Source organism: Blastomonas ursincola (assembly GCF_013607875.1).
GTDB classification, from domain to species: Bacteria; Pseudomonadota; Alphaproteobacteria; order Sphingomonadales; family Sphingomonadaceae; genus Blastomonas; species Blastomonas ursincola.
Genome location: NZ_VDES01000003.1, coordinates 266,087 through 322,444 on the forward strand (window position 1 = coordinate 266,087; position 56,358 = coordinate 322,444).

Consider the following 56,358-nt stretch of genomic DNA (forward strand, 5'->3'; position numbering starts at 1 on the left):
GGATCGATCCACGCATCGGCGGGCCGCACATAGATGCCATGGGGAAAGGGTTCGATCCAGTGCGGGGAAGCGGTCATTCGGGCGATATGGAGTCGCCCATGCGCCGGTTCAATCGCGCGCCGTCGCCTGGAGGTCGAAACTCACCGCAACCGGCCCTGCGATTTCGGCGGTGCTGGCATAATCGCCTTGGCCGACCCCGAAGCTGGTGCGGTCGATCGTCGCGGTGCCCTTCGCGCGCGCCTTATCGCCGGTGATATCGAGCGTGAAATTCAGCGGCACCGACTTGCTCACGCCGCGCAGCGTCAGCGTGCCATCGGCGCGATACCGGCTGCCGCCAAGCGCCTTGAACTTGCTGGCCCGGTACGTCGCCTTGGCGAACTTGCCGGTATCGAAGAAATCGCTGCCGGTGAGCGTACCGTCGCGCTGGCCATCGCCGGTATCGACCGAGCCGAGGTCAATGCTGACATCGATCTTCGAGGCGTCGAGCGCCTCGGGCGAGAACAGGATGTTCGCTGTCCAACGCGCGAAGCGGCCATCGACCGGCTCGCCATTCCAGCGCGCGGAAAAACCGAGCGTGCCGCCCTTGGCCACGACCCAGTTGCGCGGCTCGGCATTCGCTTCGTCATCGGTTGCCACGTCTTCGGCTTCTGCCTCTTGGCCTTCAGGTGCGGCGGCAGGTGTCGCGTCCAGCGCCGGTTCCGCGACCGGCGTGGTCGCGACGGCAGCGGGCTTGGCGGCTTGTGCAGCACCCCTGGGATCAATGACATTGCCCAGCACCACCGCGCCCAGCATGATCGCTGCGGCTGTCACCAGCGCACCGATCGCTTTGCCCTGTCCCCCGGGCAGCATCCGCGCGAGGATCGGCGTGCCGAGCAGATACTGGTGCCTCAGCGCCCCTGCGACATGCAGCACCAGCAGCGCGATCGCGATATTGGGCATGAAATGATGGAGGAATTCCGCCGGTTCGCCCCAGCTCGCAGGCACCGGCAGATGCGGCCAGGGGATGGTGCCGAACAGCAGCGTATCGACCTTGATCTTCGAGGTAGATACGATGATCCAGCCGGTCACGGGCGCGGCGATCATGAAGAAATAAAATCCGAAATGGACCAATCCCGACAGCGTCATCGCCCATTTCGGGCCGGGCACCGGGGCAGGGCGCGGCGCGACGAAGCGCCAGCCTAGGCGCAGCACGCTGAGCAGCAGGATCGTGATGCCGACCGACTTGTGCAGTTGATAACGCGCGAACAGGTCCGGTCCGCGCGGCCCTTCGAGCGATTCGGCAAAGACGATTTGGAAAACGAGCGCCGCCGCGATCAGCCAGTGGAGAACGATGGCCCCAAGGCTGTAGCGTTGCGGCAGCATCCGGTCAGGCAGCCTTGCGCAGTTCCAGCCGGTCCCAGATCTCGACCAGCGCGGTGGTAAGGTCGCGCATCATCGCCTCGTCATGGCTGGGCCCGGGTGTGAAGCGCAGTCGCTCGGTGCCGCGCGGCACGGTCGGGAAATTGATCGGCTGCACGTACACGCCATATTCGGCGAGCAGCATATCGCTGATCCGCTTGGCCTTGACCGGATCGCCCACCATCAGCGGGACGATATGCGTGGTGGTGTCCATCACCGGCAGCCCGGCATCGCGGAACAGCTGCTTGAGCGTCGCGGCGGCGGCCTGCTGGCCCTCGCGCTCCTCGCTCGACTGCTTGAGGTGCCGGACGCTTGCCAGCGCACCGGCCACGAGTACGGGCGACAGCGAGGTGGTGAAGATGAAGCCGGGCGCATAGCTGCGGATCACGTCGATGATCTTCTGGTCGGCCGCGATATAGCCGCCCATCACGCCGAAGGCCTTGCCCAGCGTGCCCTCGATGATCGTCAGCCGTGCGGCCGCCTCGTCACGCTCCGAAATGCCGCCGCCATGCGCGCCGTACATGCCGACCGCATGCACCTCGTCGAGATAGGTCAGCGCATTGTACTTGTCGGCCAGGTCGCAGATCGCATGGATCGGCGCGACATCACCATCCATCGAATAGACGCTCTCGAACGCGATCAGCTTGGGCACGTTCGGGTCTTCGGCGGCGAGCAGCTCTTCGAGATGCTCGACATCATTGTGGCGGAAGACGCGCTTCTCGCAGCCCGAATTGCGGATGCCAGCGATCATCGAGGCGTGGTTGAGCTCGTCCGAAAAGATGATGCAGCCCGGCAGGATGCGCGCCAGCGTCGAGAGCGTCGCGTCGTTCGAGACATAGCCCGAGGTGAACAGCAGTGCGCTGTCCTTGCCGTGCAGGCTGGCCAGCTCCTGCTCGAGCTCGATATGATAATGCGTGTTGCCGCCGATATTGCGTGTGCCGCCCGAGCCTGCGCCGACATTGTGCAGCGCCTCTTCCATCGCGGAGATCACCTTGGGATGCTGGCCCATGGCGAGATAATCGTTCGAGCACCAGACGGTGATCGGCTTCGGGCCATTGTGACCATGGAAGCACCGCGCGTTGGGATACGCCCCTTTGTTGCGCAGGATGTCGATAAAGACCCGGTAGCGACCCTCGGCGTGCAGCCGGTCAATCGCCGCTTCGAAAATCTGGTCGTAGTTCACGCAGCCACCCTGGTCCTGACATATGATGTTGCAGCTAGTTGCGCCTCACCCATTTCGCGACCATCTGCGTGCGCATCTGCTGCCGTCTTCATAGCAACTAAATCCCGCAATTCCAGCGATAATGGCTCGCAACTGATGGGACAAAACGTCCTATAGCGTGCGTCGGTTAAGCATTCGCGTGCGCCTCCCGCCAATGGAAAATCGGCGTCAGCTTGATCGTGCGGGTCGATCAGAGGCTTTCGAACGAGGCAAAACCGCGCGCCCTGAGCGCGGGTTCGTAAGCGATGATGGCAGCGGCGGGCCCGGTCGCGACGAAGCGCAGGCCATTGCCCTCGAACCGCTGCTCGCGCGTCAGCCAGGCGATGCGCCGCGCGATCCCGTCCGCGCCGTGCACGAACTGCATGGGGCGCGCAAAGGCGCGGGCGAGTTCATCCTGTACCAGCGGGAAATGGGTGCAGGCGAGCACCACGGTATCGATCGGCACCGCGCGCTCCTGCGAGGTGAGGCCCGCCACCGCGCGATCAAATATCGCAGCATCAGGCTTTTCGCCGCGCAGCTTCATCTCCGCCGCACGCACCAGTTCGGGCGCGCCATAGCGCAGGATCGTGGCGTCGCTGGCAAATTCGCGCGCCAGATTGGTGACATAGGGTTGTCGCACTGTCGCCTCGGTGCCGAGCACGCCGATCACCCGGCTTGCCGAGATCTCGGACGCAGGCTTGATCGCGGGCACCGTCCCCACCACGGGCAGGTCGAGCGCGGCGCGCACCTGGGGCAGCGCAATGGTCGATGCGGTGTTGCAGGCGATGGTGATCAGCCGCGGGCGATAGCGTTCGACCAGCCGCCCGAGCAGCGCGGGCACGCGCGCGCCGATTTCAGCCTCGGTCTTCTCGCCATAAGGCAATCCTGCAAAATCGGCGGCATAAACGATCGGCGCATCGGGCAGCAGCTTGCGCGCCGCATCGAGCACGGTCAGCCCGCCGACGCCGGAATCGAAGAACAGCAAGGGGGCTTTGGGATCGGTCTCGCTCGCGGGCGATGGGCTCTGCGTCATGCCGCACGCTTAGCATTGCCGGGCTTACGATCAACCATGCTTGCCAAAAACGTGCGCCAGCCTATCACGCATGGCACGCGGATGAGCCGCGCGGAAATGGGAACGGGAATGTGATGAGCGATCTGGCGGGCATGGCCGTGGCGACCCTGGGCGCCCTGTTCCTGATGGGTTATCTGCTGGGCTCGATCCCGTTCGGCATCATCCTGACAAGGCTGGCCGGCGCAGGCGATTTGCGCAGCATCGGATCGGGCAATATCGGCGCGACCAACGTGCTGCGCACCGGGCGCAAGGGGCTGGCCGCTGCAACCCTGTTGTTCGATCTGGGCAAGGGCGCGCTCGCCATCGCGATTGCCGAGGCGGTCGCTCCGGGCAGCGGGCCTATCGCCGGGCTTGGCGCTTTCCTCGGCCATTTATATCCGATCTGGCTCAAGTTTGCCGGTGGCAAGGGCGTTGCGACCTTGCTTGGCATCGCGATAGCGCTTTACTGGCCGCTGGGCGTCGTCTTCGCGGCTGTGTGGCTGAGCACCGCCTTCGCCTTTCGCTATTCGTCGCTGGGCGGGATGCTCGCGGCGGCGGCGATGCCGGTGGCGGCCTGGTGGTTTGGCATGGAGCAGGCTCTGTGGGTATTTGTCGTCACCTTGGTGTTCGTGCTGTGGAAGCATCGCGGCAATATCGAGCGGCTGATGGCGGGCACCGAGCCGAAGATCGGCAAATCTTCCGCCGCCTGAGGCCCATCACATGCTGAGCGCCGAGCATCTGGCGCGCATCCGTCTGCTGCGCAGCGAACGCATCGGGCCGATCAGCTTTGCGCAGCTGATGCGCCGCTTCGGCTCTGCGCTCGCCGCCATCGAGGCGCTGCCGGATCTGGTCCAGCGCACTGGCGGGCGTGCACTGCGGATCGCGACATTGGCGCAGGCGGAGCAGGAAGCGCGCCGGGTCGAGGCTGCAGGCGCGCGTTATCTCTTTGCTGACGATGCCGATTATCCCGAGTTGCTGGCGCATATCGACAATGCTCCGCCGATCCTCACCGTTCGTGGCGATACCCGGCTGATGCAGCGACCGAGCATCGCGACGGTCGGCGCGCGCAATGCCTCGGCATCGGCATGCCGATTTGCCCGGCAGATTGCGGGCGAATTGGCAGAGGCCGGGTTCCTCGTGGTTTCGGGGCTGGCGCGCGGCATCGACACGAGCGCGCATGAGGGCGCCTTGCGGATCGCGGGCACAGGCGCCGCCAGCACCGCCGGGGTGATCGCATCGGGCATCGACATCAGCTACCCGCCTGAGAATCGCAACCTGCAGGCCGAAATGGGCGAGCGGGCGCTGGTGATCGCCGAACAGCCGCCCGGCACCGAGCCGCTGGCGCGGCATTTCCCCTATCGCAACCGCATCATTGCCGGAATGGCGACGGGGACGCTGGTCGTCGAGGCCGCGCCCAAATCGGGGTCGTTGATCACCGCCCGGCTCGCGGCCGAGGCCGGGCGCGACGTGATGGCCATTCCCGGATCGCCACTCGATTCGCGCTCGCGCGGCTGCAACGAGCTGATCCGGGGCGGGGCGACCCTGGTCCAGGGTGCCGATGACATAATGGAGCTGGTTTCGCCGATGACCGGTGCCAGGCCGCGGCATGTCGCAACGCCCATCCAAAACTATGCCGCGCAACCGCAGCCCGAGCCCGATGATGCTGCGCGCCGAACGCTGGTCGATCTGCTCGGACGCTCGCCCATCGGCATCGATGAACTCGTGCGCCAGTCGGGGCTGGACAGCGGCGCGGTCCAGATGATCCTGCTCGACCTCGAACTCGGCGGGTTGATCGAACGGCATGCGGCGGGGCGCGTGTCGCTGGTGTGATCGGTTTCACGCCCGCACTGGACGGTCTTGACGAATGCCGATAACGCCGCCCAGCTTACGCGTACACGTGAGAGCTACCGGGAAATTCATTACATGCAACTGGTTATCGTCGAATCGCCCGCCAAGGCAAAGACCATCGAAAAATATCTCGGGTCCGATTACCGGGTGCTGGCCAGCTATGGCCATATCCGCGATCTCGCCCCCAAGGATGGCTCGGTCGACCCCGACAATGATTTCGACATGGTCTGGGAGGCCTATGGCGACAAGACGCGTCAGCTCAAGGCCATCACCGACGAGGCGAAGAAGGCCGACCGGCTGATCTTGGCGACCGACCCTGATCGCGAGGGCGAGGCGATCAGCTGGCATGTGCTCGAGGTGCTGGGCAAGCGCAAGGCGCTGCCCAAGGCGGTCGAGCGGGTGACGTTCAACGCGATCACCAAGAAAGCGGTGACCGAGGCGATGGCTGCACCGCGCGAACTCGACAGCGATCTGATCGACGCCTATCGCGCCCGCCGCGCTCTCGATTATCTGGTGGGGTTCACGCTTTCGCCGGTGCTGTGGCGCAAGCTGCCCGGCGCCAAATCGGCGGGTCGCGTGCAGTCGGTCGCGCTGCGCCTGATCGTCGAGCGCGAGCGCGAGATCGAGGCGTTCACGGCGCAGGAATACTGGTCGGTCAGCGCGCAGATGGAGCAGGACGGCCAGGCGTTCACCGCGCGGCTGGTACGTCTGGAAGGCGAGAAGCTCGACAAGCTGTCGCTCGGCAATGCCGGTGCTGCCGAAGCCGCCAAGGCCAAGGTCGAGGCCGGGCATTTCACCGTCGAGACGGTCGAGACGCGGCCCGTGAAGCGCAATCCGCCGCCGCCCTTCACCACCTCGACGCTGCAGCAGGAAGCCGCGCGCAAGCTGGGTTTCTCTGCCAGCCATACGATGCGGATCGCCCAGTCGCTCTACGAGGACGGCGCGATCACTTATATGCGTACCGATGGCGTGCAGATGGACGGCGGCGCGATCATGGAGGCGCGCAAGGCGATTTCGGAGCGGTATTCGGGCCATTATCTGCCCGAAACTCCGCGCCAGTACCAGACCAAGGCCAAGAATGCGCAGGAGGCGCACGAGGCGATCCGCCCCACCGATTTCAGCCGCGACCGTGCCGGGTCGGGCGACCATGCGCGGCTCTATGACCTGATCTTCAAGCGCGCGCTCGCCAGCCAGATGGCAACCGCCCTGCTCGAGCGCACGGTGGTCGAACTGGTTGATGGCACGGGCCGCACCGCGCTGCGCGCCAACGGCCAGGTGGTGAAATTCCCGGGCTTTCTGGCGCTGTACGAGGAAGGGCTCGACGATCCCGATAGCGAGGATGGCGGCCTGTTGCCGGTCATGGCCAAGGGAGATAGCCCGGCCAAGAAATCGGTCGATGCGGTGCAGCATTTCACCCAGCCGCCGCCGCGCTTTTCCGAAGCGTCGCTGGTCAAGCGGCTCGAGGAACTCGGCATCGGGCGGCCCTCGACCTATGCCTCGATCATCCAGGTGCTCAAGGACCGCGCTTATGTGCGCGTCGAGAAGAACCGTTTCTTCGCAGAGGAATCGGGTCGGTTGCTGACAGGCTTTCTCGAACGCTTCTTTGAGCGCTATGTGGCTTATGACTTCACCGCCGGGCTTGAGGAAGAACTGGACGACGTGTCGGGCGGACGTGCGGAATGGCGCGCGGTGCTCGAGGCTTTCTGGCGCGATTTCAAGCCCAAGACCGCCGAGGTGATGGAACAGAAGCCGTCGGAAATCACCGCCGAGCTCGACAAGTTCCTTGAACCTTATCTGTTCCCGAAAAAGGCCGATGGCGGCGATCCGCGGCTGTGCCCGAAATGCGGCGAGGGGCGGCTTGCGCTGCGTGGCGGCCGCTTTGGCGCGTTCGTCGCGTGCTCGAACTATCCCGAGTGCAAGTACACTCGGCGCTTTGCGCAGGGCGGCGGCGAGGCCGATCAGGGCGATAGCGGCCCCGAGGAGCTCGGTACCGATCCGGTGACCGGCGAGGCGGTGACCAAGCGGTCGGGTCGCTTCGGGCCCTATGTCCAGCTGGGCGACGGCAAGGACGCCAAGCGCGCCTCGATCCCCAAGGACGTGCCGGGCGAGGATTTCGGGCTCGAATGGGCGCTCAAGCTGCTGTCGCTGCCGCGCGAGATCGGCGAGCATCCCGAAACGGGCAAGCCGATCACCGCGAGTATCGGCCGCTATGGGCCGTATCTGGCGCATGACGGCAAATATGCGCGGCTTTCGGGCACGATGGAGGTGTTCGAGACCGGCATGAACGCGGCGGTGGTCAAGCTCGCCGAAGCCGCCGCCGGGGGCGGTCGCGCGCGGCGCGGCACGCCCGAGCCGCTCAAGGTTCTGGGCAAGAACCCCGCGACCGATACCGATGTCAAGATCATGGACGGGCGCTATGGGGCCTATGTCACCGACGGCAGCGTCAACGCGACCATCCCCAAGGACAAGAACAAGGACGAGCTGACGCTCGACGAGGCGCTGCTGCTGATCGCCGAGCGCGCCGCCAAGGCCCCGGCCAAGAAGGGCAAGAAGGCTCCGGCCAAGAAGGCGGCGCCGAAAAAGGCGGCGGAGAAGGACAAGAAGCCTGCCGCCAAGAAGGCGCCCGCGAAGAAGGCCGCAGCGAAAAAGCCAGCCGCGAAGAAGCCCGCCAAGGCAGAGGGCTGACGCGGTAATTGCGGATCGGCGGACGGGACTTGAACCCGTCCGCCGCCGCTTGTCGTTTTCCGGTTGCGCTTGGCGACAGCGCGGCTAGCCTCCCCGTATACGAATAAGATTCCGGGGAACATCATCATGAAAGCACTGCGTTTTTCCGTCGCACTTGCGGCGCTCGCCATCGCCATGCCTGCGCTGGCGCAAAAGGCCCCGTCGGACAAGCCCGCCGCCTGGGATGTCAACGCGCCGCCGATGAAGACCCGCGCCATCCCGATCAAGGTCGACGAGGGCACCTGGATGAACCTGGATGTCAGCCCGGATGGCAGCCGCATCGTCTTCGACCTGCTCGGCGACATCTACACCATGCCGATCAGCGGCGGCGCGGCGACCCGGATCGCCGAGGGGCTGGCCTATGAACAGCATCCGCGCTTCTCGCCCGATGGCAGCCGCATCGCCTTCACCTCGGATCGCGGCGGAGGGGACAATATCTGGATCATGAACGCCAACGGATCGGACAAGCGCCAGTTGACCAAGGAAAGCTTCCGCCTGCTCAACAACCCGAGCTGGAGCCCCGATGGCCAGTATATCGTCGCGCGCAAGCATTTCACCACCGGGCGATCGCTCGGCACCGGCGAGCTGTGGCTCTATCATGTCAGCGGAGGCAACGGCGTGCCGCTCGTCAAGCGCCCCAGCGAGGCGCACCAGAAGGAGCTGGGCGAACCGGTCTTCGCGCATGATGGGGCGGGCATCTATTACAGCAAGGACGCGACCCCCGGCCCGATCTTCGAATATGCGCAGAACAGCAACGCGCAGGTCTTCGTGATCGACCGCTATGACATGGCGAGCGGCAAGATCGAGCGCGTCACAGGAGGCCCCGGCGGCGCGGCGCGGCCCCAGCCTTCGCCCAATGGTCGCTATCTCGCCTTTGTCCGCCGCGAACGGGCCAAGACCAAGCTCTATGTCCGCGACATGCAAAGCGGCGAAGAGCGCAAGATCTATGACGATATGGACCGCGACGTGCAGGAAACCTGGGCGGTGCACGGCGTGTATCCGAACATGGGCTGGATGCCCGACAGCAAGCGGCTGGTGTTCTGGGCGGGCGGCAAGATTCGCTCGATCGATGTTGCCAGCGGCCAGGCGAGCGTGATCCCGTTCAGCGTCAACGATACGCGCACGATCGTCGACCCGATCCGCCCGCAAAAACCGGTCGCGCCCGATCTGGTGACGGTCAGCATGCCACGCTTTGCCAGCGTCTCGCCCGATGGCAGCCGCATGGTGTTTGAGGCTTTGGGCAAGCTGCACCAGCAGCCGGCATCCGGCGGCACTGCGCAGGCTCTGGTCACCAATGGCGGCGGCGATTTCGAGCTCTTCCCGGCCTTTTCGCGCGATGGCAGCCAGATCGTCTATGTCAGCTGGGATGATGCGCGGCTCGGCGAACTGCGCGTGGTCGGCGCAGGCGGCGGCGAGGCGCGCACGATCAGCAGGACGCCCGGCCATTATCGACGCCCGCAATTCTCGCCCGATGGCCGGTTCGTGGTCTACGAAGCCGGCAGCGGCGGCGGGCTGACCTCCGACGCCTGGGGCGTTCAGCCGGGCATCTATCTGCTCGACATCGCCAGCGGCCAGACCCGGCGGATCACCGATGAAGGCAGCGAGCCGCATTTCGGTGCGACCGGCGACCGGGTCTATTTCAGCAAATATGCCGGCAACAAGCTGGCGCTGGTCAGCACCGACCTCAGCGGAGAGGCCGAGCGCACCCATGCCAGCGGCGAGCTGGTCAGCGGCTATGCCGTTGCGCCCGACGGCAAGATGCTGGCCTTCCGCCAGAACTACGCTGCGTTCGTCATGCCGTTCATGGCGGGCGCGGTCGATCTGGGCGCGGGCAAGGGCGGCGGCGCGCTACCTGCGGTGCAGGTAAGCGAGGGCGGGGCGACCTTCCTGCAATGGTCGCATGGCGGTCGCCAGCTCAACTGGTCGCTGGGGCCGGAAGTCTATTCCGCCGATGCGAGTCGGGCGATCGCCAGCGGGCCAGTCAGCAAGACCGACGCCAGGTTCGCGCCGCCGAAAACCGGCGTGGCGATCAATGTCAGCGCACCTGCGGACAAGCCCAGCGGAACGGTCGCCTTCACCAATGCGCGCATCGTCACGATGGCGGATGACAAGGGCGGCATTATCGAGCGCGGCACGGTGGTGGTGCGCGACAATCGCATCGTCGCGGTCGGCGCGAATGTCGCGGTGCCGGCGGGCGCGCAGACGGTTGATGTCGCGGGCAAGACGATCATCCCCGGACTGGTCGATGCGCATGCGCATGGCCCTCAAGGGTCGGACGATCTGGTGCCGCAGCAGAACTGGAGCGCGGTAGCGCATCTCGCGATGGGGGTGACGACGATCCACGATCCCAGCAATTCGGCGGCGGAGATATTCCCGGCGGCAAGCTATCAGCGCGTCGGCAAGTATCTCGCGCCGCGCATCTTCTCGACCGGCGAAGTCGTCTATGGCGCCAAGGCGGCAGGAATCTTCGCCGAGATCGACAGCCTGGCCGATGCCCGCGCGCACACCACGCGGCTGAAGCTGCAGGGCGCGCAAAGCGTCAAGAACTACAACCAGCCGCGCCGCGAACAGCGCCAGCAGGTGGTCGCCGCTGCGCAGGCCGATGGGCTGGCGAGCGTCGCCGAGGGGGGATCGCTGTTCAGCCAGGACATCACGATCATCGCCGATGGCAACACCACGCTCGAGCACAATATTCCGCAGGAGCGATTGTACGAGGACGTGCGCAGCTTCTTCGCGCAGAGCAAGGTCGGCTACACGCCGACGCTGGTGGTAACCTTCGGCGGCATGGGGGCGGACCCTTATTGGCGTTCGCACACCGATATCTGGCAGCACCCGATCCTCAGCAAGCACGTCCCACGCCGCAAGCTCGAAGCATCCAGCGTGCGCCGCGAGATCGGGCCGGAAGAGGATTATGCCGACACGGCCTCGGCGCGCGAAGCCGCTGAGCTGGCCCGGCGCGGCGTTCCGGTGGGCATCGGCGCGCATGGCCAGGAAGAGGGGCTCGCCTCGCACTGGGAGCTGTGGAGCTTCGTCAAGGGCGGCATGACGCCGATCGAGGCGCTGCGCACCGCGACCATCAGCGGCGCACGCTCGCTGGGCTTCGATAAGGATATCGGCTCGATCGAGCCGGGCAAGTTGGCGGACATGGTGCTGATCGATGGCGATCCGGTGTCGGATATCCGCCAGTCCGACCGGATCACGCACGTGATGCTCAACGGGCGGCTGTATGAAGTGCCGACGATGAACGAGACGCTGACCGGCACGGCAAAGCTGCGCAAATGGTATTGGGAGAAGTGAACATATAAATTCCTCCCCGGGCTTGTCTCGGGGAGGGGGACCACCGACCAGGGGTCGGTGGTGGAGGGGAAGCGGGATCACACGATGGGTGGTCCGAAACGCGCACTCCGCTGCCCCTCCACCACCCGCTGCGCGGGCGGTCCCCCTCCCCCAGCGAGCTGGGGGAGGATTTCCCGAATGCGGATTTTCTCCACAGCCCGTTTTGCACCACCCCCAATCTGCGCTACGGCCCATCACAATGACGCGGACGCCTGTTTCACCCCCTGAATCAATGAGTCGCCTATGCTGGTGAGCAATGGCGGGCTGTTCGTCATCGCCATCGTGATGGCGGCGTGGACCGGCGGCGCGATTTGGGCGTTGGTCACGGGCTTGCAGATGCGCCGCGCCGCAGGCACCGCGCGCCGGCAGTTGCGGCGGCTAACCCGGCTGATCGATTCCGGCCCGGCGATCCCGCTGATCGTGCGATCAGATTCACGCATCGAGGGGCCTGAACGCGTGGCACGCTGGCTGGGGCTGGAAAAACTGCCGCCCTATCTCGCCGAGCTGAGCCAGCAGGCGCGCGGCCTGCCGCGCGAAACGCTCGACCTGCTCGGCCAGAAGATCACGACCGCACAGAAAAGCGGTGCACCATTCGCGATGGCGGTGACCGCTGCCGGATCGAACCGCAGATTGCGCATCGAAGGTCGGCTTGCCGATCCGCAGACCATCGCCCCGGGCGCGGTGCTGCTGTGGTTCTACGACGCGACCGAGAGCGAGACGCGCATGGCGGCGCTGGTCGAGGCCGAGGCCGAGGCGAAGCGCGCGTTCGACGCGCTGTCAGGGCTGATCGAGGCCGCGCCGATCCCGATGTGGTTCCGCCGCGAGGATCTGTCGCTGCTGCTCGTCAACAGCGCCTATGTCGAGGCGGTCGGCGCCAGCAGCGCCGCCGATGTCGTCGAAGCCGGGCAGGAGCTGGTCGAGACCGTCGATGGGCTCACCCCGCTCGCGGTCGCTGCACGCGCGTTCGAGAGCAACACGCCCTCCCGCCGCACGGTGACCACGACGATCGCGGGCACGCGGCGCGCGATGGAGGTGGTCGATCTGCCGATCAAGGGGCGTGGCATTGCGGGCTATGCGATCGACGTGCACGATCTGATCCAGGCGCGCCAGGCGACCGAGCGCTTCCGCGATGCCCAGCGCGACATGCTCGACAATCTGTCGGCGGGCGTGGCGCAATTCGATGCGCAGCGCCGCCTGATCTTCGTCAACCAGCCGTTTGTGCGCATGTTCCAGCTCAAGCCGCAATGGCTGCAGGACGGGCTTGAGTTCGAGCGGCTGATCGACCGGATGCGCGAGGCGGGCCGCGTGCCGCAGGTGCGCGATTTCCCCGCCTGGCGCGACGAGAAGCGCGAATGGTTCCAGTCGGCCGCACCGATCGAGGACAGCTGGCTGATCGCCGACGGCACGCATCTGCGCGCCATCGCCCAGCCGACGCCCGATAATGGCCTGCTGCTGATCTTCGAGGACCGGACCGAGCAGGTCCAGCTGGCGAGCGCGCGCGACACGCTGCTGCGGGTGCGCACCGCGACCTTCAACAATCTCTACGAGGCGCTGGCGGTGTTCACCTCGGACGGCCGCCTGCATCTTTGGAACACGCGCTTCGGCGCGGTGTGGGAGGTGGATGAGGCCGAGCTCGCCAAGCATCCGCGCGCGGACGAACTGCTGAAAGCCATTGCGCCGCAGCTCAAGCGGCCTGCGCAGATTTCGGCGCTGCGCGAGGTGATCCGCTCGGCCACGCTCGACCGGACCCAGCGCGCCGGGCAGCTGGTGATGAAGGACGGGCGCGTGTTCGACTTCGTCGGCATTCCGCTGCCCGATTCGAGCGCCTTGTTCACGATGATCGATGTGTCCGACGCCAAGCGGATGGAAGATGCGCTGCGCGAACGCAACGAGGCGCTGGTCGAGGCGGACGCGATCAAGACGAAATTCCTCGCCAACATGAGCTACGAATTCCGCACGCCGCTGACCTCGATCGGCGGTTTTGCCGAGCTGCTGGCGAGCGGGGTGGCGGGTCCGCTGTCCGACCAGGGCCAGGAATATGCCAAGGCCATTATCGACTCGGTCGAGCGACTCTCGGCACAGATCAACATGGTGCTCGATCTGAGCCAGAGCCAGGCCGGCACATTGCCGCTCAAGCGCGAACCCACCGATATCGGTGCGTTGCTGGTCGATGTCGCCAAGGGCGTCGCCGGGCTGGCGGGCGGGCGCAACATCGCGCTCGAGGTCGACGTGAACGGTGGCCCGGGCATGGCCGAGGTTGATCGCCAGCGCTTTGCCCAGGCGATCACCGCCGTGGTCGACAATGCGCTGCGCTACACGCAGGAGGGCGGGCGTGTGCTCCTGCTCGGCGACCGGTTCCGCAACAAGCTGCGCATCGTCGTCTCGGACAATGGCCCTGGCCTCGATGCGCGTGCACAGGCGCGGGCGCTTGATGGCGTGCTGCAGGCTGACGAGGCGGGCGGCAAGCCGGTGGCCAAGCGATCGGGCCTGGGCCTGCCGCTGGCGAAGAACCTGATCGAGGCGCATGGCGGGCGGATGGAGCTGGTGAGCGAGCCCGGCGCGGGCACCATCGTCACCATATTGATGCCGTGATGCTGACCATCGGTTCGACCGATGCGATGCAGCGCCTCGGCCAGCGGCTCGCCGATGCCGCGCGCCCCGGGGATACCATCGCTCTGTCGGGTGACCTGGGCGCGGGCAAGTCCACGCTCGCGCGCATGATCCTCAACGCTTTGGGCTTTGCAGGCGAGGTGCCCAGCCCGACCTTCGCGCTGATCCTGCCCTATGACCCGCCCGAGGTGCGCATCCCCGTCATTCACGCCGATTTCTACCGCCTCGATGGCGCGATGGAGCTCGAGGAACTGGGGCTCGATGCCGGCGATCCGGCGTTGCTGATCGCCGAATGGCCCGAGCGCGTCGGCGGGCTGGCGGGTCCCGATACGCTGGAATTGCGGATCACCGGAAGCGATGCTAGCGAGCGCCGGATTGATGCGCAGCCCGGCCATAACTGGCAGGCGCGCTGGCAGCAGATTGCAGGTGAATTGTCTTGAGCGAGCGTGAACAGCTGATCCGGGCCTTTGTCGATGCACAGGGCTGGGGATCGGCCGAAATCCTGCCCATTCCCGGTGATGCCTCGTTCCGCCGTTATTTCCGCGTGGTCGAGCCCGATCGCCGAGCGATCCTGATGGATGCGCCGCCGCCCGAGGAAGACCCGCAGCCGTTCGTCCATGTCGCGCGCTATCTCACCGCGCAAGGCCTGCGCGCGCCCGAGATCTTCGGTGTCGATGCAGGGCACGGGCTGGTGCTGCTCGAGGATTTCGGCGACCAACGGATGCGCGAGACTGTCGATGCCGGCGATGCCGAAGCCGAGCGCGCGATCTACCGCCAGGCGATCGAGACCCAGGTGGAATTGCACCGCCGCGCGCCCGCCGATGTGCCGCCTTATGACCGCGCGGTCTATCAGCGCGAGGCAGCGCTGTTCACCGAATGGTACTGCCCCGCGCGCGGTCTGGATGTCGATGCCGAGGGCTATGCGAAGGCCTGGGATGCGGTGCTCGACGGGATGGACCCGTCAGCGCCCAAGGTCACGGTGCTGCGCGACTATCATTCGGAAAACATCATGCTTCCGCCCGACGGATCGCAGGGGCTGATTGATTTTCAGGACGCGCTGGTCGGCGATCCGGCCTATGATCTAGTCTCCCTGCTGCAGGACGCGCGGCGCGACGTGTCCGAAGAGGTCGAGGCCGAAATGCTGGCGCATTATCGCGACCTGGCGAAGCCCGCGTACGATCTCGACACGTCCTATCATGTGCTGGGCGCGCAGCGGAATGCCAAGATCATCGGCATTTTCGTGAGGTTGTGGAAGCGCGACGGCAAGCCGCGCTATCCCACGATGATCCCGCGCGTCTGGAAGGCGATGGAGCGCGACCTGAGGCACCCCGCGCTAGGCCCCGTCACCGAGTGGTTCGAAGCGAACATCCCTGCCGATCTGCGCGATCCGGCAGGCGTGCTCGGCGGAAAGTTCGACCTGTGAGCGATACTCCGTCCTTTGCCCGCACCGCGATGGTCATGGCCGCAGGGCTGGGCAAGCGCATGCGCCCGCTGACCATCACCACGCCCAAGCCGCTGGTGCGCGTCGCGGGCAAGCCGCTGATCGACCATGTGCTCGATCATCTGGGCCAAGCCGGGATGCAGCGAGTCATCGTCAACGTCCATTATCTCGCCGATGCGCTCGAAGCGCATCTGAAGGCGCGCGAATGGCCGTTCGAGATCCTGATCTCCGACGAGCGCGATCTCCTGCTCGAAACCGGGGGAGGTCTGGTCAAGGCGATGCCGATGATCGAGGAAGACCCGTTCTTCTGCCTCAACAGCGACAATGTCTGGCTGGAAAGCGCGCGGTCGTGCTTTGACGAGCTGCGCGCGGCCTGGGACGACGATCGAATGGACGCGCTGCTGCTGCTGGTGCCGCACAGCCGTGCCAACAATTACAAGGGCGTCGGCGATTTCCATCTCGATCAGATGGGCCGCATCCGCCGCCGCAAGCCGGGCCATGTGGCACCCTATATCTATACCGGCATCCAGCTGCTCTCGCGCCGCCTGCTCGCTGATCCGCCGCAGGGCGCGTTCTCGACCAACGTGCTGTGGAACCGTGCGATGGCCGAAGGCCGGGTTTACGGCATATCGCATCTGGGCCTCTGGTTCGATGTCGGCACGCCTGCTGCCATTCAGCCAACCGCAGAGGCTTTGCTGGATGCCTGAGCCGCGCAACCCCGCAGTCTATGCCATCGGGGCGCAGCGCGGGTTTGCGGATGTTCTGGCGGATGGCCTGCTTCGGCGCTTCGGCGGCGATCCGATGGGGCTCGCGCGCGCGACGCTGCTGATCCCGAACCATCGCGCCGGGCGCGCGATCACCGAAGCACTAGTGCGCCATGCCGCCGACGGGCTGCTGTTGCCGCGCATGGTGCTGATCGGCGATATCGATCTCGACGAGAGCCTCGGCGCGCTGCTCGACCCGCTGGGCGAGGGGGCGGAGGTGCCGCCTGCGGTCGATCCGCTTGAACGGCGCTTCCGGCTGGCGGCGCTGATCGCGCGCGAAGGGGTGGGCCGGGCAGGGGCCGATGATCCCGCCGAAACCCTGAGGCTCGCTTGCGAATATGCGCGCGTGCTCGACCAGCTGCAGGTCGAGGAGAAGACGCTCGACCAGCTCGATACGATCGATGTCGAGGCGGACCTGGCCGAGCACTGGGCTGCGGCGCGCGACCTGTTCCTGCGCGTCGGACGGGCCTGGCAGGGCGAGCTGGCCACGATGGGCCGCATCGACCCGGCAGACCGCCGCAACCGGCTGCTCGACAAGGCAGCATCGCGCTGGCGCGAGCAACCGCCGCTGACGCCGGTGATCGCAGCGGGGATTACGACGTCCGCCCCCGCCATCGCGCGGCTGCTGCGCAGCATTGCCGATCTGCCGCAGGGCATGGTGGTGCTGCCGGGGCTCGATCTGGATATGGACGAAGCGCTCTGGGAAGCGCTGGGGCATCCGGTGACCACTCCCCCGCAGCCGGGGGCAGAACCGGTCGAGCGGCCCGCTATCACGCATCCGCAATATCACCTGAAGCAGCTGCTCCATGCGATGAGCGTCAGCCGCGCCGAGGTGGAGCCCTGGCAGGCCGAACCCAGGACCGGGCTGGCTGCCGACCGCGCACGATTGCTGCGCAGCATTTTCCTGCCCGCAAGGCTCAGCGACCGCTGGGTCACGCTCGATGCCGCCGACCGCAGGACGAAGGGCATCCGCATCGTCGAGGCGGAAAATCCCGACGAGGAGGCGCAGGCGATCGCGCTACTGGTGCGCCAGGCGCTCGACATCCCCGCACGGCGCGTCGCCATCGTCACGCCCGATCGCAGCCTCGCGGCGCGCGTGATTGCGCATCTGCGGCGCTGGGAGATCGAAGCGGACGACAGCGCCGGCGAGGCTTTGCCAGTCACGCCGCCCGGGCGCTTTCTGCTCGCGGTGGCACAATGCCTGGCCGATGATTTCGCGCCGGTGCCGCTGCTCGACCTGTTCAAGCACCCGCTCGCGCAGGCGGGCGAGACGCGAAGGGGCTGGCTCGACGAGGTGCGCGCGCTCGACCGGCTGCTCCGCGGCCCGCGCCCCGCGCCGGGGCTTGCCGGGATCGCAACCAGCATCGACAACCGCCCGCTCAAGGCGTGGTGGCAAGAGGCGAGGGCGCTGCTCGATTCCATCGCCCGATGGCCGCGCGAGCCGCAGCCGCTGTCCGCAACCATCCAGGCCATCGCCGCTGCCGCCGATGCTCTGAGCAACCAGGCGGTCTGGACGGGGCTGGCGGGACGTTGCGCCTCCGATCTGGTGCAGCAATTGCTGGCGCGCACCGGCACGCACGATCCTCTGGTGACGCCATCGCAGGCGGTCAACATCCTTGCCCGACTGATGCGCGAGAAATCGGTGCGCCCGCCTTATGGCAAGCACCCGCGCGTCGCGATCTACGGCCTGCTCGAGGCACGGCTGCAGAGCGCGGACCTGGTGATATGCGCCGGGCTCAACGAGGGCGTCTGGCCGCAAATCCCTTCGCCCGATCCCTGGCTCGCGCCGATGGTGCGCAACACGCTGGGCCTGGCACCGCTCGAAATGCGCGTCGGCTTGTCGGCGCAGGACCTTGCCGGAGCGCTTGCCTCGGCTGAGGTGGTGCTGACACGGGCCAGGCGAGATGGCAGCGCACCAACGGTAGCCTCGCGCTTTCTGCTGCGCCTGCAGGCGGTCGCGCCCGACCGGCAGATGGAGGATCACGAAACGCTGGCGCTGGCGCGCAGGCTCGACCGCCGCCTGCCCATGGAGCGGATCGAGAAGCCCGCACCGCGCCCCAGCACCGAGCAACGGGTCAAGCGGCTGTCGGTGACCGAACTCGACCGTTTGCGCGCCGATCCATATGCCTTTTACGCCAAGCGCATTCTCGCGCTGCCCTCGCTCGACCCGGTCGATGCCGAACCGAGCGCGGCCTGGCGCGGGACACTGGTGCACGAAATCCTGGAGTACTGGCATCGCGAGGACGGTCTCGATGCCGCCAGCCTGGTGCCACGCGCCTGCCGATATCTCGACGAGGCCAATGTCCATCCGCTGATCAAGGCCTTGTGGCGGCCACGCCTGGTCGCAGCATTGAACTGGATCGCCGAGGAAACGCTGGCGCTCGCAGGCGAAGGGCGCCGGATGATCGATGCCGAACGCAGCGGCACCTTCATGATCGAGGGCGTCGAGATTCGCGGCAAGGCGGACCGCATCGACCGTCTGCCCGATGGCACGCTCGCGATCGTCGACTACAAGACCGGCAAGCCGCCCAGTGCGCGCCAGGTCGAGGCGGGCTATGCACTGCAGCTCGGGCTCCTCGGCATGATGGCCGAGCGTGGCGGATTTGCTGCCAAGGACAACCAGCCCGAGATCGCGGGCAAGGCCGCAGCGTTCGAATATTGGTCGCTAACCAGGAGCAAGTCCGGGGATTTCGGATATCGCGAGACGCCGGTGGGCCGCAAGAACAGCGAGCTGACCGCCGAGACCATGCTGCCGACCGCCGAGCATTTCCTGCGTGAGGTGCTGCACGCCTGGATCCTCGGCGATGCGCCGTTCACCGCCAAGCTGGTGCCCGATCAGGCAACCTATACCGAATATGATCAGCTGATGCGGCTCGCCGAATGGTATGGCCGCCAGGGGAGCGGACAATGAGCGGCGGCAAGCCGGGCCTCCCGCCGCTGCAGGGCGATCAGGCGCTCGCGGTATCGCCCGCCGATCAGGTGTGGCTCAGCGCATCTGCCGGCACCGGCAAGACGCAGGTGCTGACCGCGCGGGTCTTCCGCCTGCTGCTCGAGCCGGGGGTGAACCCCGACGCGATCCTGTGCCTCACCTTTACCAAGGCGGGCGCGAGCGAGATGGCGAACCGCATCAATGCGCAGCTCGCCGCCTGGGTACGGATGAGCGACACGGCGCTGGGCACAGATCTCCGGAGCATTGGGGCGAATTTCGATCCCGAGACGCTGACGCGCGCGCGCCGCCTGTTCGCCCGCGTGCTCGATGCGCCGCAGGGCGGGCTTCGCATCCAGACGATCCACAGCTTCTGCCAATCGCTGCTCGCGAGCTTTCCCGAAGAGGCGGGGCTCGCCCCCGGTTTCCGTCCGATCGAGGACCGCGACCGCATTCAGCTGGCGCGCGACACGCTGGGCGAGATGCTGGTCGATGCCGCGCAGCGGGGTGACATGCGGCTGTCCGCAAACCTCGAGGCGCTCAGCTTGAAACTGGGTGCAGAGGCGACCGAGGCCTTCCTGATGCGGTGCGCCGCCCGTCCCGATGCCATGGACGCGCTCAGGGGAGATATCCGCCCCTATCTCAACGCGGCGCTTGGCCTGAAAACCGACGAGGACGGCAGCGACCTCGCCCGGCTGTGCAGCGATGCGCTGTTCGATATCGCCAATCTCGAAGCACTGCAGGACAGCAATGTCCGCTGGGGCACCAAGACCGGGCTGGAGGTCGCGGCGAAGATCCAGGCCTGGCTCGACATGGACGAGGTTGCGCGGCTGCAGAATCTTGACCTGATCTGGCTCGCCGTCGCCAAGGCTGATGGCGATCCGCGCAAATGGGAGAGCTTTTCCGCCAAGGTCGATCCCGATTATTTCGACAAGGCCGAGAGCCTGTACAGCGACTGCAAGGCGCTGAAGGACCACGCCGCGCTCGTCGCCTTTTCGGGCGAATATGCCCGCGCACTCGAGGTCGGGCGCGATTTCGCCTGGCGCTTTGCCGAGGCTAAGCGGCAGGCCGGGCTGCTCGATTTCGACGACCTGATCCGTGCAGCGGCCGATCTGCTCTCGGGCCGGACGATGGCGCAATGGATCGCGTTCAAGCTCGACCAGCGCTTCGACCATGTACTGGTCGACGAGGCGCAGGATACCAATCCCAGCCAATGGGCGATCGTGAAGGGGCTGATCGACGACTATTTCAGCGGACAGGGCAGCAAGCCGGACCGGTTCCGCACCCTATTCACCGTAGGAGATTTCAAGCAGGCGATCTTCGGCTTCCAGGGCACCAGCCCGCAATATTATGCCGCCGCGCGGCTGCGCATCGGCGCGCAGGCGGAAGATGCCGGGCAGCCGTTTCTCGACCTCAGCCTCGATCGCAGCTTCCGTTCGACCCAGCCAGTGCTCGACATGGTCGATGCGGTGCTTGGCGATCTGGGGCCTGCCGCGCTCGGCATCATGGACGACACGCTCCCGCTGCACGAGGGACGCCAGGGACCGGGCATGGTCGAGCTGTGGCGTCCGATCGGCGAGGGGCTGGAAGAGCAGGACGAGGGTGGCGAGGGCGAGGATGCCGAGGAATGGCTTTCGGGTGCCGATCGCAAATTCGCGCAGGGGCTCGCCGAGCGCATCGCGGGCTGGCTGAACCCGGAATCGCCGAACCGGCTTTGGCTCGAGCGGCGCTCGGATGGCAAGCCGGGCTGGGCGGGCGCGGGTGATATCATGGTACTGCTGCGCCGCCGCGGCGATCTCGCCTCGCTGATTGTCGCGCGGCTTTACGCGTCGGGCGTGCCGGTGGCGGGGATCGACCGGTTGCGGCTCGGCCAGCCACTGGCGGTGCAGGATCTGATCGCCGCGATCCGCTTCGCGCTGCAGCCGCTCGACGACCTGACCTGCGCGGCTCTGCTGGTCTCGCCGCTCGGCGGGTGGACGCAGGACGAATTGCTGGCGCACGGCTACCGGCCCGAGAAGCGCGCGCTCTGGCCGCATCTGCGCGATCTGGCCGAGCATGACGAAGCGCTGCGTGCGAAGCTCGACCCGCTCTACGCGCTGCTCGGCATGGCGGATTTCGGCACGCCGTACGATTTTCTCGAACAGGTGCTGACCGGGCCGATCCAGGGGCGCGCAAAGCTGGTGTCGCGGCTCGGCGAAGAGGCGCTCGATCCGATCGCCGAACTGCTCGGCCTGGCCCAGAAATTCGCGTCCAGCCATGACGGCGGCTTGCAGGCGTTCCTGCACTGGTTCGATGCCGGCGACGAGGAGATCAAGCGCGAGCTTGCCGGGCAATCGGACATGGTGCGCGTGATGACCGTGCACGGCTCCAAGGGCCTGCAGGCGCCGATCGTGATCCTCGCCGATGCCTGTGTCGATCCGACGCGCAAGGTCGATTCGAGCTTCGACTGGCCGATCGAGATCGTCGGGCGCGACGCGAGCATCACCCTGCCGGTCTATTCGCTGCCCAAGGCACAGCGGATCGGGCCGCTGGCCGAGGCGCACGACATCGCGCGCGAAGCCGATATGCAGGAGCACTGGCGGCTGCTCTATGTCGCGATGACGCGCGCGGCCGAACGGCTCTATGTTGGCGGCACGCTGGGCAAGAAGGCCAAGGAGCCGCCCGAGCAGAGCTGGTATGCCGCGATCGAGCGAAGCTTCATGGCGCTCGGCTGCGACTGGATCGACATGGGCGAGGGGGCCTGTCGGCGCTTTGGCAGCGACGCCGTGCCGGTGCCCCGCGCGGATGCGCCTCAGGCAGTGGAAACAGCCCCGGCGGAGGGCCTGCCCGACTGGGCGCTCAGGCCTGCCGCGCCCGAACAGCGGCCGCCGATCCCGCTCGCGCCCTCGTCGCTCGGCAAGGACGATGTCGCCAGCCCGCCGCTGTCCGGTCCCGATCGCGAACGCGCCGCGCAACGCGGCCTGATCATGCACAGCCTGTTCGAGCGGCTTCCGGCACTAGCGCCCGAGCAGCGGCGCGAGGCGGCGCGGCGCTGGCTGGAGCGGCAGCATGGCATCACCGATGTGGCCGAGGCCGATGCAATCATCGATTCCGTTTGCGCGGTAATCGACCATCCCGATTTCGCCGATGTGTTCCGCGAGGATGCGCTCGCCGAAGCGCCGATCGCGGCGGTGGTGGGACCGAATGTCGTCTCGGGCACGGTGGATCGCTTGCTGGTGGATGAGACCCGGGTGCTGGTGGTCGATTTCAAGACCGGCCGCCGTCCGCCCGCCTCGCTCGAGCAATTGCCGATCGCGCATGTCCGGCAGATGGCGGCCTATGTCGCGGTGTTGCGCCTGATCTTTCCGGGCCGCAGCGTTCAGGCAGGGCTGCTCTATACCGCCAGCCCGCGCCTTTTCCTGCTTCCAGACGAATTGCTGGCAGCCGCGAAGCTGGATTGAATCGACCGATATGAATAGTTTGGGCCGCGTGCGCTTGAGCCGCAGGACGCGACGGCCTACATCCACCCTTAAGTCACGAACAAGGAGTTTACCCCCATGGCAACCACTGCAGTCAGCGATGCGAGCTTCGAAGCCGATGTGCTGAAGTCCGACAAGCCCGTCCTGGTCGATTTCTGGGCCGAATGGTGCGGTCCGTGCAAGATGATCGGCCCGGCTCTCGAGGAGATCAGCGACGAACTCGCCGACAAGGTCACCATCGCAAAGATCAATATCGACGACAATCCCGATGCCCCGGCCAAGTACGGCGTGCGCGGCATTCCGACCATGATCCTGTTCGACAAGGGTCAGATCGTCGAGACCAAGGTCGGCGCCGCCCCCAAGAGCGCCCTCAAGAGCTGGCTCGAAGGCGCGCTTTCCGCCTGACAGCTTAAATGATGATCGCCGCTGCTTTGTTCCACATGGCTGGGCTGGCGGCGGCGAGCATGCCCCTGCGCTGGTCGCCGGGGCGATAGGGCGAACCGTCGAGCCGCGCGGCATGGCCGCCGGCCTCGAGCGTGAACAGCACGCCGGCAGCATGGTCCCAGGGCAAAGTGCGCTCGAACAGCGTCACGTCGTTCTGGCCCAGTACCAGCCGCGGATATTGCTCCGCAGCGCAGCGGGGGATGTCGACCATCGCGAACTTGCCGTCGATAGCTGCAGCGAGCGCGGCGCGGCGCGGCTCGGGAATGTACATGGTCGAGATCGCGGCGATGGGTAGCGCCTCACCGCTTTCGCGCGCCAGCACGATTTCGTCGTTGATAAATGCACCGCCGCCGCGCACCGCGTGGCACATGCGGTCGGCCAGCGGGTCATAGAGCCAGCCCGCCACTGTCTCGCCGCCCTCGACCAGCGCGATGATGATGCCGAACGGCGGGTGGCCGTGCGCGAAATTGTGCGTGCCATCGATCGGGTCGATGATCCAGGCGGTGCTGTCGTTGACGCGCTCGATCAGCGCCGGATCGGCCGCCACCGCTTCCTCGCCGACGATACTGGCACTCGGCAGAATGTCGGCTAGCCCGGCGCTCAGCCGCTTCTCGCTTTCCTTGTCGGCGATTGTGACAAGATCGCCGGGCGTCTTCTCGGCAATCTGGTGCTGGGCGAGGTCCTGATAATGGTGCAGCACCACCTCGCGCGCGACGGTGCGGATCAGGGCGGAGACGGGGGCGTGGAGGGAATGGGTCATGTCAGCGGGATCATCACGTTGCTGGCATAGCCGGGGCGGACGATCAGCCGTTCGTACCAGCCGCGCAGATGCGGATAGTCGCCGCGCGCCAGATCGAGCGCGTACCAGGTATGCGCATAGGTGCCCATCGGAATGTCGGCGATGCCGAAACTCTCGCCGGTCAGCCATGGCTGGCGCGCCAGGCAGTCTTCCAATATGGTCATCATCCTGCCGGTCTCCTCGATGCCGCGCGCGATCACGGCAGGGTCATGCGCTTCGGGCGGTTTGCGCACCAACATAAGGAAGACTTCGCGCTGGGCATCGGCATAGGCGAACTGCCAGTCCATCCACTTGTCGGCTGCGGCGCGCGTGCGCGGATCCGCAGGCCAGAGATGCGGTGCGTAAGCCTCGGCCAGATAGCGCAGGATGGCGTTCGATTCCCACAGCACGAAGCCATCATCCTCGATCGTTGGGATGAGCGCATTGGGATTGCGCGCGAGATAGGCCGCATCCATGCCGAACCTGCCGCCGACATCGTGGCGCACGTACTCGAGGCCGATTTCCTCGGCCGCCCACACGACCTTCTTGACATTGTGCGAGTTGAGGCGGCCCCAGATGGTCAGCATGGCTCAGCTCCGGTAATCGGCGTTGATCGAGATGTATCCGTGCGTCAGATCGCAGGTCCACACCGTGGCGCGGCCCTGGCCCAGCCCGATATCGGCCTCGATCAGGATGTCGCTGCCCTTGAGATGCGCGGCCACCGGCGCCTCGTCATAGCCCTGTACAACCATGCCTTGCGCGGCAACCTCGACCCCGCCGAAGCGGATCGACAGCAGGTCGCGCTCGGCAGGCTCTCCGGCCTTGCCGACCGCCATCACGACGCGGCCCCAATTGGCGTCCTCGCCCGCGATCGCGGTCTTGACCAGCGGCGAATTGGCGATCGACAGCGCGATGCGGTGCGCGCTTTCGTCCGACACCGCGCCGGTAACGCGGACTTCGATGAACTTGCTCGCGCCCTCGCCATCGCGCACCACCAGATGCGCGAGCTGGCGGCACAGATCGGTCAGCGCGGCGGCGAACGCTTCGGCTCCGGTGCTGTCGATGCTTTCGATCCGCGCATGGTCCGCCTGGGCCGTAGCGAAGGCGAGCACGGTGTCGCTGGTCGAGGTGTCGCTGTCGACGGTGATGCAGCTGAAGGTCCGGGCATTCGCGGCGCTCAGCATCTGCTGGAGCAGCGCGGGCGCGATATTGGCGTCGGTGAACACATAGCCCAGCATCGTCGCCATGTCGGGCGCGATCATGCCCGACCCCTTGATGACGCCAACAAGCTGCACCTTGGTGCCCCCGATCATCGCGCTCGTGGTCGCGGCCTTGGGGAAGGTATCGGTCGTGCCGATCGCATCGGTGAGCGCGCGCCAGTCGCAGGGCTCGGCGGTGAAGGCCGCCTCGAGCCCCGCGCGCGCCTTGTCCTGCGGAAGCGGTACACCGATCACGCCGGTGGCCGAGACGAAAATTTCCTCCGCAGCGCAGCCCAGCCGCGCCGCGGCGGTTTCGACCAGTAGCTGCACCGCCGCGCGGCCCTTGCCGCCGGTAAACGCATTGGAATTGCCCGCGCTGACGATCAGCGCGCGTGCCTGGCCGTGGGGCAGGGCGGCGCGGCACCATTCGACCTCGGGCGAGGGGCATTTGCTGGTGGTCGTGACCCCCGCAACGCTGGTTCCAGGTACCAGCTCGACATAGCTCAAGTCGCAGCGGTCCCATTCCTTGTAGCGCGCGCGGGCGACGCGCGGCGTCACGCCGGCAATCGCCGGAAGATCGGGATAGGGGAGCGCTAGCGGGGAAACCGGGTGAGTCATGTTGCCGTCCAGACCATGTAAGACTGGATGCGGCCCTAATCGCTCTCCGGGCAAGTGCAAGCGCTTTGCCGGTGCATCCGGCAAAAGCGCTATAACTGCATCGATGTCAGGAAGCTGGTGCGGGCGGTCGGACTCGAACCGACACTCCTTGCGGAACCGGATTTTGAGTCCGGCGCGTCTACCATTTCACCACGCCCGCGTGTGGAGCGGCAGCCTATAGCGCCTTGCCCGCGTCAGGCAAGGCGCAAAAGCCTCCGCTCGATACGCGTCAGAGCTTCAGATCCCGCGCGATCGCCTTCTTCGTCGCATCGCCATAGGGCGGCAGGAAGCCGCCCAGCTTGGCGACATCGATGCGCGGCTGGCTATAGATCGCCTTGGCATGGCTGAACGTGCGGAATCCATCGATCCCGTGATAATTGCCCATGCCCGAGGGGCCGACGCCGCCAAAGGGCAGGTCTTCCATCGCGACATGGAAGATCGTGTCGTTGAGCGTCACCCCGCCCGAAACGGTCCGATCGGTGACCTTCTTGGCCTCGTCCTGGTTCTCGCCGAAATAGTAAAGCGCGAGCGGACGGTCGCGACCGTTAACGAAATCGATCGCCTCGTCGACCGTCGAATAGGTCTTCACTGGCAGGATCGGGCCGAAAATCTCGTCCTGCATCACCTTCATGTCGTCGGTGACGTTGCGAAGGATGTGCAGCGGCATCTTGCGGCTGTTGGCGGACTTGAAATCCTCGTTCGCCGGGTTGACCTCGATCACCTCCGCACCCTTTTCGCGCGCGTCGTCCAGATAGCCGGTCAGCCGCTGGTGATGTCGTTCGTTGACCACGGCGGTGTAATCGTCATTGGTCAGCAGCGTGGGATAAAGAGTTGCGGCGGACTGCTGGATGTTCTCGATGATCTCGCGCTCGTCCTCACGCGGAACATAGAGATAATCGGGCGCGATGCAGATCTGCCCGGCATTCATCATCTTGCCCATGGTGATGCGCTGGGCGGCCTTGGCCTTGTCTGCACCGCGTCCGATGATAGCAGGCGACTTGCCGCCAAGTTCGAGCGTGATCGGAACCAGGTTCTTGGCCGCAGCGCGCATGATGTGGTGGCCGACACTGGTCGCGCCGGTGAACAGCAGATGGTTGAACGGCAGTTCCGAAAAGGCCTGGCCGACCTCGGGGCCGCCGGTGAAGAACGCGACTTCGCTGGCATCGAAATAGCGAGGTCCGAGCTCTGCGAGCAGGTTTGATGTCGCCTCGGTATATTCGCTGTTCTTGATCATCACCCGGTTGCCTGCCGCGAGAGCGCCGATTGCGGGGGTGAGGCAGAGCTGCACGGGAAAGTTCCACGGCGCGATGACTCCGACCACACCCAGCGGCTGATATTCGACGCGGGCGCGTGCGCCGAGCAGGCCGAGCGGGAACTGGACCGAACGCTTCTCGGGCTTGGCCCAATCGTCCATATGCTTGAGCGTGTGGCGTGCGACATTGAGAACGCTGACAATGTCGGTCATCTTGGACTGGTCGGGGCTGCGATGACCGAAATCTTCGCTCATCGCGGCGACCAAGGCATCGGCATTGTCATGGACCAGTTTCATCAACCGCCGGATGCGGTCCTTGCGTGCTGCCATCGGCACGGGCAGTTCGGCGAGAAAGGCTTTTTTCTGCCGCTCCAGAATATCTTCGAGTTGATCCGCGCTGAGCGGTGCGTCTGCCAAAGTCGCCATTCATCGTCTCCCGGTTAGCTGTTTGCCCCAAGGTGTATCTTGATAGGTTGCGAATTGAAATCGCTTTTCGGCCCGTCTTGCAGGCGGAGGCTTATTTCGGTGGAGTGAGCTTGAGCAGCCGGCCCTTCGACCCGCGTGCGCCGTCCTCGAGCAGCCATATGGCGCCATCAGGACCCTGTTCGACCTCGCGGATACGGCCTTCCATCGTCCAGTTGTCCGCCTTCTCGGCCGTATCACCGTCGAGCTTCACCCGAACCAGCGCCTGCCCGCCGAGCGCGCCGATGAACGCGCTGCCCTTCCAGGCGGGGAACAGATCGCCCGAATAGATCATCAGGCTTCCCGGCGAGATCGCGGGGGTCCAGAACACCTTGGGCGGCTCGAAACCGTCGCCGGGGGCATGATCGGGAATGTCCTTGCCGTCATAATGATCGCCATTCGACACCTTGGGATAGCCGTAATTGGCCCCGCGCTTGACCAGGTTGAGTTCGTCGCCACCCTTGGGGCCCATTTCGAGCTCCCACAAATTGCCCGCGCCGTCGAACGCGAGGCCCAGCGGGTTGCGATGGCCCCAGGACCAGGCCTGCGCCTTGATGCGCCCCTGATCGTACATCGGATTGTCCGAAGGGATGCCGCCGGTCGGCGTTAGCCGGATGACCTTGCCGAGATTCTGGTCGAGATCCTGCGCGGGATCGAATTTCTGCCGTTCTCCGGAAGAGATGTACATCATGCCGTCGGGACCGAAGGCGATGCGGTGCCCATAATGGCCCTTGCCCGAAACCTTGGGCTCCTGTCGCCAGAGGACCTGCATGTCCTTGAGCGAGGCCGCGCCGTCATTGGCCATCACCAGCTTGGCGCGCGCGACCGCGGCGCCGCTGGTATCGCCATCGCCCGCCTCGGCGAAGCTGAGATACACATAGCCGTCATTGACGAAATCGGGCGAGAGCACGACGTCGCCCAAGCCGCCCTGGCCGCCATAGGCCACGGTCGGCATGCCGCTGACATCGACGCTGCTGATCTTGCCGTCGGCAGCGAAGGTTACGAGCTTCAGCTTGCCCTTCTTCTCGGTCACCAGCGCGCGGCCATCGGGCAGGAAGGTCATCGCCCAAGGTTCGTCGAACTGGCCGACCACGGTGGTTTCGAACGGAATGGTATCGACCGGCGAGATCGCCGCGACCGCTTGCGTTTCCTCTCCGCTGGCCTCGGCCTTGTCGCTGCTGTTGCAGGCGATCAAGGCAAGCGGCAGCGCCGCGCAAAGGGTCAGTCGGTGCATCTGGGTCACTCCGTTCATCATGAATTGGATCATCGCCATCCGGGGGGAGATTGCAAACGATTCGGGTAGAGTTTCTGAATGGTGGCCGGGTCTTGCGGTCGCAAGGGGCATGCGGCACAGACGCGCCATGACGACAGCCGGTTCCCCAACATTTGATAATCTGACGATCGTCGCGGGTGTCGACGAGGCGGGCAGGGGGCCGCTCGCCGGACCCGTCGTCGCCGCAGCGGTGATCCTGTGCCCCGATGGCATAGCGGGCCTGGCCGACAGCAAGACGCTGAGCTTCGCGCGGCGCGAGAAGCTCGAAGCGCTGATCCGCCAGCGTTGCACGTTCGGCATCGGCCTGGCGAGCGTCGAGGAGATCGACAGCATCAATATCCTGCAGGCAACGATGCTGGCCATGACCCGCGCGGTCGAGGCCTTGGGGCAGGAGCCGCAGGACGTGCTGGTCGATGGCAACCGGCTGCCCAAATGGCGCTACCGGGCACAGGCGGTGGTCAAGGGCGATGCGTTGCACCCATGCATCTCGGCCGCGTCGATCCTGGCCAAGCAGGAGCGCGACCGGGTGATGCGCGCCGCCGCTGCCGAGCACCCGCATTATGGCTGGGATCGCAACATGGGTTATGGAACCGCCGAGCACTTGGCGGCATTGCGTCAACATGGCCCCACGCCGCTCCACCGCCGCAGCTTCGCGCCGGTGGCGCAGGCCTGCCTGTTGTGATCTGAAAAAAATTTCCACCCCGAGTCTTCGCGGCAACACCACCAGTGGTTGAGTCCCGCATCGTTAACGGGACTCAATATGTGGATTTGGACTCATATTGTTCCGCATGGCAAACCCCTCGTTAACCATTTGAACACCCGGATTCCCTAGGGTTTTTGCCTTGACCGATGGTCGCCAAGGACTCATTCAGGGCCTCGTTCCACGGGGTTAGCGGGGGTTTAATATGGTTCAGATCGGCGAAATGCTTGCGCCTGTAAAGCGCACTCTCAAGGCGCCGCCGCGTGCCCGGGTCGCGGCGCGTCCGCCCTTGCCGCTCAACCAGATCCTGAAGGGCGACTGCATCGAAGAAATGCGCCGCCTTCCCACCGCATCGGTCGACATGATCTTCGCCGATCCGCCCTACAACCTGCAGCTTGGCGGCGACCTCTACCGCCCCGAAGGCAGCCGCGTCGATGCGGTCGACAATGACTGGGACAAGTTCGACACCTTCGCCGCCTATGACCGCTTCACGCGCGAGTGGATGACCGAGGCGCGCCGCATCCTCAAGCCCGATGGATCGCTCTGGGTGATCGGCAGCTATCACAACATCTTCCGCTGCGGCGCGACGCTGCAGGATCTGGGCTTCTGGATCCTCAACGACATCGTCTGGCGCAAGGCCAACCCGATGCCCAATTTCCGCGGCACGCGCTTCACCAACGCGCACGAGACGCTGATCTGGGCCTCGCGCGACGAAAAGTCGAAATACACGTTCAACTATCGCGCGATGAAGACGCTCAACGACGAGCTGCAGATGCGCTCCGACTGGGTGCTGCCGATCTGTGGCGGCCAGGAGCGCTTGAAGCGCGGCGGCACCAAGGCGCACCCGACGCAGAAGCCCGAGGCGCTGCTCTATCGCATCCTGCTTGCCTGCACCAATCCGGGCGATGTGGTGCTCGATCCGTTTTTCGGCACCGGCACCACCGGCGCGGTCGCCAAGCGGCTGGGGCGCGACTGGATCGGTTGCGAGCGCGACCCGATCTATTGCGAGGTCGCCGAAGAGCGCATCGCCGCTGCGCTGCCGCTCGATGAATCGGGCTTGAAGACCATGCAGTCGCCCAAGAGCCAGCCGCGCGTCGCCTTTGGCACCCTGGTCGAGACCGGCTATGTGGCCGTAGGCACGAGGGTGTGCGACAAGGCGCGCAAGCATTTCGCCACGATCCGCGCCGATGGTTCGCTGCTGTCGGGCGATCAGAGCGGATCGATCCACAAGCTCGGTGCGCTGCTGCAGAACGCGCCGTCGTGCAACGGCTGGACCTGGTGGCACCTGGAAACCGACGATGGCTTGAAGCCGCTCGACAGCCTGCGCCAGACCTATCTGCTCGCCACCGAACCGTGATGAACGCCGCGCGCGTCTATGTGCGGCCCGTGGGGCTGGCGGAAAGTCCGCAGACCTTTGACGGCGCGACGATCCGGCTCGGTCACAGCCTGGTCTGGTGCCATCTGTTGGCGCTGGAAAGCTATGAGGGGGGCAGTCTGGTCGCGCGGCAGATCGTGCCGGTCGATCGCTTTGCCGAGGCGCTGAACGCGCTTCCCGCCGATCAGGCCGAGCGCGCGCAGACCCAGTTCGTCAACCTGTCGCGGATGCACGCCCCGCTGCAACTGGGCGTGCGCGTGCTGCGCTTTGATCAGCCACAGGTCATGGGCATATTGAACGTCACGCCCGACAGCTTTTCCGATGGCGGGCGCTTTACCGACGATCCCGCGCAGGCGGCGGACGCGGGTTTTGCGATGCTGACTGCGGGCGCCTCGCTGATCGATATCGGCGGCGAATCCACCCGGCCCGAAGCGCCGGTGGTGTGGGAGGGCGACGAGATCGCGCGCGTCGTCCCCGCAATCAGGGCGCTCGCGCATAGCGGCGCGATCCTCTCGGTCGATACGCGCAAGGCGGCGGTGATGGAGGCGGCGCTGGCGGCGGGCGCACATATCGTCAACGATGTCTCGGCGCTGCTGTACGATACCCAAGCGCTCGATGTCGTGGTGCGTTCGGGCTGTCCGGTGGTGCTGATGCACGCGCCGTCGCAGGGCGCGAACCCGCATGCGGGCGGCGGCTATGGCCATGTCGTGACGGATGTCTTCGACTGGCTCGAGGCGCGCGTTGCCGCCGTGGTCGCGGCGGGCGTGGCGCGCGAAAAGGTGATCGTCGATCCGGGCATCGGCTTCGGCAAATCGCTCGCCGACAATCTCGCGCTGATCAACGCGCTGCCGCTGTTCCACGCGCTCGGCCAGCCGATCCTGTTCGGCGCAAGCCGCAAGCGGATGATCGGCGCATTGTCGAACGAGGCCCCGGTCGATGCCCGGCTGGGCGGATCGGTCGCGCTGGCGATGAGCGCGATCGGCAGCGGCGTGCAGATCGTGCGCGTCCACGACGTCCCCGAAACCGTCCAGGCCGCCCGCGTCTGGCGCGGCCTGCGCGATGCCGCCTTGACGGTGCCGGGGCTGGGCTGACACAGGAGCGGCATGACCAGCTTCGTCCTCTCCATCGCCATGCTGACCTCAATCGCGCTCGTGTTCGGCGCGATCGCACTCTTCCGCCGCGGCCAGCGCAAGCAGCCCGCCTTGATGCTGGTGCTGGCGGTGGTGATGATCGCGAACGTCGTGATCTGGTCGATCCCGACGAAGAGCGGGCAATCGCTGGCAGAAACGCAAGCGCCAGAGTGAGGCACGCATGCTCTCTCCCCCATGGGGGAGAGATGCGAAGGCTTATCAGCTTGTCTGATTAGCCGTAGCTGAGAGGGGCATGAGGTGCGCATTCCCCCCTTCCCAAACCCTCCCCCCTGAAGGGGAGAGGGCTTATTCCGCCACTCCAGAACCTGCACCACCCCCTGCCTCTCCCTGCAAGGGAGGGGGCAGGGGGTGGGTAGCGCGCGCAGCGCGTCAGCAAGCTCGCACTAAGCCGCCGACCCACCCCTAACCCCTCCCTTCCAGGGAGGGGAACGCGCATTATCGAAGTCTCTCGCTACAACAACCATAACCACCCCCGCTCACCCCTGAAATGGGTTCAGCGCAGGCTCTGATCAGCGAGCGAAGCCCGCAGCATCGAAGTACCCGCGCCTACGCCGATGGTATGGCGGGGCCTTCGACAAGCTCAGGTAGAGCGGAGAAAACTTGCTTTTAAAAAAATTACTCACCATTTTCATAATGAAGAACCTGATCTCCATTTTTACGAGAATAGCAAATAGTTGTATCGCCACCTACATTGCCAGGGCGTAGATTAAGACCGACACAGATCATCGTTGGAAGCTCAACCACCACCGGACTCACTTCGCGCAAAACCTGATCACGTGAAATTCTACCATTTCCTGAATAAATTGCCAGTGCACGATCAACATACGGTTGATCTGACATCCGATAATCTATCGAGATCTCCTCGTTTTCATCAGGCGGCGTAATCGTCGTGCTACGCGAGCCACAAGCCGCAAGGAGCGTAGCGCAAAGCAAACAAGAAGATAATTGACGTCGCATTGCTGTAATCTACAAAACCCAATCAGTATTGCAACAAGGACGTCGTGACCTCTCCTCGATGACATCTGAGGGTCTGTGTTTTTTCCCAGTTTCGGTAATCAGCCACACGGCGGCGCCGTCGGTTAAGGAGGCAATTCGGGGGTCGGCGACGGCCGAGGGACAATCGTAACGATCTAACCAAAAAGCCCCGGACATCGCTGCCCGGGGCTTTCTCATTCATCTAACGCACCACCCGCTCACTTCACATCGAACCGGTCGGCGTTCATCACCTTCACCCAGGCGGCGATGAAGTCCTGCACGAACTTCAGTTCGTTGCCGCGCTCGGCATAGACTTCGGACACCGCGCGCAGTTGCGAGTTGGAGCCGAAGACCAGATCGGTGCGCGTTGCGTGCCAGCGGGTTTCGCCGGTGGCGCGGTCGGTCCCGATGAACTCCTCGTCACCGCTCTCGTCGACGGTCTTCCAGGCCGTGCGCATGTCGAGCAGATTGACGAAGAAGTCGTTGGTCAGCAGGCCCGGACGGTCGGTGAGCACGCCCTTGCTGCTGTTGCCGGCATTGGCCCCCAGCACGCGCAGACCCGCCACCAGCACCGCCATTTGCGGGATCGACAGGCCGAGCAGATGTGCGCGGTCGAGCATGATCTCCTCGGTCTTCACCGTCTGCTTCGTGGCGAGATAGTTGCGGAAGGCATCGGCGCGCGGTTCGAGCGGCTCGAAGCTCTCGGCATCGGTCTGCTCCGCGCTCGCATCGCCGCGACCGCCAAGGAACGGCACCGAGACATCGAACCCGGCATCGCGCGCGGCCTTCTCGACCGCGGCGCTGCCCGCCAGCACGATGGCATCGGCCACCGACAGCTCGCCCCGCAGTTCCTCGATCTTGGCTAGCACCGTCGCCAGTTCCGCCGGATCGTTCACCGCCCAGTCCTTTTGCGGGGCCAGGCGGACGCGCGCGCCATTGGCACCGCCGCGATGGTCGCTGCGGCGATAGGTCGAGGCCGAGGCCCAGGCCGCCTTGATCAGCGCGCTCATCGGCAGCCCGCTCGCCAGGATCGCCGCCTTGAACGCTTCGACCGCCGCGTCCGAAGGCATCGTGCCCGCAGGCACCGGGTCCTGCCAGATGAGATCCTCTGCCGGGACTTCGGGGCCGAGATAGCGGACCTTCGGCCCCATGTCGCGATGCGTCAGCTTGAACCAGGCGCGGGCAAAGGCATCGTCGAGCGCCGCCTGATCGTCGCGGAAGCGTTCGGATATCTTGCGATAGGCCGGGTCCATCTTCAGCGCCATGTCGGCGGTGGTCATCATCGTCGGCACCTTCTTCGAAGGATCGCGCGCATCGGGCGCCATGTCTTCGGGGTCCGGGTTGATCGGCTGCCATTGGTGCGCACCCGCCGGGCTGCGCACCAGCTCATAGTCGTATTTGAACAGCAGGCGGAAATAGTCGCCGCCCCATTGCGTGGGGTTGGGCGTCCAGGCGCCTTCGATGCCGGAGGTGGTGATATGGCCGCGCTCGATCTGCTCGGCATCGGTCGCCCAGCCAAAGCCCATCAGCTGCATCGCCTCGGATTCGGGCGCACCACTCAGCTGGTCGGGAGGCACCGCGCCGTGCGCCTTGCCGAAGGCATGGCCCCCGGCGGTCAGCGCGACGGTTTCCTCGTCGTTCATCGCCATGCGCTCGAACGTGATGCGCATGTCGCGCGCCGATTGCAGAGGATCGGGCACGCCGCCCGGACCTTCGGGATTCACGTAAATGAGGCCCATCTGGATCGCGGCGAGCGGTGCTTCGAGCTCCCATCCCTTGTCGGGCTGGATGCGGGTTTCCGCGCCGGTATCGACCCAGGCTTCCTCGGTGCCCCAATAGACGTCGCGCTCGGGCTCGAACACGTCGGCGCGGCCGCCGCCAAAGCCGAAGACCGGACCGCCCATCGATTCGATCGCGACATTGCCGGTCAGGATGAACAGGTCCGCCCAGCTGATATGCTTGCCGTATTTCTGCTTGATCGGCCAGAGCAGGCGGCGCGCCTTGTCGAGATTGCCGTTATCGGGCCAGCTGTTGAGCGGGGCGAAGCGCTGCTGCCCGCTGCTCGATCCGCCGCGCCCGTCGGCGGTGCGATAGGTGCCTGCAGAGTGCCAGGCCATGCGGATGAAGAATGGGCCGTAATGACCGTAATCCGCCGGCCACCAGGGCTGCGAGTCGGTCATCAGGGCATGCAGATCGGCCTTGAGCGCCTGGTAGTCCAGCTGCTTGAACGCCTCGGCATAATCGAAATCCGGGCCCATCGGGTCGGGCGAGGTGCCGTTCTGCGTCAATATGTCGAGCTGCAAAGCATCGGGCCACCAATCGCGGTTGGTTCGCCCCAGCAGGGCGCGAACGCCGCCATCCTTGCCAGAAAACGGGCAGTTTCCGCCCATGCCACTTGTCTTCATGTCCATCGCGCATCTCCTTCATCGAACGAATGACGCTAACATAGGAAAGTTCCATGAACGGCTGAAACGATCAAACTATGTCAGTTCAATCGACATGGTCGATCAAAACCGGACGACGACGCAACGCGGCGATGCCCGGCAAGCCGGGTTCGACACGAATATCAGGATCGATACGAGGAAATGGTCGGGGAGAGAGGATTCGAACCTCCGGCCCCTGCCTCCCGAAGACAGTGCTCTACCAGGCTGAGCTACTCCCCGACCCAGACTTCATGGTGCCTTGCGGCGCCTGGGAGGCAGGGGCGTGCCTATAGCCACGGGTTTCGCAGACTGCAAGCGGCCTTTTGCGCTTTTCTTGTCGGCCCCGCGTTGGCGGAGCTTCGAGGCCCGTGCTAGGCATGGGCGCATGGAAACAGCAGTGCAGAGTCGCGCGCCGCAAGCCGCCGCGCAGGATCATTTCGAATGGCAGTATCTCGACCTGATGCGCCAGGTCTGGACGCGCGGGCATGAGCGATCCGACCGCACCGGCGTCGGTACGCGCTCGGTCTTCGGGGCCAATATGCGCTTCGATCTTTCGGACGAGGCGGTTCCGCTGCTCACCACCAAGCGCGTCTACTGGAAGGCCGCCGCGCGCGAGATGCTGTGGTTCCTGACCGGCGAGACGAATATCCGCCCTCTGGTCGAACAAGGGGTGCATATCTGGACCGACTGGCCGCTCGATGCCTATCGCAAGGCGACGGGCGAGGCGATCGATCGCGATGCTTTCGAGGCGCGAATCATTGCCGACGCCGATTTCGCGGCTCGCTGGGGCGATCTCGGCCCGGTCTATGGCAAGCAATGGGTCGACTGGCCGGTCTACGAGCCGGTGGGCGAGGGGCTGTTCCGCCAACGCGAACGGGGCATCAACCAGATCGCCGAGCTCGTCGAGAGCCTTCGTCACAATCCCGGATCGCGCCGCCATATCTTCGAGGGCTGGAACGTCGCCGAGCTCGACCGGATGGCGTTGCCGCCCTGCCACAAGACCTATCAGTTCTTCGTCGCCGACGGGAAGCTGACCGGTCTGCTCTACCAGCGCTCTTGCGATCTGGCGCTCGGCGTTCCGTTCAACATATTCTCCGCCGCGCTGATCACGCGGATGCTGGCGGAGCAATGCGATCTGGAGCCGGCCGAACTGATCTGGAACGGCGGCGATGTGCATCTGTACCTCAACCATCAGGAACTGGTCGAAACCCAGCTGTCGCGCACGCCCTCCGGCGCGCCGAAGCTGTCGATCGCCCGACGGCCGACAAGCATTTTCGACTACCGGATCGATGATTTCGAGGTCCGCGACTATGCACCGCAAGCGCATATCGCCGCGCCCGTCGCGGTGTGAAGGGCAGCACTATTGACCTATCGCGAATCTTGAAATAATATGTCCGGGTAGGGCAATTAGTCGAAAGGCCAGCAAGAGCCGCCCCGACCCATTGCCCGCCAGCCCGAGAGGATATTTGATGGCCGATGGTCCCGCCCGCACGAACCTGCAGCCGCTTGCGCTGCACGTTCCAGAGCCCCGCTCGCGCCCCGGCGATCCGGTCGATTTCAGCGATGTGGTGATTCCCGCTGCCGGCAGCATGGCGCGTCCCGACGAGACGATCTCTCCGCACGACATGCGCGATGCCGCCTTCGGCCTGGTCCGCGTGCTCGACGAACAGCATCAGGCGGTCGGCCCCTGGGATCCGCGGCTGTCGCCCAAGACGCTCCTGAAAATCCTGCGCACCATGGCGCTGACCCGCGCGTTCGACGAACGGCTTTATCGCGCGCAGCGCCAGGGCAAGACCAGCTTCTACATGAAGTGTACCGGGGAGGAGGCGACCTCGGTCTCCGCCGCGGCCGCGATGCAGGGCGACGACATGGTCTTCCCCAGCTATCGCCAGCAGGGCATTCTGATGTGGCGCGGCTATCCGCTGGTCGAGATGGTCAACCAGATTTACTCCAACGCGGGCGACAAGCTGAAGGGCCGCCAGCTGCCGATCATGTATTCGGTGCCCGAGCTCAGCTTCTTCACGATCAGCGGTAACCTGACCACGCAATATCCGCAGGCCGTGGGCTGGGCGATGGCCAGCGCGATCAAGGGCGATACCCGCATCGCCAGCTGCTGGTGCGGCGAGGGATCGACCGCGGAAGGTGACTTCCACAGCGCGATGACCTTCGCCTCGGTCTATAACGCGCCGGTCATCCTCAATGTCGTGAACAACCAATGGGCGATTTCGAGCTTCTCGGGCTTTGCCGGCGCCGAGCGGACCACCTTTGCCGCGCGTGCGCTGGGCTATGGCATTGCCGGGCTTCGCGTCGATGGCAATGATGCGCTGGCGGTCTATGCCGCGACGCGCTGGGCAGCCGAGCGCGCGCGCGCCAACAAGGGGCCGACGCTGATCGAGCATTTCACCTATCGCGCCGAAGGTCACAGCACCTCGGACGACCCGTCCGCCTATCGCAGCGCGCAGGAAAGCGCCGAATGGCCGCTGGGCGATCCGATTCACCGGCTAAAGCAACACTGCATCGTGCTCGGCATCTGGGACGAGGAGCGCCACGCGGCGATGGACCTCGAGCTGGCTGAGATGGTCAAGCAGGCCACCAAGGAGGCCGAGAAGAACGGCGTCCTCGGGCACGGCATGCACCAGCCGTTCGAGACGATGTTCGAGGACGTGTTCGAGGAACTGCCCTGGCATCTGCAGGAACAGATGGCGCAGGCGCTGGAAGAAAGGGCCGCAAAATGGCCGAAGTGATCGAGGCTCAGAGCGACACCCGCACCATGAACATGATCGAGGCGATCAACAGCGCGCTCGACGTGATGATGGAGCGCGACGACAATGTCGTCATCATGGGCGAGGATGTCGGCTATTTCGGCGGCGTCTTCCGCTGCACCGCTGGCTTGCAAAAAAAATACGGCAAGACCCGCGTGTTCGACACGCCGATCAGCGAATGCGGCATTGTCGGCGTCGCGGTCGGCATGGGAGCCTATGGCCTGCGCCCGGTGCCCGAGATCCAGTTTGCCGACTATATCTATCCCGGCATCGACCAGCTGATCTCCGAAGCGGCGCGGCTGCGTTACCGCTCGGCAGGCGAATATATCGCGCCGATCACGGTGCGCTCGCCCTTTGGCGGCGGCATTTTCGGCGGCCAGACGCACAGCCAGAGCCCCGAGAGCCTGTTCACCCATGTTGCGGGGCTCAAGACGGTGATCCCGTCGACCCCTTATGACGCCAAGGGGCTGCTGATCTCGGCGATCGAGGACAATGACCCGGTCATCTTCTTCGAGCCCAAGCGCATCTATAACGGCCCGTTCAGCGGCTATTACGACCGTCCGGTCGAGCCCTGGTCGAAGCACGCGGCCTCGGCAGTGCCGACCGGCCATTACCGCATCCCGCTGGGCAAGGCGAATGTGGTGCGCGAAGGCGAGGGGCTGACCATCCTGGCCTATGGCACGATGGTGCATGTCGCGCTGGCCGTGGTCGAGGCGAACAAGGTCGATGCCGAGGTGATCGACCTGCGCACGCTGCTGCCGCTCGATATCGAGACGATTGAGGCCTCGGTGAAGAAGACCGGGCGCTGCCTGATCGTGCACGAGGCGACGCGGACCAGCGGCTTCGGCGCCGAGCTTTCGGCGCTGGTGCAGGAACGCTGCTTCTATCATCTCGAAGCGCCGGTCGAGCGTGTCACCGGCTTCGATACGCCGTACCCGCACAGCCTGGAATGGGCGTATTTCCCGGGCCCGATCCGCATCGGTCGCGCCATTGCCAAGATCATGAAGGACTGACGCCATGGCCACCTATACCTTCAACCTGCCCGATATCGGCGAAGGCATTGCCGAGGCGGAAATCGTGGCATGGCATGTCAAGGTCGGCGACCGGGTCGAGGAAGACGGCCGCATCGCCGACATGATGACCGACAAGGCGACGGTTGAGATGGAATCGCCGGTCTCGGGCGTGATCCGCAAGGTCGCCGGGGCCGAGGGCGACGTGATCGCAATCGGATCGATGCTGGTCGAGATCGAGACCGAGGGCGAGGATGCGTCGGCGGTCGAACCCGCGCCTTCGCCGGAGGTGATCGAGGCCGAAACCCCCAAGGCTCCGCCAGCTGAGGTTGAGGCTACCGCACCGGCGCCGACCCCCGCGCCGATTGAGCCCAAGGCGGCTTCCGGAGATGCGCCGCAGCCTTCGCAGGGGAGCGCTCATGGCGGCGAGAAGGTGCTGGCATCGCCCGTCGTGCGGCAGCGCGCGCGCGATCTGGGGATCGATCTCGCCAAGGTGCGCCCCGCCGAGGGCAACCGCATCCGCCATGCCGATCTCGACGCCTATCTGAACTATGGCGGCACCCGCGCCGGGCCTGGCCGCGCGGCGGACGAGGAGATCCGCGTCATCGGCATGCGCAAGCGTATCGCGCAGAACATGGCCGAATCGAAGCGGCACATCCCGCACTTCACCTATGTCGAGGAAATCGACGTGACGAAGATGGAGGAGATGCGCACCGAAATGAATGACTCGCGCGGGGCCAGGCCCAAGCTGACCGCGCTGCCGATCCTGATCGCCGCAATCTGCAAGACGCTGCGCGAATACCCGATGCTCAATGCTCGCTATGATGACGAGGCGAATGTGGTCACCCGCTTCGGCGCGGTGCATCTTGGCATCGCCACGCAAACCGATGCCGGGCTGATGGTCCCCGTGCTGCGCGGTGCCGAGAGCTTGAGCGTCTGGGACATGGCGAGCGAGATCGCGCGTCTGGCCGAAGCCGCGCGCAGCGGCAAGGCGAAGAGCGAGGAGCTGTCGGGCTCGACGCTGACGCTGACCTCATTGGGCCCGCTGGGCGGGATTGCGACCACCCCGGTGATCAACCGGCCCGAGGTCGCGATCATCGGACCGAACAAGATCGTCGAGCGGCCGATGGTGGTCAACGGCGCCGTCGTCATCCGCAAGATGATGAACCTGTCGATCTCGTGCGATCACCGCGTGGTCGACGGCTATGACGCCGCCAGCTTCGTCCAGGCGCTCAAGCGCCGGATCGAAACGCCGATCTATATCTTCGCGGATTGAGTTCGATCTGACAGAGGTCTGCCATCGTCACCCCCGCGAAGGCGGGGGGCCCGTTTTTCTTGTGGCCGCCTGCAGACAAGCGGGATCCCCGCGTTCGCGGGAATGACGTGTGAGAGGTCTTTTAAATCCTAACGCACGATTGCCCGGAACGTCACCCTGCGCGTCTCGCCCTGCATCAGCGTGTCGCCGACGCGCCAGCGCAGATGGGTGACGTCTTCCGGATTGGCCGGGCGCCAGCTGCCATTGCCTAGCGGCACGCGCAGCGCCGACAGCGGTCCCCAGCTGCGGCCGCCGTCGATCGAGACGAGTTCGCTGCCATCGACCGTCTCGTCGAGCCGCACGGTGCGGGGCAGGGGGTTGGTCACGGTAAATCCCTGGACGGGCCGGTTGCCGGTGTTGCGATATTCGACGACATAGATGAGCCGCTCGCCCGGGCTCACCTGCCGCGCGGGTTCGAGCCGTACGCGGCGCACGCCACCCGCCTGCGATGCGATTCGCTCTACAAAGATGGAAGCCTTGGTCATGACATCGCTTGATGCCAGGGCCGCGCCAGGCATCAGCATGGCGGTCAGCGCGAGTGCAGTGCGCAGAAGCATTCAATTCCCCGATTTGCCCCCACCGGGATGGTCCGGCTGCGGTCACGGGTAAGTGCGATCTTCCAACATATGGTTAATGGTCCAGCAGGAAAGATGAATCGATGCCGCTGGATTGTGCGCGTCATAACGGGCAGATATAGGCCGAGAACGCCCGGATCTTGGGCCGAGGGCCTATTTGCGCATGTCTTTACCTCCCGCCGAACGTACCGAAACCGATGAGCTGCGTCGCGATCGACTGTTGGCAGCGCTTGCACTGATCGCGGGTGTTGCCCTGTTCCTGGCTTTCCCTTTCGCGATGCGTGCCGGTTCCGAGTTCTTCCTACCGCTGGCGGTAGCGATCGTGCTGTCGATCGCGCTGGTGCCGGCGCTCGAATGGATGGAGCGGCGCGGCCTGCCCTCGATGGCGGCGGCCTTTCTGTGCCTTGTGCTGTTCCTGACGATTGCCAATGGGGCGCTGGCGGTGATCGTGGTGCCGGCGACTGACTGGTTTCTGCGGCTTCCTGACCGAATCCCCAAGATCATGGAGAATCTGGCGCCGTTGATCGACCTTTATTCGGACCTGCAGAAGTTTGTCGACGATACGACTCGGCTGGTTTCGGGGTCGATGGTGAAGGCGCAGGCAGCGGCAACCGCGTCGCCCGAATCGCTGCTCGACCTGTTTGCCAGCGCCGCGCCGGCCGTCGCGCTGCAGATGGCGTTCGTCATCCTGCTGATTTTCTTCTTCCTCGCCGGCTGGACCAAGCTGCGCGAGAACGCGATCAACAGCCGCGGCAGTTTTACCGGCGCCATGGCGACCGCCCGTGTCATCCAGAACGTTGTGTCGGCAACCTCGGCGTATCTCACCACCATCACCGTCATCAACCTGCTGCTGGGTCTGTCGGTGGGAATCGTGGTGTGGATGCTGGGCATGGAATCGCCCGCGATGTGGGGTGGCATCGTCGCCCTGCTCAATTTCATCCCCTATCTGGGACCAGTCTTGGCGGCAGTGCTGCTCGCGCTGGGCGGATTGATGACGTTCGGCGATCTCGGCACCGCTCTGATTCCCGCAAGCGTGCAGGTTGTCTTTCACCTGGTCGAGGCGAATCTCATCACGCCAGCCGTGCTGGGGCGCCGACTGACGATGAACCCGCTGCTGATTCTCGTGTCGCTGAGCTACTGGGCCTGGGTCTGGGGCACGACCGGCGCGCTGCTGGCGGTGCCGCTGCTCATCATCATCCAGACCGTCGTGGCGGCGGCTGGCAAGCCGGATATCGCCGGATTCCTGTTCGAATCGGGGACGCTCACCCGGCAGCCGCGCGATGGAGAAACCGCAGCGACCGAGCCACTTGCGCCGGTTCGTGGGAAAAATTGAAAGAGGCTGTTGACAGGCGGCGAGACCGCTTCTAGTGGCAGCGCTCCAACGCGATGCGGGTGTAGCTCAGTTGGTTAGAGCGCCGGCCTGTCACGCCGGAGGTCGCGGGTTCGAGCCCCGTCACTCGCGCCATTGCCCTGGTGAGGTTTCACCGCAATGGTCACTTGCATGCGTTGGAAATCATTCGGAAATAGATGAAAAGATCAGGCCCGCCAGCGGCCTGTTTCCATCCATATCATCAACGGTCGCATCGGTGCGATCCAGATGATCCCGGCGATGCAGTAGATCACCGATTGCACTGCGATGTGCCAGTTGCCGATAACGCTGGAGAAGCTGGCGACGATCACCGCCCAGAGGGTGATGATACCCAGGATCGCGAAAATGCCCACGGGCTTGCGCATGGTCGGCTTCATGGCAGAACTCTCTCGTTGGTCGGCAGCAGGACCTGCTGCTCGGTAATCACCGCGTCGAGCGGCATGTCGTGATCGTCGGTCGGGACGCGCTCGGCCTGCTGCACGGTCCAGCCCAGACCGATTCGGCGGGTAGCCGGATGCTGGGCGCACCAGCCATCATAATGCCCGCCGCCCTGGCCCAGCCGGTTCAGCGAGGCATCAAAGGCGACTAGGGGCATGAACAGTGCATCGGGCACCACTTGGGGCATCGCCATATGCGGCTGCGGCCCCCAAGGGCCTTTTTCGAGCGTTTCTTCGGACCCGGTCCACAGCCTGAAGGCCAGCGGACCTGCATGCTCGCGCGTCCAGGGCAGGGCGATCATCTTGCCAATGTCGAGAAGATGCATCGCATAACGCGTCGTCGGCACCTCGCCCGGCACGGCATGGTACAGGCCGACGATCTCGGCGCTCTCGATGAGCGGCAGGATCGCGCGCGGCGGGCGGCCGAAGATCAGCGCGCGGTGCGCCTGCGGCAAGGCCTGCCAATGGTCGAGTCGCGCGGCGCGCATGGCCCGCCGCATTTCGCGCTTCTGGCTGATGATATCGGTCAAGCGCGCACCCAATGGTCAGGAAGGGAAGGGGGACCCGCCTCCGGGCCATGGTTGGAACCGCCTTGGCCGTTTGCTGGAATATCCTCTGACGCCAGTAACGTCAGGTGGGCGCCGTGTGCCTCTGGCCGGAGCCAGGACAGGGACAGCTCCCTTGAAAGATGTATCGCCTCAGGGATGTTCTCTGCAGCTCGTACCAGGCAGTCCCAGGTAGAGATTTAGGACGCGGCGCCCTGGTTCTCAAGTCCCGCTGCCAGATTCTCGATCCGTCTGGCCAGCTTCTCGATCGCACGTGCGGCCAGCTCGGTGTCGTTGTCGTGCGCCAGCAGGTCGCCCTGCTGCGGCGGGGCGGGCTCCGCCTTGACCTTTTCCGCCGCCTTGGCCGCGAGCGCTTCTGCGGCCCGGTCCTGGGTCTCGGCAAGTTCATCGGCGAGCAGCAGCCCGGCAAACAGCAGGGCGCGGGTCTCGGTCAGTCCGCCAGAGGCACTGGCCTTGCGCGCCGCAGTGTCGAGCATCGTGCCCAGCCGCGCCAGATGCTGTTCCTCGCCGGGCTGGCAGGTGACGCTGTAGATTCGTCCGCCGATGGTCAGGCGCATATCGGGCATGGTACTTACTCCGCCTTGGCCAGCAGGGCGTCGATCCCGGCCAGCGCTTCGGCAGCGGCGGCCTTGAGCACCGCGTGGCGCTCCAGCAACTCGTCGCTGGCGGCAATGGTGTGCGACTGCAGATTTTCGGCAAGGCCGACATGCGCCGATTCCAGCCGTGACAATGCTCGCTCCAATTGTCCGATAGCCAGGATAAGTCGTTCATTTGCCATGGAATGAGCTTATCAACAAATGGCGCAAAATCAACTTTCGGACAAAGTGAGGCTTTTGCGGAACTTGACGCGGTGCACCATGGACACCAAAGGGTGACGCCAAAGCCGACTCGGCCTGCGCGGTTGCATATGCAAAATCCTGTTTTGGCGCAGGCATCTAGGCTCTGATCGAGGATCAGCAGGGAGTTTCAAGGGGCGATGTCCGTTCAGTTTCAAGATCTCGCCAATGCCATTCGCGCCTTGTCGATGGATGCGGTTCAGGCTGCGAATAGCGGCCATCCGGGTATGCCGATGGGCATGGCCGATGTCGCCACGGTGCTGTTTGGCGAGTATCTCAAGTTCGATGCCAGCGCGCCCGACTGGGCCGATCGCGATCGTTTCGTGCTTTCTGCCGGACACGGATCGATGCTGATCTATTCGCTGCTGCACCTGACAGGCTATGCGCGCCCGACGATCGAGGACATTCGTAACTTCCGCCAGCTGCACAGCCCGTGCGCCGGTCACCCGGAGAATTTCGAACTGCCGGGTGTCGAGTGCACCACCGGACCGCTGGGCCAGGGCCTCGCGATGGCGGTCGGCATGGCAATGGCCGAGCGGCACCTGAACGCCGAATTTGGCGACGAACTGGTCAGCCACCGCACATGGGTAATCGCTGGCGACGGATGTCTGATGGAAGGCATCAACCACGAGGCGGTAGGCCTTGCCGGGCATCTCAAGCTCGGTCAGCTCAACGTTCTGTGGGATGACAACCGCATCACCATCGATGGCGCGACCGATCTGTCGACCAGCGAGGACATCCGCGCGCGCCATGCCGCCGCTGGCTGGCACGTCGTCGATTGCGACGGCCACGATCCCGAATCGATCCGCGCCGCGCTTGACGCCGCAGTAGCCGATCCGCGCCCGTCGCTGATCGCCTGCGCGACCGTGATCGGCAAGGGTGCGCCTAACAAGCAGGGGACTTCTGCAACGCACGGATCACCGTTGGGCGCTGCCGAAGTCGATGCCGCGCGCGCTACGCTGGGCTGGCAGCACGCGCCTTTCGTGGTGCCCGACGACATCCGCGCTGCCTGGACCGCCTTCGGCCAGCGCGGCGCTGCCGAACATGCCGCCTGGGCCGATCGTCTGGCCGCGTCGGACAAGGCCGCCGAATTCAAGCGCCGCATGGCCGGCGAACTGCCCGCCGGGTTCAGCCTGTCGCAGCATGTCGCGAGCCTGCTCGCCGAGCCGCAGAAGGTCGCGACCCGCAAGGCATCGGAACTCGCGCTCGAAGCGATCAACCCGCGGCTGCCCGAAACCATCGGCGGATCGGCCGACCTTACCGGATCGAACAACACCAAGACCGCCGGTCTCGGCGTGTTCAATTCGGCCAATTATGGCGGCCGCTACGTCAATTACGGCATCCGCGAATTCGGTATGGCCGCCGCGATGAACGGCCTGGCGCTGCACGGCGGCGTGATCCCCTATGGCGGCACCTTCCTGGTGTTCGCCGATTATGCCCGCGCCGCGATCCGCCTGTCTGCTTTGCAGCGTCAGCGGGTTGTCTATGTGATGACGCATGACAGCATCGGCCTCGGTGAAGATGGCCCGACCCATCAGCCGGTCGAGCACGTCATGAGCCTGCGCATGATGCCCAATCTGCTGACCTTCCGCCCCGGCGACGCGGTGGAAACGGCGGAGTGCTGGGAACTCGCGCTGCAGGCCCAGTCCACCCCGACCGTGCTCGCGTTGACCCGCCAGAACCTGCCGCAGTTCCGCCGTGTCGAGGCCGAGGGCAACCAGTGCGCGCGCGGCGCCTATCGCATCAAGACCGCCGGCAACAAGCGCCAGGTGGTGCTGATCGGCACCGGTTCGGAAGTCTCGCTGGCGCTTGCCGTCGCAGACCAGCTTGAAGCTGCTGGCATCGGTGCGGATGTCGTTTCGATGCCGTGCTGGTCGCTGTTCGACGCGCAGCCCGAAAGCTACCGCGCCGATCTGCTTCCCGCCGATGTTCTCAAGGTCTCGATGGAAGCTGGCGTGACCTTTGGCTGGGAACGCTATGTCGGCCGTGATGGCCTCGCCTTCGGGATCGACAGCTTCGGCGCATCGGCGCCGGCAGAGGCGCTGTTTGACCATTTTGGCCTTACGCCTGACAAGATCACTCCCGCCGTGCGCGCCGCACTGGGGCAGGGTTGAACTGGGTCTGACCCCAAACACAACGAATTGTAAGCAGGAGAATTCCCATGGCAGTCAAGGTTGCAATCAACGGTTTTGGCCGCATCGGCCGTCTGGTCGCGCGCGCGATCCTGGAGCGCACCGACCATGACCTCGAGCTGGTCGCGATCAACGATCTGGGCGATGCCAAGGCCAATGCCCTTCTGTTCAAGCGCGACAGCGTCCATGGCGCGTTCCCGGGCACGGTGAGCGCCGAAGGCGACAGCATGATCGTCAACGGCAAGGCGATCAAGGTGACCGCCGAGCGCGACCCCGCCAAGCTGCCGCATGGCGAGATGGGCGTCGACATTGCGCTCGAATGCACCGGCTTCTTCGCAGACAAGGCCAAGGCCAGCGCGCACCTCACCGCAGGTGCCAAGCGCGTGCTGATATCTGCCCCCGCCACCGGCGCCGACAAGACCATCGTCTATGGCGTCAACCATGACGTGCTGACCGCCGATGATCTGGTCGTCTCGAACGCCAGCTGCACCACCAACTGCCTTGCGCCGATGGCCAAGGTGCTCAACGATCTGGTCGGCATCGAGCGCGGCCTGATGACGACGGTGCACAGCTATACCAACGACCAGAAGATTCTCGACCAGATCCATGGCGACATGCGCCGTGCACGCGCCGCTGCGATGTCGATGATCCCGACCACCACCGGTGCGGCTCGTGCGGTCGGCCTGGTGCTGCCCGAGCTCAAGGGCAAGCTCGACGGCTCGGCGATCCGCGTGCCGACGCCAAATGTCAGCCTGGTCGACCTGACCTTCACCCCGGGCCGCGACACCACGGTCGAGGAAATCAACGGCGCGCTCAAGGCTGCCGCCGAGGGCCCGCTCAAGGGCGTGCTGGCCTATACCGACGAGCCGCTCGTCTCGATCGACTTCAACCACGATCCGGCGAGCTCGACCATTGACAGCCTGGAAACCGCGGTGATCGACGGCAAGCTCGTCCGCGTGATCAGCTGGTACGACAATGAATGGGGCTTCTCCAACCGCATGGTCGATACCGCAGGCGTCATCGCCGGGTTGATTTGATCGCGGCAGACAAGACAAGGAGAGGACGCCAGCGCATGTTCAAGACCCTCGATGACCTGATTGCCGACCGCCACGGACTGGCGGGCAAGCCCGTCCTGGTTCGCGAAGACTTGAATGTGCCGATCCACAAAGGCCGGGTGTCCGATGACACCCGGCTGCGGGCGGCGATGCCGACGCTGGCGGAACTTGCCGATCATGGCGCCAAGGTGCTGGTGCTTGCGCATTTCGGCCGCCCCAAGGGCAAGGTCGATCCCGAGTTGACGCTGCGCCCGATCGCGCATGCGCTGTCCGAGGTGATGGGCCGTCCGGTCGGCTTTCTCGAATCGCCCGATCGCCACGCGATCGACGTGCTCGATCCCGGCAGCATCACCGTGCTGGAGAACAGCCGCTTCTTCCCCGGCGAGGAGAAGAACGATCCCGTGCTGGCGAAGCAGATCGCCTCGCTCGGCGATTTCTATGTCAACGATGCCTTTTCCGCCGCGCACCGCGCGCATGTGACCACCGAAGGCCTGGCGCATGTGCTGCCCGCCTTTGCCGGTCGGCAGATGGAAGCGGAACTGAAGGCATTGGAAGCGGCGCTCGGCAAGCCCGAGCATCCGGTCGCGGCGGTGGTCGGTGGCTCCAAGGTCTCGACCAAGCTCGACGTGCTGACCAACCTGGTCGGCAAGGTCGATCATCTGATCATCGGCGGCGGCATGGCCAACACCTTCCTCGCCGCGCGCGGGGTCGATGTCGGCAAGTCGCTGTGCGAGCACGACCTGGCTGATACCGCCAATGCCATTCTCGATGCCGCCGACGCGGCAGGCTGCACCGTGCATCTACCCTATGACGTGGTGGTGGCGAAGGAATTCGGCGCGAACGTGCCGTGCCGCACCGCCAATGTGCACGAGGTCGAGGCCGACGAGATGATCCTCGATGTCGGCGCAGCGGCGGTCGAGGCGCTGTCCGACGTGCTCAAGACCTGCCGGACCTTGGTTTGGAACGGCCCGCTCGGCGCATTCGAATATCCGCCGTTCGACACCGCGACCGTGGCCCTCGCACGCACCGCAGCCGCGCTCACCCGCGAGGGCACACTGGTCTCGGTCGCGGGTGGCGGCGATACCGTAGCCGCGCTCAACCATGCCGGCGCAGCGGACGATTTCTCTTTTGTTTCAACCGCAGGCGGCGCTTTCCTCGAATGGATGGAAGGCAAGGAGCTGCCCGGTGTCAAGGCGCTAGAAAGCTGAGCGCCGATCGGCAACAATCAACCAATAAGCCTAAAATCAGGGAAGAGTGACAATGACCGACACCGCCGTTTTCAACGAGATGCTGGCCAAGATCGAATCGGGTCAGGGTTTCATCGCCGCGCTCGATCAGAGCGGTGGTTCGACGCCCAAGGCGCTCAAGGGCTATGGGATCGAGGACGGCGCCTGGGCCAATGACGAGGAAATGTTCGCGCTGATCCACGGGATGCGCAGCCGCATCGTCACCTCGCCCTGCTTCAACGGCGACAAGGTGATTGGCGCGATCCTGTTCGAACGCACCATGGACGGCGAGGCGGGCGGCAAGCCGGTCCCCGCTTTGCTGTGGGAGCGCGGCGTGGTGCCCTTCCTCAAGGTCGACAAGGGCCTGGAAGACGAAGCGGACGGCGTCCAGCTGATGAAGCCGATCGGCGGTCTGGGTGACCTGCTCGAACGCGCCAAGGGCCTCGGCATTTTCGGCACCAAGATGCGCTCGGTGATCAACTCGGCATCGGAAAGCGGCATCGCGGCGATCGTTAGCCAACAGTTCGAGGTCGCGGGCGAGATTCTCGACCATGGCCTGATCCCGATCATCGAGCCCGAAGTGAACATCAAGAGCGAAACGCGTGCTCAGTGCGACGCGATCCTCAACGCCGAGCTCAAGAAGGCGCTTGATGCGCTGCCCGAAGGCCGCCGCGTGATGCTCAAGCTCTCGCTGCCGGCTGAGCCCGGCCTGTTCGCCGATCTGGTGGCGCACCCGGCGGTGATCCGCGTCGTCGCGCTGTCGGGCGGGTTCAGCCGCGCCGAGGCCTGTGTCGAGCTCGCCAAGAATCCCGGCGTGATCGCCAGCTTCTCGCGCGCGCTGCTCAACGATCTCAAGCACCAGATGACCGACGAGGAATTTGATGCCTCGCTGGGCGGTGCGATCGACGAGATCCACGCCGCATCGGTGGCCTGATGCCATGACTGACCCCGGTTGCCAGCTCTATCTGATCTCCCCGCTCGATGTCGGGGGGGATTTTCCGGATCGGCTGCGCGCCGCCCTGGAGGCGGGCCCGGTGGCGGCGTTCCAGTTCCGCGTCAAGGATATCGACCAGCACGCTGCGGCCAGGCTCGCCGCGCCGCTCCAGGCGATCTGCGTCGAGCATGACTGCGCGTTCATCGTCAATGACAGCATCGCGCTCGCCAAGCGACTTGGCGCAGACGGCGTGCATCTGGGGCAGGGCGATGGCGACCCGCGCGAGGCACGTGATGTGCTGGGTCGCGATGCGCAGATCGGCGTGACCTGTCATAACAGCCGCCATCTCGCGCTCGAGGCTGGCGAGGCGGGGGCGGACTATGTCGCCTTCGGCGCCTTCTATCCCAGTGAAACGAAGCAGGCCAAATACCAGGCCGAGCCCGAGATCCTGAGCTGGTGGTCTTCAATGATGGAACTGCCCTGTGTCGCGATCGGCGGGATTACCACGGCGAATGCCGTACCGCTGGTGCAGGCGGGGGCGGATTTTCTGGCGGTATCAGGTGGGGTGTGGAGCCACCAGGATGGCCCGGCCTCAGCCGTGCGAGAGTTCCTTGCGATCATGGCCGAACACCGCCGTACAGACGCGGCCTGAGCTTTCCAACCGGGTCAGATAGCTAACAAAATCTGCCTCGAATTCCTCGACATCGGGCGTCCCTTCACCACGCCCCGAATGCGCCGAGGCAATCTCGTTGCGGGTGCGGCCGAAAATGCCGGCGGCGGGTGTCTTGATGCTGAACAAAGGCATGGTCGTCTGGTCCAATCCCCGGCGGCTTCATAGCAGCTTTGGGGCTCTCGTTGCTATACTATCTGCGATCTGCGTTAGATAGGAAGAAACCGTCATCTTGACGTCATATCGACAGGGATGCGTCTCCGCACGACCGATGCGATCTGTCCGCACTGATCGTATGCAAACGCGAGCCAAAGCGCTTGCCATGCCCGCATCATGCGCCTAGAGGGCCTGTCCATTCCCTGAAATCCAACGGAAACGAGCCTCGCATGAAGATCAGCGGTGTCGATATTCGCCCCGGTAACATTCTGGAACATGAAGGTGGCATCTGGAAGGTTGCCAAGATTCAGCACACCCAGCCCGGCAAGGGCGGTGCCTTCATGCAGGTCGAGATGAAGAATCTCGAGGACGGCCGCAAGACCAACATCCGTTATCGCAGCGCCGACACGGTCGAGAAGGTCCGGCTCGATACCAAGGATTTCCAGTTCCTGTTCGCCGATGGCGACGATTATGTCTTCATGGACCAGGAAACCTACGACCAGATCACCATTGCAGCCAAGTTGCTGGGTGATGAAGCCGCGTTCCTGCAGGATGGGATGCAGGTCACGCTCGAGCTCTATGACGAGCGCCCGATCTCGGTTCAGCTGCCCGATACGATCGAAGCGACAATCGTCGAGGCCGATGCGGTGGTGAAGGGGCAGACGGCCTCGTCGAGCTACAAGCCTGCGATCCTCGACAATGGCGTGCGCGTCATGGTGCCGCCGCATATCAGCAGCGGTACGCGCATTGTCGTCGACGTTTACGCCAAGGAATATGTCCGCAAGGCGGACTGATCGGACCTGTATTCATGCCTGCCATTTCAGCCATCATCCGTGTCATGGAAAGCGCCGCGCGCAAGGCCGGCGGCCGCCTGCGGCGTGACTTTGGCGAGGTGGAGCATCTCCAGGTCTCGAAAAAGGGCCCGGCGGATTTCGTGTCCAAGGCCGACCAGCATGCCGAACGCGTGCTCTATGACGAACTGAGCAAGGCGCGTCCGGGCTGGGGTTTCCTGCTCGAAGAGGGCGGTGACATCCCCGCCGAGCCCGGCAAGCCGCGGTTCATCATCGATCCGCTCGACGGCACCAGCAACTTCCTGCACGGCATTCCGCATTTTGCGATCTCGATCGCAGTCCAGGAACCGGCGCTCGACGGCAAGGGCTGGGGCGAGATCAGCGCAGCGCTGATCTATCAGCCGGTCACGGACGAAAGCTATTGGGCCGAAAAGTCGCGCGGTGCGTGGCTGCACGATCGCCGTCTGCGCGTGTCGGGCCGCCGCAATCTGAGCGAGGCGCTGATCGCCACGGGTATCCCGTTCCTCGGCCATGGCGACATGGCGGAATGGACGCGCATCTTCGGCGCGATTGCACCTGAAGTGGCAGGCATCCGGCGCTTTGGCGCCGCCTCGCTCGATCTTGCCTGGCTCGCCGCCGGCAAGTTCGACGGCTTCTGGGAAAGCGGTCTCAAGCCGTGGGACGTCGCTGCCGGCATATTGCTGGTGCGCGAAGCGGGCGGTTTCGTCACCGACTTCCGCGGCGGCAGCCAGCCGATGGAACGCCAGCAGGTGATTGCAGGCAACGACGCGCTGCATTCGCGCCTGCACAAGCTGCTGGTCGGCGCGCTGCGCTGAGCCTTCCCTGCAGGCAGTTTCCCGTCATTCCCGCCAACGCGGGAATCCCGCTATTGAATCCGACCGGGTGATAGTAGTGGGCCCCCCGCTTTCGCGGGGGTGACGGGTCAGAGCAGTCCGAACTATTCGGTCACGAAGCGTCGATATTGCTGCATCTGGTCGAGCCAGACGCTCAAATTCTCGTTGAACACCGCCTGCGGAATGCCGCCCTTGTCGGTGTCGACGTCCATCACCAGCACCGGATCATCCTCGTCGTCGCGATAGGCACGCACGAAGCGCTTTTTCGCGTTCCATTCGTTGAGCTTCTCGAGACTGAAACCCTTGCGGTCGTTGAAGCCGAAATAGAATTGCAGCGTCGCGCAATTGGTGCGGGCGTCATCGCAGTTCATCAGTGCGACCAGAAAGGGCATGTCGTCATAGGCGCTGCGGATATAGGGATTGCCCTCTCCCTGCTTCAGTTCGCTCGGCAGACCGCGCGCCTTCAGCACTGCCTCGATGCTCTGTGGACTGCTTGCCATCACATTCTGCGCCTGAGCGGGCAGGGCCGTGACCGCCGCGAGCACGGCGGCTGCAAGAACTCCCGAACGATACCCCTTCATTATGCCGATTCCCTCCATTTTGCCGGTGCATGCTGCGGCGCAACGATGCACTAGCCCGGCAACCCTGTTCCGATTGTGCCGAAACGCACAGAAATGCGCAACTTTTCGTCGCTTTCTGCCCTGTAACCTGTGCGTCAAAAAAGGGGGTGATCCGGCTTGCGATAGGCGGTCCGCTGGCCTAAAGACGCCCCAAGCAACACGCACGAATGGGACGCGCGCATGGCCGAATATCTGCCGATCCTGCTGTTCCTGGCGGTCGCTCTGCTCTTGTCGGTGGCATTTGTCTTTCTGCCGATCGGGGTATCGCGGCTCACAGGAGCGCACAAACCGACTGTCGCCAAACTGAGCGAATATGAATGTGGCTTTCCCGCGTTCGAGGATTCGCGCAGCCAGTTCGACGTCCGCTTCTACCTCGTCGCCATCCTGTTCATCATCTTCGATCTTGAAGCCGCGTTCCTGTTCCCCTGGGCAGTCTCGCTGGAACAGATCGGCTGGGCCGGCTGGCTCACGATGATGGTGTTCCTTTTCGAACTGGTCATCGGCCTGATTTACGCATGGAAAGTGGGAGCACTCGATTGGGAGTAAATCCGCAAAATCCGGCGCTCGTCACCGGCACCTCCGGCGCGGTCGTTCCGCCTGCCGGGACGCTGCCTGACGCCGGTTTCTTCAACGACATCAATGCCGAAGTGTCGGACAAGGGCTTTCTGGTCACCTCGACCGAGGAGCTGTTCCAATGGGCGCGCACCGGATCGCTCTGGTGGATGACCTTTGGCTTGGCCTGCTGCGCGGTGGAGATGATCCACGTCAACATGCCGCGCTACGACATGGAGCGGTTTGGCGTCGCACCGCGCGCTTCGCCACGCCAGTCGGACGTCATGATCGTCGCGGGCACGCTGTGCAACAAGATGGCCCCGGCGCTGCGCCGCGTCTACGACCAGATGTCCGAACCGAAATACGTGATTTCGATGGGCAGCTGCGCCAATGGCGGTGGCTATTATCATTACAGTTATTCGGTGGTGCGCGGCTGCGACCGCATCGTGCCGGTGGACATCTATGTTCCCGGCTGCCCGCCGACTGCCGAGGCTCTGCTCTACGGTGTGATGCAGTTGCAGCGCAAGATCCGCAGGGTCGGCACGATCGAACGCTGATTTGATTGGTGAATGGCCCGCTGTGGAGGCGGGCCGCGAACGATACGCACGTTAAGGGACGCACATGGGACATTCGGCGCCACGCTATGCCGTTCTCGATGGCCTGGGCGATGCTGTCGCCGCCACGCTGGGCAACCGGCTGCTGGCGACGCGCTTCACCCAGGGCGAGTATTGCTTCACCGTCCGCCGTGAGGCGGTGGCGGAGGCGCTCGACCTGTTGCGTGACGTGCACGAGTATCAACAGCTCATGGAGATCGCGGGCGTCGATTATCCCGACCGTGCCGAGCGGTTCGAAGTCGTCTACTGCCTGCTCAGCCTGACGAAGAACCACCGCATCCGCGTCGCGTGCACCACCGACGAGGACACCCCGGTGCCGACCGTCACCCATATCTGGGAAGTCGCCGGCTGGCTCGAGCGCGAAGTGTACGACATGTACGGCGTGATCTTTGCCGGAAACCAGGACCTGCGCCGCATCCTCACCGATTACGGCTTCCGCGGTCACCCCTTCCGCAAGGACTTTCCGCTCACCGGCTATAGCGAGATGCGCTATTCCGAAGAACAGGGCCGGGTGGTCTACGAGCCTGTGAAGCTGGCGCAGGACTTCCGCAATTTCGACTTCACCTCGCCCTGGGAAGGTGCCGACTATGTGCTGCCGGGCGACGAGAAATCGCTGGGCGGGCCGCCGCAATCGCCGACGCCCAAGACGACCGACAAGCCTTCGGATACCGGCGCAGGCGCGGCTGCCAACAAGGAAGCCGCCAAGCCCAGCGAGAACGCACCCAAGGAGGATAAGGCGTGATGGCCGAGTCGCTTCAGGACATGACCGTCGACGGTCTGGTCGAACAGGATTCGACCACCGGCGATCTGGAAATCCAGAATTACACGATCAATTTCGGGCCCCAGCACCCGGCGGCGCACGGCGTGTTGCGCATGGTGATGGAGCTGGATGGCGAGATTGTCGAGCGCATCGATCCGCATGTCGGCCTGCTCCACCGCGGCACCGAAAAGCTGATCGAATACAAGACCTATCTGCAGGCGCTGCCTTATTTCGACCGGCTCGATTACTGCTCGCCGCTGGCGATGGAGTACAGCTATGTGCTGGCGATCGAGAAGCTGCTGAACCTCGAGGTGCCGCTGCGTGCCCAGTATCTGCGCGTGCTGTTCGCCGAGCTGACCCGCATCTGCAACCACATGCTCAACCTGGGCGCGCACGTGATGGACGTGGGCGCGATGACGCCCAACCTGTGGTTGTTCGAAATCCGCGAGGATTGCCTCAACTTCTTCGAACGCGCCTCGGGCGCGCGCATGCACAGCGCCTGGTTCCGTCCCGGCGGCGTGCATCAGGACGTGCCGCTCAAGCTGCTCACCGATCTGGCCGACTGGCTCGACACCTTCCCCAAGCTGTTCGAGGATTCGATGAGCCTGGTGGTCGACAACCGCATCTTCAAGCAGCGCAATGTCGATATCGCGGTGGTGTCGAAGGACGATGCGGTGCGCTGGGGCTTTTCCGGGCCGATGATCCGCGGCAGCGGCATCCCCTGGGATCTGCGCAAGTCGCAGCCTTATGATGTCTATGACCGGATGGAGTTCGACGTGCCCGTCGGCACGCGCGGCGACTGCTATGACCGGTTCATGGTCCGCGTCGAGGAAGTGCGCCAGTCCGCGCGGATCATGCGCCAGTGCCTCAACGAGATGCCCGACGGCCCGATCGCCTCGCTCGACCGCAAGGTGGTTCCGCCCAAGCGCGGCGAGATGAAGCAGTCGATGGAAGCGCTGATCCATCACTTCAAGCTCTATACCGAGGGCTTCCACGTTCCGGCGGGCGAAGTCTATGTCGCGACCGAAAGCCCCAAGGGCGAATTCGGCGTGTATCTGGTCAGCGACGGCACCAACAAGCCCTATCGCTGCAAGATCCGCCCGACCGCGTTCAGCCATCTCCAGGCGATGGAGTTCATGAGCAGGGGGCACATGCTGTCCGACGCGACCGCCATTCTGGGTGCGATCGACGTCGTGTTCGGGGAGTGCGACCGGTGATGGAACGGTTGGCCGTGGCAGAGGCGATGATTGCGCATTACAACGCGCAGGACGCGGATGCCTATGTCGCGCTGATGACCGAAAATGCCTGCGAGGCAGGCTATCGCGGTGCGGTGCTGCGCGAGGGGCGTGAAGGCGTGCGCGCGGGGCTCAAGGCCATGTTCGCCGAGTTTCCCCAGAACCGCGCGGAAATTCTCTCGGCACACCTGCTCGGCGAGACGGTTGTCCTGCACGAGAAGGTCTCGCGCTCGGCCGATGCCGAGCCGTTCGAAGTCATGTCGATCTACAGTTTTGAAGGCGACAAGGTGTCGCGTGTGGAGTTTGTCCGCTGATGGCTGACGCAGCCCATATCCCCGATGAAGCCGAAACCCGCGCCCGCTGGGGTGCGTTCGCGTTCACCGACGAGAATCTTGCCAAGGCGAAGACGATCATCGCGCGCTATCCCGAAGGGCGCCAGCGCA

General features: G+C 64.9%; 51 protein-coding genes, 3 tRNA genes and 1 other RNA gene (2 of these 55 only partly in view). 34 read left to right on the top strand and 21 right to left on the bottom strand.

From position 1 onward, the window contains the following. The 4 genes from FG486_RS15120 to murI form a co-directional block, all read right to left on the bottom strand. Window positions 1–77, bottom strand: the 5' portion of a protein-coding gene (locus tag FG486_RS15120) for a ligase-associated DNA damage response exonuclease (RefSeq protein ID WP_181268156.1). The gene continues 928 nt to the left of window position 1, outside the view; only the first 77 of its 1,005 coding nucleotides appear in the window; its start codon is at window positions 75–77; its stop codon lies off the left edge, out of view. Window positions 78–108: 31 nt separating this feature from the next. Further along, a complete protein-coding gene (locus FG486_RS15125; RefSeq protein WP_181268157.1) occupies window positions 109–1,362 on the bottom strand; it encodes a YceI family protein in 1,254 nt (417 codons plus the stop codon). Between the two features lie 4 nt (window positions 1,363–1,366). Continuing rightward, window positions 1,367–2,581 carry a 5-aminolevulinate synthase gene (gene hemA, locus FG486_RS15130; protein ID WP_181268158.1) on the bottom strand — a complete coding sequence of 405 codons (1,215 nt, stop codon included), beginning with the start codon at window positions 2,579–2,581 and terminating at the stop codon, window positions 1,367–1,369. A gap of 229 nt (window positions 2,582–2,810) precedes the next feature. Beyond that, the gene (gene murI, locus FG486_RS15135) at window positions 2,811–3,632 is read right to left on the bottom strand and encodes a glutamate racemase (protein ID WP_181268159.1); all 822 of its coding nucleotides are present in this window, start codon (window positions 3,630–3,632) and stop codon (window positions 2,811–2,813) included. Between the two features lie 113 nt (window positions 3,633–3,745). Here murI and plsY point away from each other — a divergent pair, with 113 nt between their 5' ends. The 11 genes from plsY (at window position 3,746) to trxA (ending at window position 23,162) form a co-directional block, all read left to right on the top strand. Beyond that, window positions 3,746–4,360, top strand: a complete 615-nt coding sequence (gene plsY, locus FG486_RS15140) for a glycerol-3-phosphate 1-O-acyltransferase PlsY (RefSeq protein ID WP_181268160.1) — start codon at window positions 3,746–3,748, stop codon at window positions 4,358–4,360. Between the two features lie 10 nt (window positions 4,361–4,370). Further along, on the top strand, window positions 4,371–5,480 hold the full coding sequence (dprA, locus tag FG486_RS15145) for a DNA-processing protein DprA (RefSeq protein WP_181268161.1): 1,110 nt from the start codon (window positions 4,371–4,373) through the stop codon (window positions 5,478–5,480). 93 nt (window positions 5,481–5,573) lie between these two features. After that, window positions 5,574–8,183 (top strand): type I DNA topoisomerase, encoded by a 2,610-nt coding sequence (gene topA, locus FG486_RS15150; protein WP_181268162.1) that lies wholly within the window; start codon window positions 5,574–5,576, stop codon window positions 8,181–8,183. 126 nt (window positions 8,184–8,309) lie between these two features. After that, window positions 8,310–11,519: an amidohydrolase family protein gene (locus FG486_RS15155; protein WP_241695841.1), complete on the top strand. Its 3,210-nt coding sequence runs from the start codon at window positions 8,310–8,312 to the stop codon at window positions 11,517–11,519. Window positions 11,520–11,801: 282 nt separating this feature from the next. Next, entirely contained in the window at window positions 11,802–14,150 is a 2,349-nt protein-coding gene (locus FG486_RS15160) for a sensor histidine kinase (RefSeq protein ID WP_181268163.1), read from the top strand. Continuing rightward, window positions 14,150–14,608 (top strand): tRNA (adenosine(37)-N6)-threonylcarbamoyltransferase complex ATPase subunit type 1 TsaE, encoded by a 459-nt coding sequence (gene tsaE, locus FG486_RS15165; RefSeq protein ID WP_181268164.1) that lies wholly within the window; start codon window positions 14,150–14,152, stop codon window positions 14,606–14,608. Before FG486_RS15160 ends, tsaE begins: the two co-directional genes overlap by 1 nt. Next, a complete protein-coding gene (locus FG486_RS15170; protein ID WP_181268165.1) occupies window positions 14,605–15,591 on the top strand; it encodes an aminoglycoside phosphotransferase family protein in 987 nt (328 codons plus the stop codon). The genes tsaE and FG486_RS15170 overlap by 4 nt, the downstream gene beginning before the upstream one ends. Before the next feature lie 29 nt (window positions 15,592–15,620). Further along, complete coding sequence (locus FG486_RS15175) at window positions 15,621–16,316, top strand: nucleotidyltransferase family protein (RefSeq protein ID WP_137775406.1); 696 nt, start codon at window positions 15,621–15,623, stop codon at window positions 16,314–16,316. Further along, window positions 16,309–19,284 (top strand): double-strand break repair protein AddB, encoded by a 2,976-nt coding sequence (gene addB, locus FG486_RS15180; RefSeq protein ID WP_181268166.1) that lies wholly within the window; start codon window positions 16,309–16,311, stop codon window positions 19,282–19,284. The genes FG486_RS15175 and addB overlap by 8 nt, the downstream gene beginning before the upstream one ends. After that, on the top strand, window positions 19,281–22,739 hold the full coding sequence (gene addA, locus FG486_RS15185) for a double-strand break repair helicase AddA (protein ID WP_181268167.1): 3,459 nt from the start codon (window positions 19,281–19,283) through the stop codon (window positions 22,737–22,739). The genes addB and addA overlap by 4 nt, the downstream gene beginning before the upstream one ends. A gap of 96 nt (window positions 22,740–22,835) precedes the next feature. Further along, complete coding sequence (trxA, locus tag FG486_RS15190) at window positions 22,836–23,162, top strand: thioredoxin (protein ID WP_181268168.1); 327 nt, start codon at window positions 22,836–22,838, stop codon at window positions 23,160–23,162. Window positions 23,163–23,166: 4 nt separating this feature from the next. On the opposite strand, the gene FG486_RS15195 is transcribed toward trxA, so the two are convergent. The 6 genes from FG486_RS15195 to FG486_RS15220 all read right to left on the bottom strand — a co-directional run bounded on the left by FG486_RS15195 (window position 23,167) and on the right by FG486_RS15220 (window position 28,783). After that, window positions 23,167–23,961: an inositol monophosphatase family protein gene (locus FG486_RS15195; protein ID WP_181268169.1), complete on the bottom strand. Its 795-nt coding sequence runs from the start codon at window positions 23,959–23,961 to the stop codon at window positions 23,167–23,169. Further along, window positions 23,958–24,566: a glutathione S-transferase family protein gene (locus tag FG486_RS15200; RefSeq protein WP_181268170.1), complete on the bottom strand. Its 609-nt coding sequence runs from the start codon at window positions 24,564–24,566 to the stop codon at window positions 23,958–23,960. Before FG486_RS15200 ends, FG486_RS15195 begins: the two co-directional genes overlap by 4 nt. A gap of 3 nt (window positions 24,567–24,569) precedes the next feature. Then, complete coding sequence (gene argJ, locus FG486_RS15205) at window positions 24,570–25,796, bottom strand: bifunctional glutamate N-acetyltransferase/amino-acid acetyltransferase ArgJ (protein ID WP_181268171.1); 1,227 nt, start codon at window positions 25,794–25,796, stop codon at window positions 24,570–24,572. 115 nt (window positions 25,797–25,911) lie between these two features. Then, window positions 25,912–25,995: transfer RNA gene (locus tag FG486_RS15210), tRNA-Leu, on the bottom strand. A 69-nt stretch (window positions 25,996–26,064) separates the two neighbouring features. Beyond that, entirely contained in the window at window positions 26,065–27,513 is a 1,449-nt protein-coding gene (locus FG486_RS15215; RefSeq protein ID WP_181268172.1) for a coniferyl aldehyde dehydrogenase, read from the bottom strand. Window positions 27,514–27,604: 91 nt separating this feature from the next. Next, a complete protein-coding gene (locus tag FG486_RS15220; protein ID WP_206678404.1) occupies window positions 27,605–28,783 on the bottom strand; it encodes a PQQ-dependent sugar dehydrogenase in 1,179 nt (392 codons plus the stop codon). Window positions 28,784–28,910: 127 nt separating this feature from the next. On the opposite strand from FG486_RS15220, the gene FG486_RS15225 reads away from it, so the two are divergent. The 4 genes from FG486_RS15225 to FG486_RS15240 all read left to right on the top strand — a co-directional run bounded on the left by FG486_RS15225 (window position 28,911) and on the right by FG486_RS15240 (window position 32,201). Beyond that, on the top strand, window positions 28,911–29,504 hold the full coding sequence (locus FG486_RS15225; protein ID WP_181268173.1) for a ribonuclease HII: 594 nt from the start codon (window positions 28,911–28,913) through the stop codon (window positions 29,502–29,504). Between the two features lie 223 nt (window positions 29,505–29,727). Further along, on the top strand, window positions 29,728–30,879 hold the full coding sequence (locus tag FG486_RS15230; RefSeq protein ID WP_277817003.1) for a site-specific DNA-methyltransferase: 1,152 nt from the start codon (window positions 29,728–29,730) through the stop codon (window positions 30,877–30,879). After that, on the top strand, window positions 30,879–31,988 hold the full coding sequence (gene folP / locus FG486_RS15235; protein ID WP_181268174.1) for a dihydropteroate synthase: 1,110 nt from the start codon (window positions 30,879–30,881) through the stop codon (window positions 31,986–31,988). The genes FG486_RS15230 and folP overlap by 1 nt, the downstream gene beginning before the upstream one ends. 12 nt (window positions 31,989–32,000) lie before the next feature. Further along, complete coding sequence (locus FG486_RS15240) at window positions 32,001–32,201, top strand: hypothetical protein (RefSeq protein ID WP_066275197.1); 201 nt, start codon at window positions 32,001–32,003, stop codon at window positions 32,199–32,201. A gap of 462 nt (window positions 32,202–32,663) precedes the next feature. On the opposite strand, the gene FG486_RS15245 is transcribed toward FG486_RS15240, so the two are convergent. From FG486_RS15245 to FG486_RS15255, 3 genes are all read right to left on the bottom strand, one after another. Continuing rightward, window positions 32,664–32,888: a hypothetical protein gene (locus tag FG486_RS15245; protein WP_181268175.1), complete on the bottom strand. Its 225-nt coding sequence runs from the start codon at window positions 32,886–32,888 to the stop codon at window positions 32,664–32,666. A gap of 353 nt (window positions 32,889–33,241) precedes the next feature. Continuing rightward, window positions 33,242–35,434, bottom strand: a complete 2,193-nt coding sequence (katG, locus tag FG486_RS15250) for a catalase/peroxidase HPI (protein ID WP_181268176.1) — start codon at window positions 35,432–35,434, stop codon at window positions 33,242–33,244. Window positions 35,435–35,609: 175 nt separating this feature from the next. Then, window positions 35,610–35,686, bottom strand: a tRNA-Pro gene (locus FG486_RS15255). Between the two features lie 145 nt (window positions 35,687–35,831). On the opposite strand from FG486_RS15255, the gene thyA reads away from it, so the two are divergent. From thyA to FG486_RS15275, 4 genes are all read left to right on the top strand, one after another. Then, window positions 35,832–36,797: a thymidylate synthase gene (gene thyA / locus FG486_RS15260; protein ID WP_181268177.1), complete on the top strand. Its 966-nt coding sequence runs from the start codon at window positions 35,832–35,834 to the stop codon at window positions 36,795–36,797. A 118-nt stretch (window positions 36,798–36,915) separates the two neighbouring features. Beyond that, complete coding sequence (locus FG486_RS15265) at window positions 36,916–38,190, top strand: thiamine pyrophosphate-dependent enzyme (protein ID WP_181268178.1); 1,275 nt, start codon at window positions 36,916–36,918, stop codon at window positions 38,188–38,190. 26 nt (window positions 38,191–38,216) lie between these two features. Then, complete coding sequence (locus FG486_RS15270) at window positions 38,217–39,221, top strand: alpha-ketoacid dehydrogenase subunit beta (RefSeq protein ID WP_066275415.1); 1,005 nt, start codon at window positions 38,217–38,219, stop codon at window positions 39,219–39,221. 4 nt (window positions 39,222–39,225) lie between these two features. Continuing rightward, window positions 39,226–40,494 (top strand): dihydrolipoamide acetyltransferase family protein, encoded by a 1,269-nt coding sequence (locus FG486_RS15275; RefSeq protein WP_181268179.1) that lies wholly within the window; start codon window positions 39,226–39,228, stop codon window positions 40,492–40,494. Between the two features lie 128 nt (window positions 40,495–40,622). On the opposite strand, the gene FG486_RS15280 is transcribed toward FG486_RS15275, so the two are convergent. Beyond that, window positions 40,623–41,090, bottom strand: a complete 468-nt coding sequence (locus FG486_RS15280) for a DUF11 domain-containing protein (protein ID WP_181268180.1) — start codon at window positions 41,088–41,090, stop codon at window positions 40,623–40,625. A 181-nt stretch (window positions 41,091–41,271) separates the two neighbouring features. Between FG486_RS15280 and FG486_RS15285 the strand changes: the two genes are divergently transcribed. Continuing rightward, window positions 41,272–42,441 carry an AI-2E family transporter gene (locus FG486_RS15285; protein ID WP_066275219.1) on the top strand — a complete coding sequence of 390 codons (1,170 nt, stop codon included), beginning with the start codon at window positions 41,272–41,274 and terminating at the stop codon, window positions 42,439–42,441. Between the two features lie 55 nt (window positions 42,442–42,496). Then, window positions 42,497–42,573 (top strand) — tRNA-Asp (locus FG486_RS15290). A 71-nt stretch (window positions 42,574–42,644) separates the two neighbouring features. On the opposite strand, the gene FG486_RS15295 is transcribed toward FG486_RS15290, so the two are convergent. The 5 genes from FG486_RS15295 to FG486_RS15315 form a co-directional block, all read right to left on the bottom strand. After that, window positions 42,645–42,854 (bottom strand): DUF2842 domain-containing protein, encoded by a 210-nt coding sequence (locus FG486_RS15295; protein WP_060979706.1) that lies wholly within the window; start codon window positions 42,852–42,854, stop codon window positions 42,645–42,647. Continuing rightward, window positions 42,851–43,444, bottom strand: a complete 594-nt coding sequence (locus FG486_RS15300; RefSeq protein ID WP_181268181.1) for a 5-formyltetrahydrofolate cyclo-ligase — start codon at window positions 43,442–43,444, stop codon at window positions 42,851–42,853. Before FG486_RS15300 ends, FG486_RS15295 begins: the two co-directional genes overlap by 4 nt. A gap of 50 nt (window positions 43,445–43,494) precedes the next feature. Then, a non-coding RNA gene (gene ssrS / locus FG486_RS15305) (6S RNA) lies at window positions 43,495–43,651 on the bottom strand. Between the two features lie 8 nt (window positions 43,652–43,659). Continuing rightward, window positions 43,660–44,046 (bottom strand): cell division protein ZapA, encoded by a 387-nt coding sequence (gene zapA, locus FG486_RS15310; RefSeq protein WP_181268182.1) that lies wholly within the window; start codon window positions 44,044–44,046, stop codon window positions 43,660–43,662. A gap of 5 nt (window positions 44,047–44,051) precedes the next feature. After that, window positions 44,052–44,210 carry a hypothetical protein gene (locus FG486_RS15315; RefSeq protein ID WP_156441906.1) on the bottom strand — a complete coding sequence of 53 codons (159 nt, stop codon included), beginning with the start codon at window positions 44,208–44,210 and terminating at the stop codon, window positions 44,052–44,054. A gap of 246 nt (window positions 44,211–44,456) precedes the next feature. Here FG486_RS15315 and tkt point away from each other — a divergent pair, with 246 nt between their 5' ends. Genes tkt through thiE form a run of 5 tightly spaced genes read left to right on the top strand, consistent with a single transcriptional unit; the run spans window position 44,457 to window position 50,315 of the window. After that, window positions 44,457–46,430, top strand: coding sequence for a transketolase (gene tkt, locus FG486_RS15320; RefSeq protein ID WP_181268183.1), 1,974 nt, complete (start codon window positions 44,457–44,459; stop codon window positions 46,428–46,430). 47 nt (window positions 46,431–46,477) lie between these two features. Then, a complete protein-coding gene (gap, locus tag FG486_RS15325; RefSeq protein ID WP_181268184.1) occupies window positions 46,478–47,485 on the top strand; it encodes a type I glyceraldehyde-3-phosphate dehydrogenase in 1,008 nt (335 codons plus the stop codon). A 35-nt stretch (window positions 47,486–47,520) separates the two neighbouring features. Continuing rightward, a complete protein-coding gene (locus FG486_RS15330; RefSeq protein ID WP_181268185.1) occupies window positions 47,521–48,711 on the top strand; it encodes a phosphoglycerate kinase in 1,191 nt (396 codons plus the stop codon). Between the two features lie 52 nt (window positions 48,712–48,763). Beyond that, window positions 48,764–49,663, top strand: a complete 900-nt coding sequence (locus FG486_RS15335; RefSeq protein WP_181268186.1) for a fructose bisphosphate aldolase — start codon at window positions 48,764–48,766, stop codon at window positions 49,661–49,663. 4 nt (window positions 49,664–49,667) lie between these two features. Continuing rightward, window positions 49,668–50,315 (top strand): thiamine phosphate synthase, encoded by a 648-nt coding sequence (gene thiE, locus FG486_RS15340; RefSeq protein ID WP_066275244.1) that lies wholly within the window; start codon window positions 49,668–49,670, stop codon window positions 50,313–50,315. Here the strand turns inward: thiE and FG486_RS15345 are convergent. Continuing rightward, entirely contained in the window at window positions 50,256–50,468 is a 213-nt protein-coding gene (locus tag FG486_RS15345; protein WP_066275247.1) for a hypothetical protein, read from the bottom strand. The genes thiE and FG486_RS15345 overlap by 60 nt on opposite strands. A gap of 251 nt (window positions 50,469–50,719) precedes the next feature. On the opposite strand from FG486_RS15345, the gene efp reads away from it, so the two are divergent. Continuing rightward, a complete protein-coding gene (gene efp, locus FG486_RS15350; protein ID WP_060979698.1) occupies window positions 50,720–51,283 on the top strand; it encodes an elongation factor P in 564 nt (187 codons plus the stop codon). A gap of 14 nt (window positions 51,284–51,297) precedes the next feature. Beyond that, the gene (locus FG486_RS15355; protein WP_066275252.1) at window positions 51,298–52,116 is read left to right on the top strand and encodes an inositol monophosphatase family protein; all 819 of its coding nucleotides are present in this window, start codon (window positions 51,298–51,300) and stop codon (window positions 52,114–52,116) included. Between the two features lie 122 nt (window positions 52,117–52,238). Here FG486_RS15355 and FG486_RS15360 read toward each other — a convergent pair whose 3' ends face one another. Further along, a complete protein-coding gene (locus FG486_RS15360; RefSeq protein ID WP_066275255.1) occupies window positions 52,239–52,715 on the bottom strand; it encodes a YbjN domain-containing protein in 477 nt (158 codons plus the stop codon). Window positions 52,716–52,934: 219 nt separating this feature from the next. Between FG486_RS15360 and ndhC the strand changes: the two genes are divergently transcribed. The 6 genes from ndhC to nuoE all read left to right on the top strand — a co-directional run. After that, window positions 52,935–53,300, top strand: a complete 366-nt coding sequence (gene ndhC / locus FG486_RS15365) for an NADH-quinone oxidoreductase subunit A (RefSeq protein ID WP_060979695.1) — start codon at window positions 52,935–52,937, stop codon at window positions 53,298–53,300. Further along, window positions 53,270–53,863: a NuoB/complex I 20 kDa subunit family protein gene (locus FG486_RS15370; RefSeq protein WP_230962368.1), complete on the top strand. Its 594-nt coding sequence runs from the start codon at window positions 53,270–53,272 to the stop codon at window positions 53,861–53,863. Before ndhC ends, FG486_RS15370 begins: the two co-directional genes overlap by 31 nt. 64 nt (window positions 53,864–53,927) lie before the next feature. Then, entirely contained in the window at window positions 53,928–54,662 is a 735-nt protein-coding gene (locus FG486_RS15375) for an NADH-quinone oxidoreductase subunit C (protein ID WP_181268187.1), read from the top strand. Then, window positions 54,662–55,897: an NADH-quinone oxidoreductase subunit D gene (locus FG486_RS15380; protein ID WP_181268188.1), complete on the top strand. Its 1,236-nt coding sequence runs from the start codon at window positions 54,662–54,664 to the stop codon at window positions 55,895–55,897. The genes FG486_RS15375 and FG486_RS15380 overlap by 1 nt, the downstream gene beginning before the upstream one ends. Continuing rightward, window positions 55,897–56,229, top strand: coding sequence for a nuclear transport factor 2 family protein (locus FG486_RS15385; RefSeq protein WP_181268189.1), 333 nt, complete (start codon window positions 55,897–55,899; stop codon window positions 56,227–56,229). The genes FG486_RS15380 and FG486_RS15385 overlap by 1 nt, the downstream gene beginning before the upstream one ends. Beyond that, window positions 56,229–56,358, top strand: partial view of an NADH-quinone oxidoreductase subunit NuoE gene (nuoE, locus tag FG486_RS15390; RefSeq protein WP_116968657.1) — the beginning only. Its footprint extends 542 nt past the window's final position; only the first 130 of its 672 coding nucleotides appear in the window; its start codon is at window positions 56,229–56,231; the stop codon falls past the right edge of the window. Before FG486_RS15385 ends, nuoE begins: the two co-directional genes overlap by 1 nt.

What these genes read in the sequence shown, in the direction of transcription:
- FG486_RS15125 (WP_181268157.1), bottom strand. Translation starts at nt 1,362, where the DNA reads ATGCTGCCGCAACGCTACAGCCTTGGGGCCATCGTTCTCCACTGGCTG.
- murI (WP_181268159.1), bottom strand. Translation starts at nt 3,632, where the DNA reads ATGACGCAGAGCCCATCGCCCGCGAGCGAGACCGATCCCAAAGCCCCC.
- plsY (WP_181268160.1), top strand. Translation starts at nt 3,746, where the DNA reads ATGAGCGATCTGGCGGGCATGGCCGTGGCGACCCTGGGCGCCCTGTTC.
- dprA (WP_181268161.1), top strand. Translation starts at nt 4,371, where the DNA reads ATGCTGAGCGCCGAGCATCTGGCGCGCATCCGTCTGCTGCGCAGCGAA.
- topA (WP_181268162.1), top strand. Translation starts at nt 5,574, where the DNA reads ATGCAACTGGTTATCGTCGAATCGCCCGCCAAGGCAAAGACCATCGAA.
- FG486_RS15155 (WP_241695841.1), top strand. Translation starts at nt 8,310, where the DNA reads ATGAAAGCACTGCGTTTTTCCGTCGCACTTGCGGCGCTCGCCATCGCC.
- FG486_RS15160 (WP_181268163.1), top strand. Translation starts at nt 11,802, where the DNA reads ATGCTGGTGAGCAATGGCGGGCTGTTCGTCATCGCCATCGTGATGGCG.
- tsaE (WP_181268164.1), top strand. Translation starts at nt 14,150, where the DNA reads ATGCTGACCATCGGTTCGACCGATGCGATGCAGCGCCTCGGCCAGCGG.
- FG486_RS15175 (WP_137775406.1), top strand. Translation starts at nt 15,621, where the DNA reads ATGGTCATGGCCGCAGGGCTGGGCAAGCGCATGCGCCCGCTGACCATC.
- addB (WP_181268166.1), top strand. Translation starts at nt 16,309, where the DNA reads ATGCCTGAGCCGCGCAACCCCGCAGTCTATGCCATCGGGGCGCAGCGC.
- addA (WP_181268167.1), top strand. Translation starts at nt 19,281, where the DNA reads ATGAGCGGCGGCAAGCCGGGCCTCCCGCCGCTGCAGGGCGATCAGGCG.
- trxA (WP_181268168.1), top strand. Translation starts at nt 22,836, where the DNA reads ATGGCAACCACTGCAGTCAGCGATGCGAGCTTCGAAGCCGATGTGCTG.
- FG486_RS15195 (WP_181268169.1), bottom strand. Translation starts at nt 23,961, where the DNA reads ATGACCCATTCCCTCCACGCCCCCGTCTCCGCCCTGATCCGCACCGTC.
- FG486_RS15200 (WP_181268170.1), bottom strand. Translation starts at nt 24,566, where the DNA reads ATGCTGACCATCTGGGGCCGCCTCAACTCGCACAATGTCAAGAAGGTC.
- argJ (WP_181268171.1), bottom strand. Translation starts at nt 25,796, where the DNA reads ATGACTCACCCGGTTTCCCCGCTAGCGCTCCCCTATCCCGATCTTCCG.
- FG486_RS15215 (WP_181268172.1), bottom strand. Translation starts at nt 27,513, where the DNA reads ATGGCGACTTTGGCAGACGCACCGCTCAGCGCGGATCAACTCGAAGAT.
- FG486_RS15220 (WP_206678404.1), bottom strand. Translation starts at nt 28,783, where the DNA reads ATGCACCGACTGACCCTTTGCGCGGCGCTGCCGCTTGCCTTGATCGCC.
- FG486_RS15225 (WP_181268173.1), top strand. Translation starts at nt 28,911, where the DNA reads ATGACGACAGCCGGTTCCCCAACATTTGATAATCTGACGATCGTCGCG.
- FG486_RS15230 (WP_277817003.1), top strand. Translation starts at nt 29,728, where the DNA reads ATGGTTCAGATCGGCGAAATGCTTGCGCCTGTAAAGCGCACTCTCAAG.
- folP (WP_181268174.1), top strand. Translation starts at nt 30,879, where the DNA reads ATGAACGCCGCGCGCGTCTATGTGCGGCCCGTGGGGCTGGCGGAAAGT.
- FG486_RS15240 (WP_066275197.1), top strand. Translation starts at nt 32,001, where the DNA reads ATGACCAGCTTCGTCCTCTCCATCGCCATGCTGACCTCAATCGCGCTC.
- FG486_RS15245 (WP_181268175.1), bottom strand. Translation starts at nt 32,888, where the DNA reads ATGTCAGATCAACCGTATGTTGATCGTGCACTGGCAATTTATTCAGGA.
- katG (WP_181268176.1), bottom strand. Translation starts at nt 35,434, where the DNA reads ATGGACATGAAGACAAGTGGCATGGGCGGAAACTGCCCGTTTTCTGGC.
- thyA (WP_181268177.1), top strand. Translation starts at nt 35,832, where the DNA reads ATGGAAACAGCAGTGCAGAGTCGCGCGCCGCAAGCCGCCGCGCAGGAT.
- FG486_RS15265 (WP_181268178.1), top strand. Translation starts at nt 36,916, where the DNA reads ATGGCCGATGGTCCCGCCCGCACGAACCTGCAGCCGCTTGCGCTGCAC.
- FG486_RS15270 (WP_066275415.1), top strand. Translation starts at nt 38,217, where the DNA reads ATGAACATGATCGAGGCGATCAACAGCGCGCTCGACGTGATGATGGAG.
- FG486_RS15275 (WP_181268179.1), top strand. Translation starts at nt 39,226, where the DNA reads ATGGCCACCTATACCTTCAACCTGCCCGATATCGGCGAAGGCATTGCC.
- FG486_RS15280 (WP_181268180.1), bottom strand. Translation starts at nt 41,090, where the DNA reads ATGCTTCTGCGCACTGCACTCGCGCTGACCGCCATGCTGATGCCTGGC.
- FG486_RS15285 (WP_066275219.1), top strand. Translation starts at nt 41,272, where the DNA reads ATGTCTTTACCTCCCGCCGAACGTACCGAAACCGATGAGCTGCGTCGC.
- FG486_RS15295 (WP_060979706.1), bottom strand. Translation starts at nt 42,854, where the DNA reads ATGAAGCCGACCATGCGCAAGCCCGTGGGCATTTTCGCGATCCTGGGT.
- zapA (WP_181268182.1), bottom strand. Translation starts at nt 44,046, where the DNA reads ATGCCCGATATGCGCCTGACCATCGGCGGACGAATCTACAGCGTCACC.
- tkt (WP_181268183.1), top strand. Translation starts at nt 44,457, where the DNA reads ATGTCCGTTCAGTTTCAAGATCTCGCCAATGCCATTCGCGCCTTGTCG.
- gap (WP_181268184.1), top strand. Translation starts at nt 46,478, where the DNA reads ATGGCAGTCAAGGTTGCAATCAACGGTTTTGGCCGCATCGGCCGTCTG.
- FG486_RS15330 (WP_181268185.1), top strand. Translation starts at nt 47,521, where the DNA reads ATGTTCAAGACCCTCGATGACCTGATTGCCGACCGCCACGGACTGGCG.
- FG486_RS15335 (WP_181268186.1), top strand. Translation starts at nt 48,764, where the DNA reads ATGACCGACACCGCCGTTTTCAACGAGATGCTGGCCAAGATCGAATCG.
- thiE (WP_066275244.1), top strand. Translation starts at nt 49,668, where the DNA reads ATGACTGACCCCGGTTGCCAGCTCTATCTGATCTCCCCGCTCGATGTC.
- FG486_RS15345 (WP_066275247.1), bottom strand. Translation starts at nt 50,468, where the DNA reads ATGCCTTTGTTCAGCATCAAGACACCCGCCGCCGGCATTTTCGGCCGC.
- efp (WP_060979698.1), top strand. Translation starts at nt 50,720, where the DNA reads ATGAAGATCAGCGGTGTCGATATTCGCCCCGGTAACATTCTGGAACAT.
- FG486_RS15355 (WP_066275252.1), top strand. Translation starts at nt 51,298, where the DNA reads ATGCCTGCCATTTCAGCCATCATCCGTGTCATGGAAAGCGCCGCGCGC.
- FG486_RS15360 (WP_066275255.1), bottom strand. Translation starts at nt 52,715, where the DNA reads ATGAAGGGGTATCGTTCGGGAGTTCTTGCAGCCGCCGTGCTCGCGGCG.
- ndhC (WP_060979695.1), top strand. Translation starts at nt 52,935, where the DNA reads ATGGCCGAATATCTGCCGATCCTGCTGTTCCTGGCGGTCGCTCTGCTC.
- FG486_RS15370 (WP_230962368.1), top strand. Translation starts at nt 53,270, where the DNA reads ATGGAAAGTGGGAGCACTCGATTGGGAGTAAATCCGCAAAATCCGGCG.
- FG486_RS15375 (WP_181268187.1), top strand. Translation starts at nt 53,928, where the DNA reads ATGGGACATTCGGCGCCACGCTATGCCGTTCTCGATGGCCTGGGCGAT.
- FG486_RS15380 (WP_181268188.1), top strand. Translation starts at nt 54,662, where the DNA reads ATGGCCGAGTCGCTTCAGGACATGACCGTCGACGGTCTGGTCGAACAG.
- FG486_RS15385 (WP_181268189.1), top strand. Translation starts at nt 55,897, where the DNA reads ATGGAACGGTTGGCCGTGGCAGAGGCGATGATTGCGCATTACAACGCG.